The sequence below is a fragment of the Streptomyces sp. 3330 genome, from assembly GCF_031456635.1.
Taxonomy (GTDB): domain Bacteria; phylum Actinomycetota; class Actinomycetes; order Streptomycetales; family Streptomycetaceae; genus Streptomyces.
In genome coordinates this window covers 1-54,032 of sequence record NZ_JAVDVA010000031.1, presented here as the reverse complement: position 1 = coordinate 54,032, position 54,032 = coordinate 1, and the positions used below count along the sequence as shown (strand labels likewise).

At 72.4% G+C, this 54,032-nt stretch carries 58 protein-coding genes, 2 tRNA genes and 3 pseudogenes (1 of these 63 running past the window's edge); 42 read left to right on the top strand and 21 right to left on the bottom strand.

All coding sequences use genetic code 11. The annotated features are described in order from the left end of the window. The 5 genes from J2X68_RS34845 to J2X68_RS34825 form a co-directional block, all read left to right on the top strand. Positions 1–705 carry the 3' portion of a LysR family transcriptional regulator gene (locus tag J2X68_RS34845; protein ID WP_310436605.1) on the top strand. It extends 198 nt beyond the left edge of the window, so 705 of the gene's 903 nt are visible here — the last part of the coding sequence; its start codon lies off the left edge, out of view; it ends in the stop codon at positions 703–705. Positions 706–760: 55 nt separating this feature from the next. Continuing rightward, entirely contained in the window at positions 761–1,354 is a 594-nt protein-coding gene (locus J2X68_RS34840) for an XRE family transcriptional regulator (RefSeq protein WP_310436604.1), read from the top strand. After that, positions 1,351–1,872, top strand: coding sequence for a GNAT family N-acetyltransferase (locus J2X68_RS34835; RefSeq protein WP_310436603.1), 522 nt, complete (start codon positions 1,351–1,353; stop codon positions 1,870–1,872). Before J2X68_RS34840 ends, J2X68_RS34835 begins: the two co-directional genes overlap by 4 nt. A 30-nt stretch (positions 1,873–1,902) precedes the next feature. Continuing rightward, complete coding sequence (locus J2X68_RS34830; RefSeq protein ID WP_310436602.1) at positions 1,903–2,262, top strand: MmcQ/YjbR family DNA-binding protein; 360 nt, start codon at positions 1,903–1,905, stop codon at positions 2,260–2,262. Between the two features lie 108 nt (positions 2,263–2,370). Further along, positions 2,371–2,447 (top strand) — tRNA-Pro (locus J2X68_RS34825). A 126-nt stretch (positions 2,448–2,573) separates the two neighbouring features. Here J2X68_RS34825 and J2X68_RS34820 read toward each other — a convergent pair. From J2X68_RS34820 to J2X68_RS34795, 6 genes and pseudogenes are all read right to left on the bottom strand, one after another. Further along, positions 2,574–3,232, bottom strand: a pseudogene (locus tag J2X68_RS34820) (lipid II flippase MurJ); the annotation flags it as partial. Positions 3,233–3,287: 55 nt separating this feature from the next. Further along, the gene (locus J2X68_RS34815; protein ID WP_310436601.1) at positions 3,288–3,713 is read right to left on the bottom strand and encodes a (2Fe-2S) ferredoxin domain-containing protein; all 426 of its coding nucleotides are present in this window, start codon (positions 3,711–3,713) and stop codon (positions 3,288–3,290) included. Between the two features lie 2 nt (positions 3,714–3,715). Next, positions 3,716–4,255 carry an NUDIX hydrolase family protein gene (locus J2X68_RS34810; protein WP_107095599.1) on the bottom strand — a complete coding sequence of 180 codons (540 nt, stop codon included), beginning with the start codon at positions 4,253–4,255 and terminating at the stop codon, positions 3,716–3,718. A gap of 15 nt (positions 4,256–4,270) precedes the next feature. Then, positions 4,271–5,416: an amidohydrolase family protein gene (locus J2X68_RS34805; protein ID WP_310436600.1), complete on the bottom strand. Its 1,146-nt coding sequence runs from the start codon at positions 5,414–5,416 to the stop codon at positions 4,271–4,273. Between the two features lies 1 nt (position 5,417). After that, positions 5,418–6,824, bottom strand: a complete 1,407-nt coding sequence (locus tag J2X68_RS34800; protein WP_310436599.1) for a glutamine synthetase family protein — start codon at positions 6,822–6,824, stop codon at positions 5,418–5,420. Between the two features lie 43 nt (positions 6,825–6,867). Then, positions 6,868–7,710, bottom strand: a complete 843-nt coding sequence (locus J2X68_RS34795) for an SAM-dependent methyltransferase (RefSeq protein ID WP_310436598.1) — start codon at positions 7,708–7,710, stop codon at positions 6,868–6,870. A gap of 70 nt (positions 7,711–7,780) precedes the next feature. On the opposite strand from J2X68_RS34795, the gene J2X68_RS34790 reads away from it, so the two are divergent. Further along, the gene (locus tag J2X68_RS34790; RefSeq protein ID WP_310436597.1) at positions 7,781–8,635 is read left to right on the top strand and encodes a Cof-type HAD-IIB family hydrolase; all 855 of its coding nucleotides are present in this window, start codon (positions 7,781–7,783) and stop codon (positions 8,633–8,635) included. 118 nt (positions 8,636–8,753) lie between these two features. Continuing rightward, positions 8,754–9,998: an amidohydrolase gene (locus tag J2X68_RS34785; protein WP_310436596.1), complete on the top strand. Its 1,245-nt coding sequence runs from the start codon at positions 8,754–8,756 to the stop codon at positions 9,996–9,998. Positions 9,999–10,022: 24 nt separating this feature from the next. Here the strand turns inward: J2X68_RS34785 and J2X68_RS34780 are convergent, their stop codons facing one another. Genes J2X68_RS34780 through J2X68_RS34765 form a run of 4 tightly spaced genes read right to left on the bottom strand, consistent with a single transcriptional unit; the run spans position 10,023 to position 11,974 of the window. Continuing rightward, positions 10,023–10,355, bottom strand: a complete 333-nt coding sequence (locus J2X68_RS34780) for a DUF3140 domain-containing protein (RefSeq protein WP_310436595.1) — start codon at positions 10,353–10,355, stop codon at positions 10,023–10,025. 26 nt (positions 10,356–10,381) lie between these two features. Then, positions 10,382–10,864 (bottom strand): DNA starvation/stationary phase protection protein, encoded by a 483-nt coding sequence (locus J2X68_RS34775; protein WP_310436594.1) that lies wholly within the window; start codon positions 10,862–10,864, stop codon positions 10,382–10,384. Beyond that, complete coding sequence (locus J2X68_RS34770) at positions 10,861–11,118, bottom strand: WhiB family transcriptional regulator (RefSeq protein WP_310436593.1); 258 nt, start codon at positions 11,116–11,118, stop codon at positions 10,861–10,863. Before J2X68_RS34770 ends, J2X68_RS34775 begins: the two co-directional genes overlap by 4 nt. Positions 11,119–11,173: 55 nt before the next feature. Then, on the bottom strand, positions 11,174–11,974 hold the full coding sequence (locus J2X68_RS34765; RefSeq protein WP_310436592.1) for an alpha/beta hydrolase: 801 nt from the start codon (positions 11,972–11,974) through the stop codon (positions 11,174–11,176). 103 nt (positions 11,975–12,077) lie between these two features. On the opposite strand from J2X68_RS34765, the gene J2X68_RS34760 reads away from it, so the two are divergent. Beyond that, entirely contained in the window at positions 12,078–13,265 is a 1,188-nt protein-coding gene (locus J2X68_RS34760) for a thiolase family protein (protein ID WP_310436591.1), read from the top strand. Between the two features lie 148 nt (positions 13,266–13,413). Further along, on the top strand, positions 13,414–14,187 hold the full coding sequence (locus tag J2X68_RS34755) for a sulfite exporter TauE/SafE family protein (protein WP_310436590.1): 774 nt from the start codon (positions 13,414–13,416) through the stop codon (positions 14,185–14,187). 24 nt (positions 14,188–14,211) lie between these two features. Here the strand turns inward: J2X68_RS34755 and J2X68_RS34750 are convergent. The 3 genes and pseudogenes from J2X68_RS34750 to J2X68_RS34740 all read right to left on the bottom strand — a co-directional run. Then, a pseudogene (locus J2X68_RS34750) lies at positions 14,212–15,186 on the bottom strand (MFS transporter); the annotation flags it as partial. Positions 15,187–15,237: 51 nt separating this feature from the next. After that, positions 15,238–16,011: a precorrin-6A synthase (deacetylating) gene (gene cobF, locus J2X68_RS34745; protein ID WP_310436589.1), complete on the bottom strand. Its 774-nt coding sequence runs from the start codon at positions 16,009–16,011 to the stop codon at positions 15,238–15,240. Positions 16,012–16,053: 42 nt separating this feature from the next. Beyond that, a complete protein-coding gene (locus J2X68_RS34740) occupies positions 16,054–16,584 on the bottom strand; it encodes a DUF309 domain-containing protein (RefSeq protein WP_310436588.1) in 531 nt (176 codons plus the stop codon). 100 nt (positions 16,585–16,684) lie between these two features. Between J2X68_RS34740 and J2X68_RS34735 the strand changes: the two genes are divergently transcribed. The 5 genes and pseudogenes from J2X68_RS34735 (at position 16,685) to J2X68_RS34715 (ending at position 19,932) form a co-directional block, all read left to right on the top strand. Beyond that, positions 16,685–16,761, top strand: a tRNA-Pro gene (locus J2X68_RS34735). Between the two features lie 198 nt (positions 16,762–16,959). Further along, positions 16,960–17,061: pseudogene (locus J2X68_RS34730) on the top strand (aldo/keto reductase); the annotation flags it as partial. 152 nt (positions 17,062–17,213) lie between these two features. Further along, the gene (locus tag J2X68_RS34725) at positions 17,214–17,786 is read left to right on the top strand and encodes a TetR/AcrR family transcriptional regulator (RefSeq protein WP_310436587.1); all 573 of its coding nucleotides are present in this window, start codon (positions 17,214–17,216) and stop codon (positions 17,784–17,786) included. Between the two features lie 206 nt (positions 17,787–17,992). Then, on the top strand, positions 17,993–19,171 hold the full coding sequence (locus J2X68_RS34720) for an acyl-CoA dehydrogenase family protein (RefSeq protein WP_310436586.1): 1,179 nt from the start codon (positions 17,993–17,995) through the stop codon (positions 19,169–19,171). A 2-nt stretch (positions 19,172–19,173) separates the two neighbouring features. Beyond that, complete coding sequence (locus J2X68_RS34715; RefSeq protein ID WP_310436627.1) at positions 19,174–19,932, top strand: SDR family NAD(P)-dependent oxidoreductase; 759 nt, start codon at positions 19,174–19,176, stop codon at positions 19,930–19,932. A gap of 41 nt (positions 19,933–19,973) precedes the next feature. On the opposite strand, the gene J2X68_RS34710 is transcribed toward J2X68_RS34715, so the two are convergent. After that, positions 19,974–20,759 (bottom strand): GntR family transcriptional regulator, encoded by a 786-nt coding sequence (locus J2X68_RS34710; protein ID WP_310436585.1) that lies wholly within the window; start codon positions 20,757–20,759, stop codon positions 19,974–19,976. Between the two features lie 556 nt (positions 20,760–21,315). Here J2X68_RS34710 and J2X68_RS34705 point away from each other — a divergent pair. The 6 genes from J2X68_RS34705 to J2X68_RS34680 all read left to right on the top strand — a co-directional run bounded on the left by J2X68_RS34705 (position 21,316) and on the right by J2X68_RS34680 (position 26,867). Next, positions 21,316–22,335 carry a sugar ABC transporter substrate-binding protein gene (locus J2X68_RS34705; RefSeq protein WP_310436584.1) on the top strand — a complete coding sequence of 340 codons (1,020 nt, stop codon included), beginning with the start codon at positions 21,316–21,318 and terminating at the stop codon, positions 22,333–22,335. Next, a complete protein-coding gene (locus tag J2X68_RS34700; RefSeq protein WP_310436583.1) occupies positions 22,335–23,411 on the top strand; it encodes an ABC transporter permease in 1,077 nt (358 codons plus the stop codon). The genes J2X68_RS34705 and J2X68_RS34700 overlap by 1 nt, the downstream gene beginning before the upstream one ends. An 8-nt stretch (positions 23,412–23,419) precedes the next feature. Then, positions 23,420–24,334, top strand: coding sequence for an ATP-binding cassette domain-containing protein (locus J2X68_RS34695; protein ID WP_310436582.1), 915 nt, complete (start codon positions 23,420–23,422; stop codon positions 24,332–24,334). A 1-nt stretch (position 24,335) separates the two neighbouring features. Then, entirely contained in the window at positions 24,336–25,238 is a 903-nt protein-coding gene (locus J2X68_RS34690) for a sugar phosphate isomerase/epimerase (protein ID WP_310436581.1), read from the top strand. 154 nt (positions 25,239–25,392) lie between these two features. Further along, positions 25,393–26,643 carry a serine hydrolase domain-containing protein gene (locus tag J2X68_RS34685; protein ID WP_310436580.1) on the top strand — a complete coding sequence of 417 codons (1,251 nt, stop codon included), beginning with the start codon at positions 25,393–25,395 and terminating at the stop codon, positions 26,641–26,643. A gap of 50 nt (positions 26,644–26,693) precedes the next feature. Then, positions 26,694–26,867 carry a hypothetical protein gene (locus tag J2X68_RS34680; RefSeq protein ID WP_310436579.1) on the top strand — a complete coding sequence of 58 codons (174 nt, stop codon included), beginning with the start codon at positions 26,694–26,696 and terminating at the stop codon, positions 26,865–26,867. Positions 26,868–26,942: 75 nt separating this feature from the next. Here J2X68_RS34680 and J2X68_RS34675 read toward each other — a convergent pair whose 3' ends face one another. The 3 genes from J2X68_RS34675 to J2X68_RS34665 all read right to left on the bottom strand — a co-directional run bounded on the left by J2X68_RS34675 (position 26,943) and on the right by J2X68_RS34665 (position 30,012). Continuing rightward, positions 26,943–27,947 (bottom strand): Gfo/Idh/MocA family oxidoreductase, encoded by a 1,005-nt coding sequence (locus J2X68_RS34675; RefSeq protein ID WP_310436578.1) that lies wholly within the window; start codon positions 27,945–27,947, stop codon positions 26,943–26,945. Between the two features lie 107 nt (positions 27,948–28,054). Beyond that, on the bottom strand, positions 28,055–28,831 hold the full coding sequence (locus tag J2X68_RS34670; protein ID WP_310436577.1) for an SDR family oxidoreductase: 777 nt from the start codon (positions 28,829–28,831) through the stop codon (positions 28,055–28,057). A 14-nt stretch (positions 28,832–28,845) separates the two neighbouring features. Then, positions 28,846–30,012 (bottom strand): phytanoyl-CoA dioxygenase family protein, encoded by a 1,167-nt coding sequence (locus J2X68_RS34665; RefSeq protein ID WP_310436576.1) that lies wholly within the window; start codon positions 30,010–30,012, stop codon positions 28,846–28,848. 118 nt (positions 30,013–30,130) lie between these two features. Here J2X68_RS34665 and J2X68_RS34660 point away from each other — a divergent pair, with 118 nt between their 5' ends. Beyond that, positions 30,131–31,165, top strand: coding sequence for a LacI family DNA-binding transcriptional regulator (locus J2X68_RS34660; RefSeq protein ID WP_310436575.1), 1,035 nt, complete (start codon positions 30,131–30,133; stop codon positions 31,163–31,165). 39 nt (positions 31,166–31,204) lie between these two features. Here J2X68_RS34660 and J2X68_RS34655 read toward each other — a convergent pair whose 3' ends face one another. Both J2X68_RS34655 and J2X68_RS34650 read right to left on the bottom strand, forming a co-directional pair. Then, complete coding sequence (locus J2X68_RS34655) at positions 31,205–31,873, bottom strand: hypothetical protein (protein ID WP_310436574.1); 669 nt, start codon at positions 31,871–31,873, stop codon at positions 31,205–31,207. A 149-nt stretch (positions 31,874–32,022) separates the two neighbouring features. Next, a complete protein-coding gene (locus J2X68_RS34650; RefSeq protein ID WP_310436626.1) occupies positions 32,023–33,180 on the bottom strand; it encodes a Gfo/Idh/MocA family oxidoreductase in 1,158 nt (385 codons plus the stop codon). 129 nt (positions 33,181–33,309) lie between these two features. Between J2X68_RS34650 and J2X68_RS34645 the strand changes: the two genes are divergently transcribed. Continuing rightward, positions 33,310–34,356, top strand: coding sequence for a LacI family DNA-binding transcriptional regulator (locus J2X68_RS34645; RefSeq protein WP_310436573.1), 1,047 nt, complete (start codon positions 33,310–33,312; stop codon positions 34,354–34,356). On the opposite strand, the gene J2X68_RS34640 is transcribed toward J2X68_RS34645, so the two are convergent. Then, positions 34,346–34,720 (bottom strand): cupin domain-containing protein, encoded by a 375-nt coding sequence (locus J2X68_RS34640; protein ID WP_310436572.1) that lies wholly within the window; start codon positions 34,718–34,720, stop codon positions 34,346–34,348. The two genes, J2X68_RS34645 and J2X68_RS34640, sit on opposite strands and share 11 nt — an antisense overlap. Before the next feature lie 122 nt (positions 34,721–34,842). Between J2X68_RS34640 and J2X68_RS34635 the strand changes: the two genes are divergently transcribed. From J2X68_RS34635 to J2X68_RS34600, 8 genes are all read left to right on the top strand, one after another. Continuing rightward, positions 34,843–35,355: a hypothetical protein gene (locus J2X68_RS34635; RefSeq protein WP_310436571.1), complete on the top strand. Its 513-nt coding sequence runs from the start codon at positions 34,843–34,845 to the stop codon at positions 35,353–35,355. Positions 35,356–35,492: 137 nt separating this feature from the next. Beyond that, positions 35,493–36,143, top strand: coding sequence for a GntR family transcriptional regulator (locus J2X68_RS34630; protein WP_310436570.1), 651 nt, complete (start codon positions 35,493–35,495; stop codon positions 36,141–36,143). A gap of 49 nt (positions 36,144–36,192) precedes the next feature. After that, a complete protein-coding gene (locus J2X68_RS34625) occupies positions 36,193–36,945 on the top strand; it encodes a PIG-L deacetylase family protein (RefSeq protein WP_310436569.1) in 753 nt (250 codons plus the stop codon). Beyond that, a complete protein-coding gene (locus J2X68_RS34620) occupies positions 36,942–37,646 on the top strand; it encodes a 4-carboxy-4-hydroxy-2-oxoadipate aldolase/oxaloacetate decarboxylase (RefSeq protein WP_310436568.1) in 705 nt (234 codons plus the stop codon). The genes J2X68_RS34625 and J2X68_RS34620 overlap by 4 nt, the downstream gene beginning before the upstream one ends. Further along, the gene (locus J2X68_RS34615) at positions 37,643–38,755 is read left to right on the top strand and encodes a 4-oxalomesaconate tautomerase (protein WP_310436567.1); all 1,113 of its coding nucleotides are present in this window, start codon (positions 37,643–37,645) and stop codon (positions 38,753–38,755) included. Before J2X68_RS34620 ends, J2X68_RS34615 begins: the two co-directional genes overlap by 4 nt. Beyond that, positions 38,752–39,702 carry a VOC family protein gene (locus J2X68_RS34610; RefSeq protein ID WP_310436566.1) on the top strand — a complete coding sequence of 317 codons (951 nt, stop codon included), beginning with the start codon at positions 38,752–38,754 and terminating at the stop codon, positions 39,700–39,702. The genes J2X68_RS34615 and J2X68_RS34610 overlap by 4 nt, the downstream gene beginning before the upstream one ends. 194 nt (positions 39,703–39,896) lie before the next feature. Next, complete coding sequence (locus J2X68_RS34605) at positions 39,897–41,225, top strand: aromatic acid/H+ symport family MFS transporter (RefSeq protein WP_310436565.1); 1,329 nt, start codon at positions 39,897–39,899, stop codon at positions 41,223–41,225. A 127-nt stretch (positions 41,226–41,352) separates the two neighbouring features. Next, positions 41,353–42,141, top strand: coding sequence for an alpha/beta hydrolase (locus J2X68_RS34600; RefSeq protein ID WP_310436564.1), 789 nt, complete (start codon positions 41,353–41,355; stop codon positions 42,139–42,141). 24 nt (positions 42,142–42,165) lie between these two features. Here J2X68_RS34600 and J2X68_RS34595 read toward each other — a convergent pair whose 3' ends face one another. Further along, positions 42,166–42,579 (bottom strand): cupin domain-containing protein, encoded by a 414-nt coding sequence (locus J2X68_RS34595; RefSeq protein WP_062642881.1) that lies wholly within the window; start codon positions 42,577–42,579, stop codon positions 42,166–42,168. A gap of 201 nt (positions 42,580–42,780) precedes the next feature. Between J2X68_RS34595 and J2X68_RS34590 the strand changes: the two genes are divergently transcribed. The 12 genes from J2X68_RS34590 to J2X68_RS34535 all read left to right on the top strand — a co-directional run bounded on the left by J2X68_RS34590 (position 42,781) and on the right by J2X68_RS34535 (position 53,903). Continuing rightward, positions 42,781–43,338 (top strand): carboxymuconolactone decarboxylase family protein, encoded by a 558-nt coding sequence (locus J2X68_RS34590; RefSeq protein WP_310436563.1) that lies wholly within the window; start codon positions 42,781–42,783, stop codon positions 43,336–43,338. Continuing rightward, on the top strand, positions 43,335–44,822 hold the full coding sequence (locus tag J2X68_RS34585) for a sugar ABC transporter ATP-binding protein (protein WP_310436562.1): 1,488 nt from the start codon (positions 43,335–43,337) through the stop codon (positions 44,820–44,822). The genes J2X68_RS34590 and J2X68_RS34585 overlap by 4 nt, the downstream gene beginning before the upstream one ends. After that, complete coding sequence (locus J2X68_RS34580) at positions 44,819–45,841, top strand: ABC transporter permease (protein ID WP_310436561.1); 1,023 nt, start codon at positions 44,819–44,821, stop codon at positions 45,839–45,841. The genes J2X68_RS34585 and J2X68_RS34580 overlap by 4 nt, the downstream gene beginning before the upstream one ends. Positions 45,842–45,880: 39 nt before the next feature. Beyond that, positions 45,881–46,834 (top strand): sugar ABC transporter substrate-binding protein, encoded by a 954-nt coding sequence (locus J2X68_RS34575; protein ID WP_310436560.1) that lies wholly within the window; start codon positions 45,881–45,883, stop codon positions 46,832–46,834. Between the two features lie 102 nt (positions 46,835–46,936). Further along, a complete protein-coding gene (locus tag J2X68_RS34570) occupies positions 46,937–47,845 on the top strand; it encodes a LysR family transcriptional regulator (RefSeq protein WP_310436559.1) in 909 nt (302 codons plus the stop codon). A gap of 109 nt (positions 47,846–47,954) precedes the next feature. Then, positions 47,955–48,875 (top strand): VOC family protein, encoded by a 921-nt coding sequence (locus J2X68_RS34565; RefSeq protein ID WP_310436558.1) that lies wholly within the window; start codon positions 47,955–47,957, stop codon positions 48,873–48,875. Between the two features lie 90 nt (positions 48,876–48,965). Beyond that, positions 48,966–50,414: an NAD-dependent succinate-semialdehyde dehydrogenase gene (locus J2X68_RS34560; protein ID WP_310436557.1), complete on the top strand. Its 1,449-nt coding sequence runs from the start codon at positions 48,966–48,968 to the stop codon at positions 50,412–50,414. Next, complete coding sequence (locus J2X68_RS34555) at positions 50,411–51,202, top strand: fumarylacetoacetate hydrolase family protein (RefSeq protein WP_081553351.1); 792 nt, start codon at positions 50,411–50,413, stop codon at positions 51,200–51,202. The genes J2X68_RS34560 and J2X68_RS34555 overlap by 4 nt, the downstream gene beginning before the upstream one ends. Further along, on the top strand, positions 51,199–51,570 hold the full coding sequence (locus tag J2X68_RS34550; protein WP_310436556.1) for a VOC family protein: 372 nt from the start codon (positions 51,199–51,201) through the stop codon (positions 51,568–51,570). The genes J2X68_RS34555 and J2X68_RS34550 overlap by 4 nt, the downstream gene beginning before the upstream one ends. 42 nt (positions 51,571–51,612) lie before the next feature. Beyond that, positions 51,613–52,398 (top strand): alpha/beta hydrolase, encoded by a 786-nt coding sequence (locus tag J2X68_RS34545; protein WP_310436555.1) that lies wholly within the window; start codon positions 51,613–51,615, stop codon positions 52,396–52,398. Next, positions 52,395–52,871, top strand: coding sequence for a heme-binding protein (locus J2X68_RS34540; protein WP_310436554.1), 477 nt, complete (start codon positions 52,395–52,397; stop codon positions 52,869–52,871). The genes J2X68_RS34545 and J2X68_RS34540 overlap by 4 nt, the downstream gene beginning before the upstream one ends. A 3-nt stretch (positions 52,872–52,874) precedes the next feature. After that, complete coding sequence (locus J2X68_RS34535; RefSeq protein WP_310436553.1) at positions 52,875–53,903, top strand: methionine synthase II (cobalamin-independent)-like protein; 1,029 nt, start codon at positions 52,875–52,877, stop codon at positions 53,901–53,903. The last annotated feature ends 129 nt before the right edge of the window (positions 53,904–54,032 follow it).

Below are 54,032 nucleotides of genomic sequence, written 5' to 3'. Positions count from 1 at the left end.
ACCCACACCCACGCGGTCCTGGCCCAGCTGGAGCGGGCCGAGGCGGAACTGGCCGCGTACAGCTCCGGAGCGGCCGGCACGGTCACGGTCGCCGCCTTCGCGACGGGGATCGCCCTGGTCGTGGCGCCCGCGGTGGCCCGGCTGGCCGGTACCGCCCCGGGGATCCGGATCCGCGTCCAGGACGCCGAGGGGGACGCCAGCCTGCCGATGGTCCTCGACCGGCTGGTGGATGTCGCCGTGGCCGTCGAGTACCGCGGGGCCCCGGCCGCCGACGATCCGCGGCTCGCGCACGTCCCGCTCTACGCCGAGCCCTTCGACGCGGTCGTCCCGGTCAGCCACCGTCTCGCCGACGCCCCCGAGGTCCCGCTCGCCGAACTGGCCAAGGATCCGTGGATCGGCCCCTACCCGGGCAACCCCTGCCATGACGTGGTCGTCCTGGCCTGCGAGAGCGCCGGCTTCGAGCCTCGTCTGGAGCACTCCTCGGACGACTTCCGCGCGGTGGTCGCGCTGGCCTCGGCCGACGCGGGCGTGGCGCTCGTCCCGCGGTCGGCGCTGCGCGGCATGGACCTCACGGGGGTGGTCGTACGGCCGGTCGACGGGGTGGCGCCGACCCGGAGGGTCTTCGCGGCCGTCCGCCGGGGAGCGGAGGGGCATCCGCTGATCCGCCCGGTGCTGGAGGCGCTGGAAGAGGCCGCACGGGTGTGAGCCCTGTGAGCGTTCTTTAACAGCGCCGTCTCATACCAGGGATAGCGTCCCGGATATGAGAATCGAGGCAGGAGCGGAGACGGCCGGGGCGCCGGACCCCGTCGACGTGCGGATCGCCGGGCGGCTGGCCGAGTTGCGGGCCGAACGCGGCTGGTCGCTGGGGGAGTTGGCGCAGCGCAGCGGGGTGAGCCGGTCGACCCTGTCGCGGGCCGAGCGGGCCGAGACCAGTCCGACCGCCGCGCTGCTCAACCGCCTCTGTCATGTCTACGGGCGGACCATGTCCCGGCTGCTCAGCGAGGTGGAGGCGGAGCCCGCGGCCCTGGTGCGCGCCGGTGAGCAGTCCGTCTGGGAGGACCGTGCCTCGGGGTTCGTACGGCGCTCCGTGTCGCCGCCGCACCCCGCGCTGCGCGGCGAGCTGGTCGAGGGCAGGCTCGCCGTGGGCGCGGACATCGCCTACGACCGGCCGCCCGTGGCGGGCCTCGAACAGCACGTCTGGGTGCTCGAGGGCGCCCTGGAGGTGACCGCCGGGGACACCGGGCACCACCTTGGCGCGGGGGACTGTCTGCGCCTGCGGGTGTGGGGCCCGACGCGCTTCCGGTGCACGGGCGACGCGGACGTGCGGTACGTGCTCGCGGTGGTGCTGCCATGACCGTGACCCGGCTCGACGCCCCCCGGCTGCGCGCCCGCGTGGCGGAGCTGGCCGACCTGCTGATCGACGCGGTCGACGACGGAGCCTCGCTCGGCTTCCTGGCCCCGCTGGAGCGCGCGTCCGCCGAACACTGGTGGCGCGAACGCGCGGCGGGCGTGACCGCCGGGCATCTCGCGGTCTGGGTGGCCGAGGACGGGGGCCGTGTCGTCGGCACCGTCGGCCTGGCCTTCCCCGACAAGCCCAACAGCCGCCACCGCGCCGAACTCGTCAAGCTGATGGTCCACCGGGACGCCCGCGGCAAGGGCCTCGGCCGCACCCTGCTGACCGCCGCCGAGGAGAGCGCCGTCGCGGCCGGCGTCACCCTGCTGCACCTGGACACCGAGACCGACAGCCCCGCCGAGCACCTGTACCGCACCGCCGGGTGGACCAGGGCCGGGGTGATCCCGGACTACGCGGCGAGCCCGGCCGGGGTCCTGCGGCCGACCACCCTGTACTACAAGCAGGTCGCCGTCGGGTGACTGTCAGTGGCAGCGGCTACGGTTCCCTGCATGCCGGACGCAGAAGACGTACGCCGTATCGCCCTGTCCCTGCCGGACACCACGGAGAAGATCTCCTGGAGCATGCCCACCTTCCGGGTCGCGGGGAAGATGTTCGCCACGCTGCCCGAGGAGGAGACCTCCCTCGCCGTGCGGTGCCCCAAGGAGGAGCGCGACGAACTGGTGCTCGCCGAGCCCGGGAAGTTCTGGATCGCCGACCACGAGGCCCAGTTCGCCTGGGTGCGGGCCCGTCTCGCCGCCCTGGAGGACGAGGACGAGCTGCGGGACATCCTCGCCGACTCCTGGCGCCAGGCGGCCCCGACGCGACTGCTGGAGGCGTACCCGGAACTGGGGGCGCCCCCGCGGGACTGACGGCGCCCGGCGGCCGGGGCGCGGGAAACGGGTGCGCGACCATCGACCCGAGTGCGGTATGGTTTCCATGCGTGTTCGGCCAGGGGAAACCCCAGGTCAGATGGGCAACGGGACGTGGCGCAGCTTGGTAGCGCACTTGACTGGGGGTCAAGGGGTCGCAGGTTCAAATCCTGTCGTCCCGACCAGCTTCATCGCAGGTCGGAAGGTCGTTTCCACGAGAGTGGAAGCGGCCTTCGTCGTTTTCCCCGGTGGGGCGCGGCGGGACGCGTGACGTGTCCGCGCCGTCCCGGGCGGCGAGCCGGCCGGGACGCTCACCGCGAGGGGCGAGCCCACGGGCGCCGCAGCCCGCGCAGCTCGTCGACCTTCGTCAGCCGGGCCAGAGCGAATACACCAGGACGAGGGTGAGGGAGCCGGCCGCCAGGGCGGTCGCGGTCGGCAGGGTGCCGCCGCCCAGCGCGGCCGCGCACGCGGCGTCCGCCGCCCGGCCCGCGACGGCGGCGAGGCCCGCCGCCAGCAGCTTGGTGTACGTGCGGCGCAGCGCGCCGTCGTCCAGGCGGCCGCCGGTCCGGCCGCGCAGCCGGCGCGCGGTGAGTGCCGGCCCCGCCGGGTAGGGCAGGGCGTAGGCCCCGGCCATGCCGGTCACCGCCCAGCGGTCCGGCAGCAGCGGCCGGCAGGCGGTGGCGAGGGCGATGTTCACCGCCGCGATCCACAGCGCCATGAAGAACGGCGTGCGGGTGTCCTCGAAGGCGTAGAAGCCGCGCGGGAGGAGGTACTGCGCGGAGAACGGGATCAGGCCGAGACCGAACGCCTGGAGCATGTGCCCGAGCGGCTGGGCGGAGGCCGCGTCGGCCGCGCCGTGCGCGAACAGCAGGGTGGCGATCCGCGGACCGAGGGCCAGGAACAGGAACGCGGCCGGGACGATCACGGCCCCGCTCACCCGCAGCCCGCGCGACAGGTCCGCGCGGTCAGGGGTGTCCGGCAGCCCCAACCACTTTGTAGATCAGAGCGGTTGGCGCGCACGAGGGTCATCTCCGGCTGCGTACCCGCTCGGCACGCGGCGGGCTGATGAACTGGAGCTCCAGCGTGACCGGCGGCGCCGCGATCCCCGGGCCGCCGGCCGCCGCCCAGGCCAGGATCTCGTCCGTGCAGTCGTCGTCCATGGCGAAGCCGACCCAGGTGGCGCGGCCGCCGGCCCGGCGTCCGTCCGCCGAGGGCTGGACGACGATCACGTTGGCCTGGTCGCAGGGGCCCAGGCAGTCCGTCGTACGGACCTCGAAGGCGCCGCCGGAGTTCGCGGCGGCCGCCCGCAGCAGCTCCAGCTGCCAGTCGTGGTCGTAGCCGGGGTGTTTGCCGGCGTCGCCGCAGCAGCAGCCCCTGCAGACCACGAGGGTGCAGGGACGGCTGCGGGCGGCGCCCACCAGGGCGCGACGGCCGGACGGCGCGGGTATCACGCTCAGGAGGCCGAGAGACCGACGTGGGCGAGGGCCTGCCGCAGCAGGAACCCGTGCCCGCCCGGCATCTCGCTCTGCACCGCGAGCGAGGCGGCCTCCTGCGGGCTGAACCACACCAGGTCCAGCGCGTCCTGGCGGGGACGGCAGTCGCCGGTCACCGGCACGATGTAGGCCAGCGACACCGCGTGCTGACGGGGGTCGTGGTACGGCGTGACGCCCTGCGTGGGGAAGTACTCGGCCACCGTGAACGGCTGGAGCGAGGTCGGCACCCGGGGCAGCGCCACCGGACCGAGGTCCTTCTCCAGGTGGCGCAACAGGGCGTCGCGGACGCGCTCGTGGTGCAGGACCCGGCCGGAGACCAGGGTGCGGCTGACCGTGCCTTCCGGTCCCATCCTCAGCAGCAGGCCGACGCTGGTGACTTCGCCGCTGTCGTCGACGCGCACGGGCACGGCCTCGACATACAGGATCGGCATACGGGCGCGTGCCATCTCGAGCTCGTCGGAGCTCAGCCAACCCGGCGTGGTTTCGGTCAAGTCAGACATTGCTTGATCATACTTTCAGTGTCCGTCGGGAAGCCGGTAGACCCGGCGGGCGTTGTCGGCTCCGGCCCAGCGCGCCAGGCGCAGCGCGTCGGGCAGGCTCAGTTCGTCGGCGTCCACCCGGTCCTGGAGCAGATCCCCCAGTCCCCTGCGGAACGCCAGCGCGCCGAGCCCGTAGAACTCCGCCACACCATAGGCGTCCGAGCTGTAGAGCAGTTTGCGGAACGGTGTGATCTCCAGCGCCTCCTCCAGGACCGCCCGCGCTCGTGGGGGACCCACATGATGCAGGGTGAGCCCCACATCCAGGTAGACCTGCTCGAACACCGCGGCCAGATAGGCGGCCTGCCGCTGGTAGGGCCAGCAGTGCAGCAGCATGACCGGGACGGCGCCCGCCGTCAGGTGCAGCCAGTCCGTGAGACGGCTGGGGTCCACCCGGTGCAGCCGGATGTCGTTGTCGCCGAAGCCGGTGTGCAGTTGCAGCGGGAGCCCCAGGTCGACGGCCGTCCACAGCAGATGCCGGACCAGCACCGGGTCCGTCAGCCGTCCGCCGCCCGCCGTCCAGCGCCGGGCGGCGCGGGTGACCTCGGCGTCCGTGGGCCGGGCCGGGTCGAGGTCGAAGCCGGTCCGGTAGGCGGCCACCGACTTGACCGCCACCACGCCCGGCCGCCGTACCGCGTCCAGGGCGGCCGCCCGGAACGCGTCGGCGTACCCGTCGGCCTCGACACCCCGCGTGACCACGGCCTCCGCGACGGACTCCAGCCGGACGACCTCGTGGGCGACGGCCGGCCGGCCGTCGCCGGCCGCCGCGGCGAGCTCGGCGGGCGTGGTGACGCGGTGCGGGGCGAAGCCGGTGTCGACGCAGAACACGCCGGTCCGGGCGGCGGCGAGGAAGCGCCGGTTCACCTCCCGCGGGCCCAGCTCGGCGCGCCGGGCCAGGTAGACGTCGGCCGGGGCGTGCCGCTCCAGGTCGAGCAGCGGCGCGCAGTGGCGGCGCACGGCCACCCCGGCGGGCGTGTCGAAGGCCGAGACGCCCGGCCACCGGTCGCCCTCGGTGAGCAGCGCCTCGAAGCCCGGCCCGTCCAGGGGGTCGAGGGTGACGCCGTGGCAGTGGTGGTCCACCAGCTCCAGCTCGGCCAGGGCCTCGTGGACCGGTCCGCCGGTCATGTCAGTACTTCCAGCGGTAGGCCGCGGCCACCCGCTCGTCGTCGAATCCGGCGACGGCGTCGATCTCGCCCTGCCGCACGGCGCTCACGGCGTCGGCGAGGACCGGGCCGAGCGCGGAGCGCAGCACCTCGTCCCCGCGGAACGCGGCGAGGGACTCGGCGAGCGAGGCCGGCAGCCGGCGCACGCCGCGGGCGGCGGCCTCCGCGGCGCCGAGCCGGGCCGGGTCCCCGGTGGTCTCCTCGGGCAGGACGGCGCCGGTCGCGAGCCCGGCCAGCCCGGCGGCGATCAGAGCGCCGAGGGCGAGGTACGGGTTGGCGGCCAGGTCGACCGGCTTGACCTCCAGGTTCGCCTGCTGCGCGCGACGGCCCGCCGTGCCGCGCACCAGACGCAGCGCGCACTCGCGGGTCTCCAGGCCCCAGGCGGTGAACACCCCGGCCCACTGGGACGGTTTGAGGCGCAGATGGCTCGCCGGGCTCGGCGCGGTCACCGCCGTGAGGGCCGGGAGCCGGGCCAGCACCCCGGCCGCGAACGCCTCCGCGTCGGCCGTCATGCCGTGCCGCCGCGCTCCGCCCGCGTGCAGGTTCGCGCCGTCCCGCCAGGCGGAGAGATGGACGTGCCCGCCGTTGCCGACGCCCTCCGCCACCGGGGCGGGGGAGAAGGACACCCGCAGGCCGTGACGCCGGGCCAGCGCGTGGATCGTCTGGCGGACGAGGACGCTGCGGTCGGCCGCCGCCACCGGGTCCAGCGCGCCCACGGAGATCTCGAACTGGCCGGGCGCGTACTCCGGATGGATCTGGTCGACGTCCACGCCCTGGGCCGCGCAGGCGGCCAGCAGTTCGGCGGTGTACTCGCTCAGCTCGATCTGCCGGGTCGCGCCGTACGCCGGTCCCGTGGCCGCCGGGACGAACTCGCCCGCGGGCGCCGAGTCCAGGCCGACCGCCCACTCGATCTCGATGGCCGCTTTGAAGGCCAGACCGTGCGCGCGGGCCGCGTCCGCGACGACGCGGCGCAGAAAGGTGCGGGAGCAGCCGGGGTGCCGTTCGCCGTCCTGGGTGACGCGGTCGACCGGCGCCCAGGCCCAGCCGGGCTGCCCGGCCAGGGCCACGAGCCGGTCGAGGTCCGGGTACAGCCGCAGATCGCCGTCCGGGGAGCCCAGCACGTCGGTCGCGACGATGTGGTCGTCGGCCAGGAACGTGTCGAAGACCGGCGACATCCCGACGCCCCAGGCCGCCGCCGACGCGAGCCCGGCCGCGGGGATCGTCTTCACCCGGCCGATCCCGGCGGTGTCGACGTAGGCCAGGACGATCCCGTGCACGCCTCTCGCGGACAGCTCGCCGGCGAGCGCCCCGGCCCGCTCGACCTCTCCGGGACGCCCGCCGGGGACGGGATCGGCAAGGGGGATGGTCATACGTCCTCCACGGTCGGTACGTCCGGTGCGCGCCGTACGTCCGTCAGGGTTTCACGGCCACCGCGCCGTACTGCGGCACCACCGCGAGGGATTCGGCCTCGCCGCGCCAGCGCGAGCAGGACACCAGGCCCGGCTCCAGCAGCTCCAGGCCCTCGAAGAACGCGGCGATCTCCTTGCCGCCGCGCGCGGTGATCGGCGGGGTGGCGTTCTCGTTCCAGAACTTCATCGCCGGGATCTGGCCCTCGCCGCCCACCTCGCTGTCGTGGGTGGGGTGCGTCAGGACGAGGAAGCTGCCGGAGGGGACGTCCGCCATGACCTTGCGGACGATGTCCCGGGCCGCGTCGAAGTCCAGGACGAAGTTCAGGATGCCCAGCATCATCACCGCGACCGGGCGGGTGAAGTCCAGGGTGCCCGCCGCCCGTTCGAGGATCCCGGCCGGGTCGTGCACATCGGCGTCGATGTAGTCGGTGACGCCCTCGGCGGTGCCGGTCAGCAGCGTGCGGGCGTGCGCCAGCACGATGGGGTCGTTGTCGACGTACACGATCCGCGACTCGGGCGCGACGCGCTGTGCGATCTCGTGGGTGTTGTCGGCCGTGGGCAGTCCGGTGCCGATGTCGAGGAACTGCCGCACCCCGCGCTCCTGCGCGAGGAACCGCACGGCCTGCCCCAGGAACCAGCGGTCCGCGCGCGCGATCTCCCGGATGAGCGGGAACATCCCGGCGACGTGCTCACCGACCCGCTGGTCGACCTCGTAGTTGTCCTTGCCGCCGATCCAGTAGTTCCACACCCGCGCGTTGTGCGCGACGCTGGTGTCCAGCCGTGCCGACCCGCTCACCCGACAGCCCCTTCTCACGTCCTGCCCGTGTCCCGGGCCTCCGTCCGCCATTGTGCCGCCGGATGATCACCGTTGTCCCCGGTAGGGTGAAAATCCGGTGATCCCGTACAGGAAGCAGGCCATGCCCTACTCGCACGCCCCCCGCCCGACCGCGACCGCGTCCCCGGCGGGTCCCGTCGACATCCGGCTGGTCGTCACCGACATGGACGGCACGCTGCTCGACGACGACAAGAAGATCCCCGAGGGACTGTGGGAGACGCTGGCGCGGCTGCGGGAGCGCGGGGTGCTGTTCAGCCCGGCGAGCGGGCGCCAGTACGCCACCCTGGCCGCCGAGTTCGCCGGGGTCGCCGACGGCATGGTGTTCATAGCGGAGAACGGCACCTACGTGGTCCGTGACGGGGAGGAGCTGAGCTCCGATCCGCTGGCGCCGGGCGTGGTCGCGCGGGTGAGGGAGGCCGTGCGCGGGCTCACCGCCGACGGCGTCGACGTGGGCGCCGTCGTCTGCGGGAAGCGGTCCGCCTACGTGGAGCGGGCCGACGAGGCGTTCCTGGCCGAGGTGGGCCGCTACTACGTGCGGCACCGGGTGGTCGAGGACGTCACCGCCGTCGACGACGACATCATCAAGATCGCCCTCTTCGACTTCGGGTCCGCCGAGAGGACCACGGCGCCGGCTCTCGCGCCCTTCGCGCGGACCCATCAGGTCGTCGTCTCCGGGGAGCACTGGGTCGACGTGATGAACCGCACCGCCAACAAGGGCGCCGCGCTGCGCGCGCTCCAGCGCGAGCTGGGCATCACCCCCGCGCAGACCATGGTCTTCGGCGACTATCTCAACGACCTGGAGATGCTGGACGCCGCCGACTGGTCGTTCGCCATGGCCAACGCGCATCCGGAGGTCGTCCGCCGGGCCCGCCACCTCGCGCCCTCCAACAACGACAACGGAGTGCTGCGCACCGTCACGCGCCTGCTGGACCTCTGACGCCGGCAAACGCCCCCGGCGCTCCTTCCCGGCCCACGGCGGCGGGCGGCGCCCGCCGGCACGGCCGGTCGCGCCCAGCGGCTGCGCCCGGCGGGTCCGCCCTCCTAGGCTGCCCCGTATGACCGAACCGGCCGTCGTCGCCCGCCTGACCCGCGAGATCACCTCGGGAATCGAACCCGGCGGACTGGCCGGGTTCTACCAGGACCTGCACCGCCATCCGGAGCTGTCGTTCCAGGAGCACCGCACCGCCGCGAAGCTGGCCCTGCGGTTGCGCGAGGCCGGGTACCGGGTGACGGAGGGCGTGGCCCGCACCGGCGTCGTGGGCGTGCTCGCGAACGGCGACGGGCCGGTGGTGTGGCTGCGCGGCGACATGGACGCGCTGCCGGTGCGGGAGGCGACCGGGCTGCCCTACGCCTCGACCGTCGACGGAGTGATGCACGCCTGCGGCCACGATCTGCACGTCACCTGGCTGGCGGCCGCCGCCGAGGCGCTCGCCGCCGCGCGCGAGACCTGGTCCGGGACGCTCGTCGTGGTCGGGCAGCCCGCGGAGGAGGCCGGGGGCGGCGCCGCGGCGATGGTCGCCGACGGGATCCACGTCCGCTTCCCGCGCCCGGACGTGCTGTTCGGCCAGCACGTGGCGCCGGGGCTCGCCGGGTTCTACCCGCACACCCCCGGCCTGACGCTGTCCGCCTCGGACGACGTCGACGTCGTCGTGCACGGTGTCGGCGGTCACGGTTCGCGGCCCGAGTCGACGGTCGACCCGGTCGTGACGGCCGCGTACATCGTGACCAGGCTCCAGACCGTGGTCGCGCGCGAGGTCGCGGCGACCGAGTCGGTGGTGCTGACCGTGGGGAGTTTCCACGCCGGTACGAGCGCCAACATCATCCCCGCCGAGGCCCGGCTCGCGCTGAACGTGCGCACCCGGGACACCCGGGCGCGCGAGCGGGTCCTCGCCGCGATCCGGCGGGTCGTCGAGGGGGAGTGCGCCGCCGCGGGGTGCCCGGCCGCGCCGGAGGTCACGGTCCACGCCGGCTGCCCGAACACCGTCAACGACGCCGCCCTGGACGGGGAGATCGCCGCGGTCCACCGCGAACTCTTCGGCGAGCAGACGGTGTTCGACTTCGGGCAGGCGCTGGGCAGCGAGGACTTCTCCCTGCTCGCGCCGCCGGGCGTGCCGTACGACTACTGGTACGTGACCTCGACCCCGGCCGCCGTGTGGGAGGCGGCCCCGGGGGAGGAGCCGCGGGAGAAGTTCGAGGGCGTGCCGGGGAACCACAGCCCGCTGTTCGCGCCGGACCCGGACGTGCTGGTGCCGGGAGTGCGCACGCTCGTGTCGGCGGCGCTCTCCCGGCTCACCGGCTGAGGCGCGGGCGGCCCGCGCGGGGGCTCAGGGCCTGAGCGGATCGTGGCCGATGGTCATCAGACGGCGGCGTCCGGCGGTGTCCTCGCCCTCGGGTCCGTTCTCCCGGCCTGCCTGCGCGTCGACCGTGTCCACGACCTCGTACATCACGCGGACGTCGTCGTCGGTCAGGTCGACGCGCCGTTTCTGGAGGATCGCCAGCACGTGCTCCCCGGTGGGCGTTCCCGTGTCGCCGGGCGGGGGCTCGGCTCGCTCGTCGGCGTCGCGCACCCGCAGCCAGGCGGCCAGCTCCTGCGAGGTCATGTTCACCACGCGGTGGAAGTCCTCCCACAGCGCGTCGAGTTCGAGTGCGTCGGTCATGACGGGTCCTCGGCTCCTTCCGCGGATCAGCTCTCGCGCGGCCAGTTCTCCGCCTCGAACATCCACCGCTGCTTCTCCAGCTCGGCGGTGATGCCGATGAGCAGGTCCTGCGTGACCGGATCCGCCTCCTCGGTCGCCGTGATCCGCTCCCGCAGCCGGGCGATGGCCGCTCCCAGCGTCTCCGCGATCACCTGGACGACGTCCTCGTCGCGCAGCCAGCCGTCCTTCGGGGAGGGCAGGGTGAACGCCGAGGCGATCGTCTCGGGGCGGCCGTCCGGCGGCAGGCCCAGCGCCGCGGCGCGCTCGGCGACCGTGTCGGCGTACGAGCGGGCGGTCGTGACCACCTCGTCGAGCTGGAGGTGGATCGAGCGGAACCGGGGCCCCACGATGTTCCAGTGCGCCTGCTTCCCGATCAGGGAGAGGCCCAGGAGGTCCACGAGGGTGTTCTGCAACGCGTCGAAGGTGACCTGGCGGGCCGGTTCGGGCAGCGGGCTCTTCACGACAGTCATACGGTGCTCCTTGTCGTCGCGTCGTGTCGGGGGGTACGGAGCAGCTCCGCGCGTTCGTCCTCGTCGGTCCCGCCCCATACGCCCGAGGCCCGTCCGATCGCGAACGCGAACGAAAGGCACTCGGTGCGCACCGTGCAGCGGGCGCAGACGCGCTTGGCCGCCTCGGTGTCGCGCAGGGCGGGTCCGCTCGTGCCCACGGGGAAGAACAGCTCAGGGTCCTCGCCCACACAGGCGGCACTGCGCAACCACTCCATGCAGGCGCGGGTGCCCCGGTCACACCACCGCAAACAGCCCCCTCTCCCGCACGTCTCAGGGAGTGAGCACTGCGTCCAGGAAACGCGTCACGTCCGCGAACACCTCGGCGCGGTTCGTCTCGTGGAAGACCTCGTGCCGGGCCCCCGGGTAGATCCGCTCGGTCCGCGCCCCGCCGCTGAGCCGTTCCACGCCGGTCCTGCTGCCGGGCAGCGGGACCAGCCGGTCGTCGTCGCCGTGCAGCCACAGCAGCGGCAGCGGGCCGATGTCACCGCCCTCGGCCACGGTCTCCAGGGTCCGGGCGAACGCCTCCAGCGTCGGCCGCTTCATCGGCCCGTGCCAGACCAGCTCGTCCGCCGCGTAGGCGGCGCCCACCGCGGGGTCGCGGGAGAGTGCGGCGGGCGAGACGGGCAGGTCGGGGATCTCCTCGTGCGCCAGCAGCCGGCCGGGCAGCTCCCAGCCGCCGATCACCGGGCCGGACAGCACGAGCGCGGCGAGGTCGGCGCCGTACCGCTGGGCGTACCGGGCCGCGATCAGGCCGCCCATGGAGTGCCCGATCACGACCAGGGGGAGGCCGGGGTGCGCGGCCCGGGCGAGCCGCGCCACGGCGTGCACATCGGTGACCACGTCCTCGAAGTCCTCGATCACCACGCGCTCGCCCGCCGATCTCCCGTGTCCCCTGTGGTCGGGGGCGAAAACGGCCGCGCCGTGTGCGGTGAGGACGCCGGCGAGCTCCTCGTAGCGGCCGGAGTGCTCGCCGTAGCCGTGCACCACGAGGGCGAGCAGGCGGGGCCGCGGAGTGCGCCACTCGCGTACGGCGACCGCGCCGCGGGTCCCGGTGAGGACGTGTTCGGTCATCGCTCCTCCAGCTGCGTCGGCGAGGGCCTCCGGGGATCTTCCCAGGGGGTCGGGCCGGGGTCTACAGTCGAAAAACTAGCAGTGCTCACCAAGGAGTCCTGACGTGCGCCCCGTCCACTTCGCGGCCGCCCGCCGCACCCCCGTCGGCAGACTGCGCGGAGCCCTGTCCTCCGTCCGGCCCGACGACCTCGCCGCCACCGTCGTCCGCGGCCTGGTCGCCGACGTGCCCGCGCTCGACCCGGCCCGTGTCGACGACGTCTACTGGGGCGCCGCCAACCAGGCGGGCGAGGACAACCGCAACGTCGCCCGGATGGCCGCCCTGCTCGCGGGCCTCCCGGAGACCGTGCCCGGCGCCACGGTGAACCGGCTGTGCGCCTCCGGGCTCGAAGCGGTGACGACGGCGGCCCGCGCGATCGCCGCGGGCGAGGCCGACATCGTGCTGGCCGGCGGCTCCGAGTCGATGAGCCGCGCCCCCTTCGTGCTGGCCCGCCCCGACGAGGCCCTCCCGCACCGCGTCGAGACCGTCGACACCCGGCTCGGCTGGCGCCTGGTCAACCCCGCCATGAAGGACCTGCACGGCCTGCTCGCCATGGGCGAGACCGCCGAGGAGGTCGCCACGCGGTACGGCATCACGCGCGAGCGGCAGGACGCGTTCGCCCTGCGCAGCCACCGGCGGGCGGCGCTGGCCCGCAAGGACGGCCACTTCGACGACGAACTCCTGCCCGTACGGCGCCCGGACGGCGTGGTCGTCGACGCCGACGAGGGCATCCGCGAGGACACCTCGCCGGAGAAGCTCGCGAAGCTCCGGCCCGTGTTCCGCGAGGGCGGGACGGTCACCGCGGGCAACGCCTCACCCATGAACGACGGCGCCGCCGGGCTCCTCCTCGTCAGCGAGGAGGTGCTCGAGGAACTGGGGCTGGAGTCCCTGGGCCGGTATGTCGCGGGCGGCTCCGCGGGCGTCCACCCCGACGTGATGGGCATCGGCCCGGTCCCCGCCACCCGCAAGGTGCTGGCCCGGGCCGGCTGGAGCGTCGGCGACGTCCAGGAGGCCGAGTTCAACGAGGCGTTCGCCGCCCAGGTGCTCGCCTGCGTCGACCAGCTCGGCGTCGACCCCGGCCTGGTCAACCCGAGCGGCGGTGCGATCGCCCTCGGCCACCCGCTCGGCGGCTCGGGCGCCCGCATCCTCACCACGCTCCTGCACCGCATGCGCCGCACCGGAGCGGAACGCGGACTGGCCACGATGTGCGTGGGCGTCGGACAGGGCAGCGCGGTCCTGGTGGAGAGGCGCTGACGCCACCGGCCGGGAGCACCGGGTGAGAGGCCGCCGGGCGGGGGCGCCCGGCCGGGAGGCCGCCGGGTGAGGGGCGACGGGCGGGAACGGCCACCTGGCGAGACGGCCTCCTGGCCGTCCGGTGGGTGTGCGTAGCATCGGTCTCCGCATGAACACGATGAACTTGTGGCACATCACCGGCTGGGAGTTCGCGGCGCTGGCCCTCGCGGCCCTGCTCGTCGGCTTCTCCAAGACGGCCGTCAGCGGGGCCAACACGGTCAGTCTCGCGATCTTCGCGGCGATCCTGCCCGCCCGCGCCTCCACGGGCGTCCTGCTGCCGATCCTGATCGCCGGTGACGTCCTCGCCGTCCTCACCTACCGCCGGCACGCCCACTGGCCCACGCTGTGGCGGCTGTTCCCGGCGGTCGCGGCCGGCGTGGTCTTCGGGACGGTGTTCCTGGTGTGGGCCGACGACGCGACGGTGCGCACCTCGATCGGCGCGATCCTGCTGCTGATGGCCGGCGTCACGGTGTGGCGGCGGCGCACGGCCGACGCGGGCGACGAACCCGACGCCGTGGTCACCCGGTCCGGCCGGTTCAAGGCCCGCTCCTACGGCGTCCTCGGCGGCTTCACCACCATGGTCGCCAACGCCGGCGGCCCGGTGATGTCGATGTACCTGCTCTCGGCCGGCTTCCGCAAGCTCGGCTTCCTCGGGACCTCGGCCTTCTTCTTCCTCATCGTCAACGTCTCGAAGGTGCCGTTCAGCGCCGGCCTCGGACTCATCGACGGTCCCTCGCTCCTCCTGGACGCGGCGCTCGTCGCGTTCGTCGTCCCCGGCGCGCTGCTCGGCAGGTGGGCCGTGCCGCGCATCGACCAGCGGCTCTTCGAACGGCTGGTGATCGCGGCGACCGTGGTGGGCGGCCTCCAGCTCCTGCTGCGCTAGCCGCACGGCCGGGGCAGCCGGTCCTCAGGGCGCCGCGACGGCCGCGGGCTCCGGCTCCGGACGGTGCCGGGGCAGGCCCTCGTTGAGGTCCTCGACCAGGAGCCGCTTGGCGATGGCGTCCACCGCCGCCCGCAGGTCGCCGCCCGCCGGACGGCCGATGTCCTGCGCCACCCGCTCCTCCAGCCACTCGCCCCAGGCGTGGGTGATCACCCCGGCCTCGCGCGTGCCCGCCTCCGTGTGCGACAGCAGGGAACCGTGGCGGGTCAGGTAGCCCTCGTCCACCATGCGGTCGAACACCGGCAGCAGCACCTCCGGCGGCAGACGCCTGCGGGCGGCGACGAGTCCGAGACTCGCGTGCCCGACCATCCGCTGGAACAGCTCGACCTGCATCACCGCCCAGGCCCCGGCCACGTCGAGACGGGTGTCGGAGCCCTCGACGATCCGGCGCGCGGTGTCCGCGTCCGTCCCGCCGATGATCTTCGCGACGGACGCCTCCAGCACCCGCCGGGAGTCCGCGCCGGACGGCCGGCCGAACCCGTCGCCCATGTCGGTGGAGCTCATCCGGGCGCTGTCGCGCAGCTCGACCTGTTTCAGGAACAGGGCGACGACGAAACCGACGGCCGCGACCGGCACCGTCCACAGGAACACCGTCCGGAGGGTGTCCGCGTAGGCGTGGACGATCGGGTCGGCGACGGCCCCGGGCAGCCGGTGCAGGCCCTCCGGGCTGGTCGCCGCCCGGGTGATGGTCGCCGTGTCGACGCTGCCCGCCGCCGCCTGCGTGGCGGCCCCGATGCCCTCCTCCAGGTTCGGGGTGAGGGAGTTCGTGTAGAGGGTGCCGAAGACGGCCGTTCCGAACGAGCTGCCCAGCGTGCGGAAGAAGGTGACGCCGGAGGTGGCGGTGCCCAGGTCGGCGTACTCGACGGTGTTCTGCACGGCGATCGTGAGCACCTGCATGCACAGGCCGATCCCGGTGCCGAGCACGAACATGTACAGCGACTCCTCACACCGGCGCCCCCGCCCCGCACGCGGGGACGGGCCGCCCGGGCGGGGCTACACGTCCCCCGGGTTGCGGCGCAGCAGATAGGTGTCCATGATCCAGCCCTTGCGCTCGCGCGCCTCGGCGCGCAGCCGCTCGATGCGGGGGCCGGCCTCGGCGATCGGACCGGAGACGAGGATCTCGTCCGGGGTCCCGATGTAGGCGCCCCAGTAGATGTCGACGTCCTCCTCGGCGTACTTCCGGAAGGCCTGGTGCGCGTCCAGCATCACCACCACGTCGTCCACCCCCTCCGGGAAGCCCTCGGCGAGCCGGCGGCCCGTCGTGATCTGCACCGGCCGCGCGACCCGGTTCAGGCCCGTGCGGTGCCGGGCGACGAGCGCCGACACGCTGCTGATGCCGGGCACGACGTCGTACTCGAACGTCACCGCGCCCCGGGCCAGGACCTCCTGGAGGATGGCCAGCGTGCTGTCGTAGAGCGCCGGGTCGCCCCAGACCAGGAACGCGCCGCTCTGGTCCTCGCCGAGTTCCTCGGCGATGAGCCGCTCATAGATCCCGGCGCGGGCACTGCGCCAGTCGCCGACGGCGGGGGAGTAGGCCGCGCCGCCGGCCCTGCGGTCCCGCTCCGGGTCCCGGGCCTCGACCACCCGGTAGCCGCCGTCCGGCAGATGCGTGTCGAGCATGTCGTGGCGCAACCGCGTCAGGTCGCTCTTCACCTCGCCCTTGTCCAGGACGAAGAACACGTCCGTGCCGCGCAGCGCCCGGACCCCCTGGAGGGTCAGCTGGTCGGGGTCGCCCGCACCGATACCGATGACATGAATCTTTCGCACGCCACGAGTCTGCCGTACGTCACCGGCCGGGACCGGGCCGGGTCAGCGCAGCCGGGGCGCCCGGGCCCGCGCGTCCACGGGGGAGCCGGTCCGCTCGACCGTGTCCGCCAGCTCCCGCGCCCAGTCGGCCAGCCCGGCGAGATCCATGCCGTACGGCCGGTCCTGCCCCGTGTCGGCCGCCCACTCCCGCACCGCCCCGGCCCCGCGCCGCAGCAGCCGTGCCCCGCCCGTGAGGTTGCCCCGGGCGGCGTGCGTCAGACCCACCGCGAGCTGCGCGAGCCCGCGCCACAGGGTGCGCTCCGACCCGGGGCCCGCCTTCCAGGCGTCCTCGAAGACCTCGTGCGCGTGGAACGGCTTCCCGGCGTCCAGCAGGGCCTGCGCCTCGGCGAGAGTCGCCTCCGGGGTGCGGACCACCCCCTCGGGCTGCCGCTCGACGCCGGGCGTGCCGTACGGCAGGGGCCGACCGAGTCCGTCCCGCGGCCGGGCGCTGCGTGCCCGCCCCTCGCCGTCCCGGTCCCGGGGACCGGCGGGCCGGCCGCCGCCCGTACCTCCTGCGCTCTCCGAACGATCCATACGGCGATTGTCCCGCGCCCGGGCCCTCTACGGCGCACGGCCCGGTGTGGGGTAAAGTGCTGTTCGCGCGATCACACGGCGAACACCGTGCGAAGCGCACCGGGACGTGGCGCAGCTTGGTAGCGCACTTGACTGGGGGTCAAGGGGTCGCAGGTTCAAATCCTGTCGTCCCGACCAGCTTCACGGCAGGTCGGAAGCCGCTTTCTCGTCATCGAGAGGGCGGCTTCGGTGCGTCCGGGGCCCCTCGCGGGTGCGGTCGGCCGACCGCGCGGTCGCCGGAAAAGCCTTGCCCCCGACCGCACTTCAAGCGCAGGACTCCCGACCGGGCCGGAGAACACCGGCCGGACGGAAGGATCCAGCAGGACGTACCGCACCCTGGACACCGCCCCGGCCACCCGGCGCGAGGTCGGTGTGCTCGCCCTCGGGGCGATGCCGTTCGGGTCGGTGACGGACGAGGAGACGTCCTTCGCGATCCTCGTGGCGCAACAGGAGGAGAACCTGGCGCCGTAGACCTGGAACCGACCGCGGACCGGGCTCCCGGCCGGACGCCGCGCACCGGCGACCGGGTGCCGGCCGCGGCGCCCGCGGGGGGACAACCCGGGGGTAACCGGGGAGGCTACGCTGGGATCATGCCGCCCAACCGCCGTACCGCCAGACAGGCCGACCTGCTGGAACGCCTCGTCGCGCTGCTGACGGCGGAGGGGTTCTCTGACCTCACCCTGGACGACCTCGCCGAGCGGCTGCGCTGTTCCAAGACGACCCTGTACCAACTCGCCCGCAGCAAGCAGGGGCTGGTCGTGGAGGCGGTCAAGCACTACTTCCGGGGGGCCACCGAGGCGGTCGAGAAGCGGGTGGCGCAGACCGTCGACCCCTCGGACCGGGTCCGCGCGTACCTGACCGCCGTGGCCGAACAGCTGCGCCCGCTCTCGCGCCGGTTCCTCGACGACGTGGCGGACTTCCCGCCCGCCCGCGAGGTGTACGAGGCCAACACGCGGATGGCCGCGGAGCGGGTGCGCCGGCTGATCGCCGAGGGCGTCTCGGACGGCGCCTTCCGCGAGGTGCACACCGCGTTCGTCGGCGAGGTCGCCGCCGCGACCATGCGCCAGATCCAGCAGGGCGAGCTCAAGAGCCGCACCGGGCTGACCGACGCGGAGGCGTACGAACAGCTCGCCTCGCTGATCGTGCACGCCGTCTCCTCCTGACGCGGCACTCTCCGGCCTCTGCCCGCGCCTCCCCGCCGCGGGGCTTCCCGGCGTCCGCCGGACGCGGCCGCCTCCGTCCGGCGCGGACACTTTCCGACCGTGGCCGGATGCCACGCGGCGTCCCGGTGCCGTACTGTGAATGATACGTTCGTACGCACTCCAGTATCACTTCCAGTACTCACCGGTACTCCTACGTGGAGGTCACCATGCCTGCCACCCGTGCCCTGCCGACCGAGGAAGCCGTCGAGCTCATCCAGCTCACGCGCACCCTCGCCGCCAAGGAACTCGCACCCCGGGTCGCCGACGCGGAGGCGGACGGGGCGTTCCCCCGGGACGTCTTCCGTACCCTCGGACGCAGCGGGCTGCTCGGGTTGCCCTTCGCCGAGGAGGACGGTGGGGCGGACCAGCCCTACGGGGTCTACCTCCAGGTGCTGGAGGAGGTCGCCGCGGTCTGGTCCAGCGTCGCCGTGGGCATCTCCGTGCACGCCCTGTCCTGCTTCCCGCTGGCCCGCTTCGGCACCGGGGAGCAGCGGCGCAGGTGGCTGCCGGACATGCTGGGCGGCGAGCTGCTCGGCGCGTACTGTCTGTCCGAGCCGCACGCCGGCTCCGACCCGGCGGCCATGCTCACCCGCGCGGTCCGCGACGGCGACCACTATGTCCTCAACGGCACCAAGGCCTGGACCACGCACGGCGGTTACGCCGACTTCTACACGGTCATGGCCCGCACCTCCGACGACCGCGCGCACGGCATCTCCTGCTTCCTGGTCCCGGCCGGCACCCCGGGGCTCAGCGCCGACCCGCCGGAGCGGAAGATGGGCCTGACGGGCTCGGCGACCGCGACCATGCGGCTGGAGGACGTCCGGGTGCCCGTCGAGCGCCGGATCGGGCAGGAGGGGCAGGGGCTGAAGATCGCGCTCGCCTCGCTCGACTGCGGCCGGCTGGGCATCTCGGCCGTGGCCACCGGCCTTGCCCAGGGTGCCCTCGACCACGCGGTGCGCTACGCGCGGGAGCGGGAGACCTTCGGCAAGCCGATCATCGAGCACCAGGGGCTGGCGTTCGTGCTCGCCGACATGGGGGCCGCGATCGAGTCGGCACGGGCCACCGCACTGTCCGCCGCCCGGTTGAAGGATCTCGGCCTGCCCTTCACACGGGAGGCCTCGATCGCCAAACTCGTGGCCACGGACAACGCCATGAAGGTGACCACGGACGCCGTGCAGGTCCTCGGGGGGTACGGGTACACCCGCGACTTCCCCGTGGAGCGCTTCATGCGCGAGGCCAAGGTCATGCAGATCTTCGAAGGAACCAACCAGATCCAGCGCATGATCATCTCGCGTGCGCTGGACCGTGACGAGGGCGGTGTGCTCACCGTCCTCGGCAAGGAGTGATGATGCAGCTCGAGAACACCGCCGCCCTTGTCACCGGCGGTGCGTCCGGCCTCGGCGCGGCCACCGCGAAGGCCCTCGCCGAGGGCGGCGCCCGGGTCTTCGCCCTCGACCTCAAGGACGGCATCGACAAGGCGCCCGAGGTGCCCGGCGTGACCTACGTTGCCGCCGACGTCACCGATCCCGAGCAGGTCGGCGCCGCCGTCGCCACCGCCGCGGGCTCCGGTGTCCCGCTGCGCACGGTCGTCAACTGCGCCGGCATCGGCCCGTCCGCGCGGATCCTCGGCAAGAGGGGCGTCCACGACCTCGGCCTGTACGCCAAGGTGATCCAGATCAACCTGATCGGCACCTTCAACGTGCTCGCGCTCGCCTCGGAGGCCATCGCCGCGACCGAGGCCGACGAGAACGGCCAGCGGGGCGTCATCGTCAACACCGCCTCGATCGCCGCGTACGACGGGCAGATCGGCCAGGCCGCCTACGCGTCCTCCAAGGGCGGTGTCGTCGGCCTGACCCTGCCCGCCGCCCGCGACCTCGCGCAGTACGGGATCCGGGTGTGCACCATCGCCCCGGGCATCGTGGAGACGCCGATGCTGGCGACCGTGTCGGAGGAGTTCCGCGCCGGGCTCGCCGAGGGCGTGCCCTTCCCGCGCCGCCTGGCCCGGCCCGAGGAGTACGCCCGGCTGGCCCTGGCGATCGTCGACCACGACTACCTCAACGGCGAGACGATCCGCATGGACGGCGCGCTGCGGATGGCCCCGAGGTAGGTTCCCGCAAGTCCCCGGCGCTCAGGGCCTGAGCGCCGGTCTCAGGGTCTGACCAGCAGCTGGAAGTCGAACGCGTACCGGGACGCACGGTAGATGTGCGTCCCGTACTCGACCGGCCGGCCGGTGTCGTCGTACGCCGTGCGCTGCATGGTCAGCAGGGCCGCCCCCTCCTTCTCGGAGAGCAGGCCGGCCTCCTCGGCGGTGGCCGAGCGGGCGCCGATGGTCTGGCGGGCGCTGTGCAGGGTGATGCCCGCCGCACGCATCAGCCGGTACAGGCCGGTCGACTCCAGGCGTTCCGTCTCGAGGTCCAGGAGGGCCGGGGGCAGATGGTTGCACAGGAACGCCACCGGCTGTCCGTGCGTGGCGCGCAGCCGCTCCAGAAGGGTGACCTCGCTGCCCTCCGGGACGCCGAGCGCGGCGGCCACGTCGGCGGTCGCCGGCACGTGCTCGTTGCGTACGACATGGGTGGTGGGTCCCTGCCCGGCCGCCTCCAGGTCGTCGTAGAGGCTGCTCAGCTCCAGCGGCCGTTTCACCTGGCTGTGCACGACCTGGGTGCCCACGCCCCGCCGTCGCACCAGGAGCCCCTTGTCGACCAGGGACTGGATGGCCTGGCGGACCGTCGGGCGGGACAGGCCGAGACGGGTCGACAGGTCGATCTCGTTGCCGAGCAGGTTGCCCGGGGCGAGCGCCCCCTGCTCGATCGCCGCCTCCAACTGCTGGGCGAGCTGGTAGTAGAGCGGCACGGGGCTGGTGCGGTCCAGGGCGAAGTGCAGCAGGTCGAGCGCGGAGCCGGGCACGGCACGGGATCGGTCGCCGGTCCTCGCCATCGGGGCACCTCCTCGGGTCGGTGGGGTCGTGGGGCCGGTGGGGCCGGGTGCTGCGATCGGGCCGGGCGGCGGCTGGGGGGCGGGCGGGCCGGATCAGCCGGATCGCGGGGTCAACTCCCTCCGGACGAGGGGGACACGGGCATGTGCGAACGTCTCCGTGCGGGTGAGGGGTACGTCCGGTCGCAAGGGGTAGAGATCGATCCCGGTACGACCATCGTGATCACGTCCCGCGGCTGGGCCCACTCGGCCATGTGCGACGCTCCTCACGGTGATCGGAGCCTGGCGTCTCCCAGGTGTAGGTCCAGGGGGCCCGCACTGTCAAGAGTTTGTACTTACATTCGGACCTGCTTGTGAAATGATGTCTTAACAAAGTATTGACAGTGAGCTCGCCAAGGGATTGGATCCGGCATCAGCAGCGCAGGCCGGGTCCGAGACACCTGAACAGTCGCGGACCCGGCCCCATGGCCCCAATCTGAGGAGAAACGGGCCCCGGATCCTCGCGATCGCCTTCCCTTTTCCCGTCGTTTTCTCCGTCGCACAGTGAGGTGCAGGAAAGATGGACAGCTCTTCTCCCTCCCGCTCGAGCAGAATCGCCCCCGTCGTGGCCATGGCCGCGGTGGTGGCCCTGACCCTCGCAGGCTGCTCCAGCAGCTCCGGCGGCAAGAAGTCCGAAGAGAGCGCGGACGGCGCTTCCGCGGGCAAGGCGAGCACCCCGCAGATGACGGTCGCCCTGGTCACCCACCAGTCGCCCGGCGACACCTTCTGGGACATCGTGCGCAAGGGCGCCGAGGCCGCCGCGGCCAAGGACAACGTCAAACTGGTCTACTCCGCCGACCCCAACGCCGGGAACCAGGCCAACCTGATCCAGAACGCGATCGACCAGAAGGTCGACGGGATCGCGGTCACCCTCGCCAAGCCCGACGCGCTGAAGGACGTCATCGCCAAGGCGAAGACCGCGAAGATACCCGTGGTCGGTCTCAACTCCGGTGTCAGCGAGTGGAAGAACCTCGGCCTGATGGAGTTCTTCGGCCAGGACGAGACCGTGGCCGGCGAGGCGCTCGGCAACCGGCTCAACTCCGAGGGCGCCAAGAAGGCCGTCTGTGTCATCCAGGAACAGGGCAACATCGGCCTCACCCAGCGCTGCGCCGGTGTGAAGAAGACGTTCTCGGGGACGACGGAGACCCTGTACGTCAACGGCACCGACATGCCGTCCGTGAAGTCGACGATCACCGCCAAGCTGAGCCAGGACAAGGCCATCGACTACGTGGTCACCCTCGGCGCCCCGTTCGCGCTGACGGCGGTGCAGTCGAAGGCCGACGCGGGCAGCAAGGCCAAGATCGCCACCTTCGACCTCAACAAGGACCTGACGAGCGCCATCGACAAGGGCACGATCGAGTTCGCCGTCGACCAGCAGCCCTACCTCCAGGGCTACCTGGCGATCGACTCGCTGTGGCTCTACAAGAACAACGGCAACTACATGGGCGGCGGCGAGCAGCCGGTGCTGACCGGTCCGGCCTTCGTGGACAAGACCAACGTCGAAGCGGTCGCCTCGTTCGCCGCGAAGGGCACCCGGTGATGAGCATGACCCATCCTGCCGAGCCGGCGGTGAGCACACCGCCGGCCCCCGGCCGCAAGGAGAGCGACGGCCGGACCAAGCAACGTCCCGTGGCTGTGCGCCTGCTGGCCCGTCCCGAGGTGGGTGTCTTCCTCGGCGCGGTCGCGGTGTACGTGTTCTTCCTGATCACGGCGCCGCCGGTGCGTGACGGCAGCGCGATGGCGAACATCCTGTACCAGTCGTCGACGATCGGGATCATGGCGCTGCCGGTGGCCCTGCTCATGATCGGCGGCGAGTTCGACCTGTCCGCCGGTGTCGCCGTGATCACGTCGGCGCTGACCGCGTCCATGCTCAGCTATCAGCTGACCATGAACGTGTGGGTCGGTGTGGTGGTGGCGCTGGCGGTGTCGCTGGGGATCGGGTTCCTCAACGGCTGGATGGTGGTGAGGACCGGGCTGCCGAGTTTCCTGATCACTTTGGGCACGTTCCTGATCCTGCAGGGCGTGAACCTGGCGGTGACGAAGCTGGTCACCACCAATGTGGCCACCGACGACATCAGCGACATGGACGGTTTCGGCCAGGCGAAGAAGATCTTCGCGTCGTCGTTCGACGTCGGCGGCGTGCAGGTGAAGATCACCATTGTGTACTGGCTGGTCTTCGCGGCGATCGCGACCTGGGTGCTGCTGCGGACCCGGTACGGCAACTGGATCTTCGCGGTGGGCGGCAACAAGGAGTCCGCGCGGGCGGTCGGTGTGCCGGTGACGTTCACCAAGATCTCGCTGTTCATGCTGGTCGGTTTCGGGGCCTGGTTCGTCGGGATGCACCAGCTGTTCACGTTCAACACGGTGCAGTCCGGCGAGGGCGTGGGCCAGGAGCTGATCTACATCTCCGCGGCCGTCATCGGCGGCTGTCTGCTGACCGGCGGCGCCGGCAGCGCGATCGGCCCGGTCTTCGGGGCGTTCATGTTCGGCATGGTGCAGCAGGGCATCGTCTACGCCGGCTGGAACCCCGACTGGTTCAAGGCCTTCCTCGGCGTCATGCTCCTGGGCGCCGTCCTGATCAATCTGTGGGTCCAGCGCACGGCCACCCGGAGGTGACCACCCCTATGACCACCGACGGAACCGGCACGCACGGCGCCATCCTCGCGGACACCGCCCCCGACAGCGGTGACAGTCCACTCGTCGAACTGCGCAACGCGGGCAAGTCCTACGGCAACATCCGTGCCCTGCACGGCGTCGACCTCGTCGTGCGGCCCGGCCAGGTCACCTGTGTCCTGGGCGACAACGGCGCCGGCAAGTCCACCCTCATCAAGATCGTCTCGGGGCTGCACCAGCACACCGAGGGCGAGTTCCTCGTCGACGGCCGCCCCGTGCGCTTCTCCACCCCGCGCGAGGCCCTCGACAAGGGCATCGCCACCGTCTACCAGGACCTGGCGACCGTGCCCCTGATGCCGGTGTGGCGCAACTTCTTCCTCGGCTCCGAACTGACCAAGGGCCCCTGGCCCGTGCGCCGGCTCGACATCGAGACGATGAAGAAGACCGCCGACGAGGAACTGCGCAACATGGGCATCGTCCTGGACGACCTCGAACAGCCCATCGGCACCCTGTCCGGCGGCCAGCGCCAGTGCGTCGCCATCGCCCGCGCCGTCCACTTCGGCGCCCGCGTCCTCATCCTGGACGAACCCACCGCCGCCCTCGGCGTCAAACAGTCCGGCGTGGTCCTCAAATACATCGCCGCCGCCCGCGACCGCGGCCTCGGCGTCATCTTCATCACCCACAACCCCCACCACGCCTACATGGTCGGCGACCACTTCAGCGTCCTGCGCCTGGGCACCATGGAACTCAGCGCCGAACGCAGCCAGGTCAGCCTCGAAGAACTCACCAACCACATGGCCGGCGGCACCGAACTCGCCGCCCTCAAACACGAACTGGCCCAGGTCCGCGGCGTCGACGTCGAAGAACTCCCCGAGGAGAAGGACCTCACCGCGCCCGTGGCGCCTCCCGGGGAGAGGACGCCCTGACATGGTGGACGCCCTCGACCGCATCCGGGTCGGCTCGGCACCCGACTCCTGGGGCGTGTGGTTCCCGGACGACCCCCGGCAGGTGCCCTGGGAACGGTTCCTGGACGAGGTCGCCGAGGCCGGCTACTCCTGGATCGAGCTCGGCCCCTACGGCTATCTGCCGACCGACCCGGCCCGGCTCACCGACGAGGTGGCCCGGCGGGGGCTGCGCGTCTCCGCCGGGACGGTCTTCACCGGCATGCACCGCGGGCCGTCCGTCTGGGAGTCCACCTGGGCGCACGTGAGCCGTGTCGCCGCGCTCACCCAGGCGATGGGCGCGCGCCACCTCGTGGTCATCCCGTCCTTCTGGCGGGACGACAAGACGGCCGAGATCCTGGAGCCGCCGGAGCTGACGGGCGAACAGTGGGCCCATCTCACCAAGGGCATGGAGCGGCTGGGACACGAGGTGAAGGAGACGTACGGCCTGGACCTCGTCGTCCATCCGCACGCCGACACGCACATCGACACCGAGGACCACGTCGAGCGCTTCCTGGACTCCACCGACGGCGAACTGGTCAACCTCTGCCTGGACACCGGTCACTACGCCTACTGCGGCGGGGACAGCGTCGAACTGATCGAGGGCTACGGCGAACGCATCGGCTATCTCCACCTCAAGCAGGTCGACCCGGCGGTCCTCGCGGACGTGGTCAGGGACGGCGTGCCGTTCGGCCCGGCCGTGCGGCGCGGGGTGATGTGCGAACCTCCCTCCGGCGTACCGGAGCTGGAGCCGGTCCTGGTCGCGGCGCAGCGGCTCGGCGTCGAACTGTTCGCCATCGTCGAGCAGGACATGTACCCGTGCGAGCCGGACCGGCCACTGCCCATCGCGGTCCGCACCCGGAAGTTCCTGCGCTCCTGCGGGGCCTGACCCGGGGGACCGGGTCACCGGGCGCGTCGCACCGTCGCCGACAGGCGGCGGTGCGCCCGCGCTCGTATGGTGGTGGTGATGGGCCGCATGCGGCCCGTGCCCCCTGGTGCGGCTGTGGCCTGCGGCGGAAACCTCCTCATACGGGAGCGAGCCCATGACACACCCGTGTATCCGACTGCGCAGGGGGATCGTCGTCGCCGCCGCGGTGGGGGCGCTGGTGGTGCCGGCCGCGGGCGGGGCGGCGACGGCGCTGCCGTCCACGGCCGCCCTCCCCACCGGCACCGCACCGCCTTCGCCGTCCTCGTCCGGGGACGGCGTCGTCGAACTCACCCCGGCCGTACGGCAGCAGGTCGACGCGGCCGTGCAGCGGGTGATGAAGCAGGCGAGCATCCCCGGCGTGTCCGTCGGCATCTGGACGCCGGGCAAGGGCGAGTACGTGAAGTCCTTCGGCGTCGCCGACAAGAGCACCGGCCGGGCGATGAACCCCGGGCTCTACATGCGCATCGGCAGCGAGACCAAGACGTTCACCGTCACCGCGGTCCTCCAACTGGTCGACGAGGGGAAGATCGGCCTCGACGACACCATCGGCGACTACGTCGACGGCGTGCCGAACGGCGACAAGATCACCCTGCGTCAGCTGGCCGGCATGCGCAGCGGACTGTTCAACTACTCGGCGGACGAGGACTTCTTCAAGGCGCTCACCTCCGACCCGCAACGGCCGTTCACCCCGCAGCAGCTGCTCGACTACTCGTTCAAGCACCCCGTGCTGTTCCCGCCGGGAGAGAAGTTCTACTACTGCAACACCAACCTGATCCTGCTCGGCCTGGTCGTCGAGCAGATGAGCGGTCAGCATCTCGACGAGTACATCCAGGAGCACATCCTGGACCCGGCCGGCCTGGACCACACCCTGTTCCCGACCGGCAACGAGTTCCCGACCCCGCACTCCCAGGGCTACACCGACCAGACCGCGACCGGGAAGGTCGAGGACTCCGCCGACTGGAACCCGTCCTGGGGCTGGGCGGCCGGCGCGATGATCTCCCGGCTGGAGGATCTGCGGGTGTGGGCGCCCACCGTGGCCACGGGCGTGCTGCCCGACGGCGAGCGGATGGTCAGCGCCGCCACGCAGAAGCAGCGCCTGATCACACCGCCGACCCCCATCCCGGGCGCCGGCTACGGTCTCGGCATCTTCAACGTGCAGGGCTGGATCGGCCACAACGGCTCGCTGCCCGGCTACGAGTCCCTGACCATCTATCTGCCGTCGGCACGGGCGACCCTCGTCGTCGTCCTCAACACCGACATCAACTACAAGAACGAGGAACCCAGCACCCTGTTCGGCGACGCGATCACCTCGATCATCTCGCCGGACCACATCTTCGACCTGCCGGCGGAACCAGCGGCGCAGTGAGGACGTTCGACAGGTACCAGCTGTGTGACGTCGTGGAGGGGGAGGGCGGGATGCAGGAGAAGGAGCAGGCCGGCACCGCGGAGGTCCGGCGCCGGGAGCGGTTCGGCGCGCTGCCCGAGCGAGTGCGCCCGCAGGACCTGGTCGAGGAGCGGCCCGCGACCCCCAGGGATCCGGACCGGGACGCCTACGACCCGGACGAGTTCGCGGTCCGCTACGGCTTGTGAGCCGTCGAGGGCGGGCGGGGAGCACCACTCCCCGCCCGCCCTCGCGCGCGGCTGCGCCGGTCCGGTGCGCCCGGCTCAGGAGGCGCGGACCTCCGCGATCGTCACCGGCCGGTGCTCGTGCAGGGACAGCGTGCACGCCTCCGCGATCCAGCCCGCCTCCAGGGCGTCCTCGATCGTGCAGGGGGAGGGCCGGGCGCCGGCCACGACCTCGGTGAACGCGGTGAGTTCGGCCCGGTAGGCGGCGGCGAAGCGGTCCATGAAGAAGTCGTGCGGGGTGCCGGCCGGGAAGGTCACGCCGGGCTCCACCGACCGCAGCGGCAGCTTGTCCTCCAGGCCGACGGCGATCGAGTCCGTGAAGCCGTGGAGCTCCATGCGGACGTCGTAGCCCCGGGCGTTGTGACGGGAGTTGGAGACCACCGCGATCGTGCCGTCGTCGAGGGTGAGGATCGCGCCCGTGGTGTCGGCGTCGCCCGCCTCCTTGATGTAGTCGGCGCCCCGGTTGCCGCCGACCGCGTACACCTCCGTCACCTCGCGGCCGGTGACCCAGCGGATGATGTCGAAGTCGTGCACGGAACAGTCCCGGAAGATGCCCCCGGAGCCGGCGACGTACGCGGCCGGCGGCGGGGCCGGGTCGAGCGTGGTCGAGCGGACCGTGTGCAGCTTGCCGAGCTCGCCCGCCGCCACGGCCGCCCGCGCGGCGGCGAAGCCCGCGTCGAAGCGGCGGTTGTAGCCGATCTGGATGGGGACGGCACTGCCCCGGACGGCCTCGAGGACCTCGACGCCCTCGCTCATGGTCCGGGCGACGGGCTTCTCGCAGAAGACCGGGATGCCCGCCTCGACGGCGGCCAGGATCAGGCCCGGGTGGGCGTCCGTCGCCGCCGCGACGACGACCCCGTCCACCCCGGCGGCCAGCACGGCCTCGGGGGAGTCCGCGACCTCGGCGCCGAACCGCTCGGCGGCCTTCTTGGCGGCCTCCGCGAACGGGTCGGCCACGACGAGCGACCCGACGGCGTCGAGTCCGGAGAGGGTCTCGGCGTGGAAGGCGCCGATGCGGCCGAGGCCGAGGATTCCGATGCGCATGTGCTCCGCTGCTTTCTGGTGTGTGGTTGCTGTGCGTTGCCGGGGTCCGCCCCGGACCCCGGTCGCCCTTCGGGCCCGTCCTCGAACGCCGGACGGACCGGGAAGGGTCAGTCGAGCCCGCCGAGCACGTTCTGGTCCCAGTCGATCACCGAACCGGTGACCACGCCCGACCGCTCGGACAACAGGAACACCACGAAGTCGGCGATCTCGTCCGGCCGGCCCAGCCTGCCCATGGGCAGACGTGCGGCGGCCTGCTCGCGCCAGTCGTCCCCGGCGCCGTGGAAGGCCCTCTGGGTCGCGTCCTCGCCCTCGGTGGCCGTCCAGCCGATGTTGAGGCCGTTGACGCGGATCCGGTCGAAGCGGTGGGCGTGCGCCGCGTTGCGGGTCAGGCCGATCAGGCCGGCCTTCGCGGCGACGTACGGCGCGAGGAACGGCTGACCGCCGTGCGCCGACGAGGTGATGATGTTGACGACCGTGCCGGACGCCTCGCGGGCCAGCATGTCCGCGACAGCCGCCTGCATGGCGAAGAACGGCGCCTTCAGGTTGATCGCGATGTGCTGGTCGAACAGCTCGGGCGTGGTGTCGAGCAGCGTGCCCCGGGAGGTCAGCCCCGCCGAGTTCACCAGGCAGTCGACACGGCCGTACGCGGCCACCGTCCCGGCCACCGCAGCCTTCGCCCGACCGGCGTCGGAGAGGTCGGCACGGACGAAGAGCGCCTTGCCGCCCGCGGCGGTCAGCTCCGCCACCAGTGCCTCGCCCGGCTCCGGCCGCCGCCCTGTCAGGGCGACCAGGGCGCCCTCGCGGACCGCGGCCCGTGCGACGGCCGCGCCGACGCCCTGGCTGCCGCCGTTGACGAGGACGGCCTTGTCGTCGAGAAGTCCCATGCGGGGAGGTCCTTTCAGCTCGTGCGCCGCAGGGCGCCGGCCCGCAGCTCGTCCCGGAGGGCCTGCGGGGTCCACTCCTCGTGCAGCGCCCGCCGCACGACGTCCGCCTGCGCGGGCGGCGCGAGGCCGTCGAGGGGCGGGTCGCTGTCGAGGTTGGTGGGGAAGGGGTAGCCCTCGGCGCTCGCGGCGACGACACGCTCCAGCCACTCCTCGCCCACGCCCTGCGCCCGGCGCTCCAGCAGCACGGGGTAGACCGCGTTCGCCACCGCCTCCCGGTCCACGGTCTCCATCGCGCGCCCGAAGGCCGAGGACACCTGAAGCAGGTTGGCCGTCCGGCGTACGTCGCCGGTGCGGTTGGTGCCGGCGGCGTGCAAGACGGCCGGGTTGAAGAACGCGGCGTCGCCCTTCGCGAGCGGCAGCTGGACCCGGTGCCGGTCGAAGTACTCCTGGAACTCGGGCCGTCGCCACGCCAGGTAGCCGGGCTCGTACGTCTGCGAGTAGGGCAGGTACAGCGTGGGCCCGGACTCCACCGGCATGTCGCAGTGGGCGACCGCACCCTGGAGCGTGAGCACGGGGGAGAGCCGGTGGACGTGCGCCGGATAGGCGGCGGCCCGCTCGTCGGAGAGGAAGCCGAGGTGGTAGTCGCGGTGCGCGCTCTGCGCCTGACCGCCCGGGTTGACCACGTTGACCTGGGAGGTCATCTGGTAGGCGGGGCCCAGCCAGGCCCGCGAGACCAGCGCGAGGATGTCGTTGGCGTAGTAGTCGGCGAAGGCCTCCGGGTCGCGCAGGGCGGCCTTCTCCAGGGCGTTCCAGACGCGGTCGTTGGCGCCGGGCTTCGCGAAGTGGTCGCCGGCCGTCGCGCCCGACGCGTGCTGCTCGGCGATGAGCGCGTCGAAGACGGCGGTGGCCCGGTCGACGACCGCCGGATCGGGGAAGGCCTCCCGGAAGACGACGACCCCGGGACCGTCGCTCAGGGCCCGCACCAACTCGGCGCGGACCGCGCGGTCCGTTCCCGGCGCGCGCAGGCGCTCACTGTCGTAGACGAGGACGTTCCCCTGCACCGCCGAGGCGTGCGGGAAGTCGGCGAGGTCGGTGGTGCGCTCGACCAGCGGACGGAACGTGTCGAGGTCGCAGTCCTGCTCGGTCAGCCAGGCGTGGCCTCGCACGGAGGTGAAGGACATCGTCGTCCCTTCGATGACAATGGCGGCTCAGTGCTGCCATTCTTGTCATGACAAACCCGTCGAACAACCAGCAGGCGGCCGTCAAAAACCCCTCAAGCAGATCCCCTGGGAGCGTTCCGTGGGTCACCCCTTCCCCATCCGAGAGATCGCCCGCCAGGCGGGACTGAGCGAGGCCACCGTCGACCGGGTGCTCAACGCCAGGGGAGGGGTGCGGGAGTCCACCGTGCGGGAGGTCCGGCGGGCCATCGCCGATCTGGACCGGCAGCGCACCCAGGTCAGGCTGGTCGGGCGGACCTTCATGGTCGACATCGTGATGCAGGCGCCGGAACGGTTCAGCACCGCCGTCCGGGCCGCGCTGGAGGCCGAGCTGCCGTCCCTGCACCCGGCCGTGCTGCGCTCCCGCTTCCACTTCCGGGAGACCGGTCCGGTCCAGGAGCAGGTCGCCACCCTCGACCGGATAGCGCGGCGCGGCTCGCAGGGGGTCGTCCTCAAGGCGCCGGACGTCCCCGAGATCAACGCCGCCGTCGGCCGGCTGGTCGCCGCCGGGATCCCGGTCGTCACCCTGGTCACGGATCTGCCGGCCAGCGCCCGCCTGGCCTACGTCGGCATCGACGACCGGGCCGCCGGCGCCACCGCCGCCTATCTGACGGGCCAGTGGCTCGGTGACCGGCCCGGCAATGTGCTCACGAGCCTGAGCAGCGGCTTCTTCCGCAACGAGGAGGAGCGCGAGATGGGCTTCCGCAGTGTCATGCGGGCCCGCCATCCCGAGCGCACACTGGTCGAGATCGCCGAGGGGCAGGGGCTCGACGCCACGCAGTACGAACTCGTGCGGGCCGCGCTGGAACGCGACCCGGACATCCGCGCCGTCTACTCCATCGGCGGCGGCAACGACGCCACCCTGCGCGCCTTCGCCGACCTCGGCCGGGAGTGCGCCGTGTTCGTCGCGCACGACCTCGACCACGACAACACCCGCCTGCTGCGCGGGCACCGGCTGTCCGCCGTCCTCCACCACGACCTGCGCCGGGACGTGCGCGAGGCCTGCCACACCGTGATGCGGGCGCACGGCGCGCTGCCCCCGGCCGGGCCGCCGCTGCCGTCGGCGATCCAGGTGGTCACCCCCTACAACATGCCGCCCCGCCCCGAGGCCGGGTGACGGCCGCGGGGCGGAGCGGTGACGGACTCCGCAGGCCGCTCAGCGCCGCAGGGCGGGTGCCCCGGCCGCCGGGGCGGGGCGGGCCGCGCCGCGGTACGCGCAGACGCCCAGGGCCAGCAGCCAGTAGCTGAGGATCGCGCCCGTCAGGGCGGTCGTGCCCCAGCCGTTCGCCGCGTAGAAGAACGCGGGGTCGTTGCCGAAGAACAGCGACGGCACGAAGGCCAGGTTGACCCCGGCCAGGACGTACGCCGAACGGCCGGTCCAGCGCGGCAGCAGCCGGGTGCGGGCGACGGCGTGGCCCAGCGCGGTCAGGAAGAGCGCCAGCATGAGACGGGAGATCGACCCGTACAGGATGTAGGTGCCGCTGACGTCGATGGTCGGGTCGATCGGGTGGTCGACGGCGATGACCGCGCCGGCCTCGAGGCCCATCGAGACCAGGGTGACCGTGGCGTGGACGAGACCGGCCGCGAAGGCGATCGAGCCGATCCACCCGTGGGCCGGGCTGACGGTCTCGACCAGCTCCCGGAACGCCGTCACGAACACGACCAGGGAGGCGAGCGCGACGATCCCGACGAGCAGCCGGGACAGTACGTTGGCGTCCGGCGGCGGACCCGAGTAGAGGAAGTACAGCGGCACTTGGACGATGAGGGCGAGCGCGGCGACGACGGCGGCGAGGCCGGTCAGACGGCGGGCGACGGCTTCGGACATGGGAATCCCCCGAGTTCTCCGTGTGGCGGGTTCGGCGTCGGCGGCCGCGTGCTCGCGCACGGGTTTCGCCGACCCCTGAAGACTGCCGTTCCCGGAGCGCGCCGTCTCTGGGCCCGGGAACCGGATCGGGGGTGGACCTGCCGACACCCCTACGGGTGCACGTCCACCCAGGAGCCGCTCTGCGCGGAGCGCGCCATCGCCTCCAGCACGGTCGCGCTGTGCACCGCGTCGGCGAGCGTCGCCCCGTGGGAGGTGCCCTCGGCGACCGAGCGCAGGAAGCGGTAGGCCTCCACCACCTTGAGGTCGTCGTAGCCCATGGCGTTCGCCGCGCCCGGCTGGAAGGCGCCGAACTCGCCGTCGCCCGGGCCGACGTACACCGTGCTGACGGGCTGGTCCTGGTACGTGGTGCCGCGGCTGACGCCGAGTTCGTTCATCCGCCGGAAGTCCCAGAACACGGCGCCCCGGGTGCCGTGCACCTCGAAGCCGTAGTTGTTCTGCTCGCCGACCGAGACCCGGCAGGCCTCCAGCACGCCGCGGGCGCCGGAGGCGAAGCGCAGCAGGCAGTCGACGTAGTCCTCGTTCTCGACCGGGCCCAGTGCGCCGCCGACGGCCAGACTGTGACCCGCCGTCGCTCCCGTCGGGCGGGCCCGCTCGGGGACGAAGACCGCCGTGTCGGCCGTCAGGGACGTGATGTCGCCGAGCAGGAAGCGGGCCAGGTCGACGCCGTGCGAGGCCAGGTCGCCCAGCACGCCGCTGCCGCCCCGCTCCCGCTCGTACCGCCAGGTCAGGGCGCCGTCGGGGTGGGCCGCGTAGTCGCTGAAGAGGCGGATGCGGACGTGCGTGACCGTGCCGAGGTCACCGGAGGCGATCAGGTCGCGGGCGGCTTCCACGGCGGGCGCGTTGCGGTAGTTGAAGCCGACCGCGCCCTGCACGCCCGCCGCGGCGACCGCGTCCGCCACCGCCCGGGCGTCCTGGGGCGTGAGACCCACCGGCTTCTCGATCCAGATGTGCTTGCCGGCCTCGGCCATCGCCACACCGATCTCGCGGTGCAGGAAGTTGGGCGCGGTGATGCTGACGGCCCGCACGCGCGGGTCGGCGGCCACCTCGCGCCAGTCCCGTGTGGCGCGGGCGAAGCCGAACTGCTCCGCGGCCTCGTCGGCCCGGCCGGGCACCTCCTCGGCGACGGCCACCAGCTCCGGCCGCAGGGCCAGCCGAGGGTAGTGATGCCGCACGCGCGCGTACGCCTGGGTGTGCACCCGGCCCATCCAGCCGAACCCGACGACGGCCACTCCCAGCCCGTCCACCATGGCAGTCACCACAGCCTTCCTTGGACCGCTCCATCAGCTGACCAGGCCCACCCTGTGGGGCATTTCCCCAGGGTGTCAAGGCCTTCGGCGCCCTTTGACAACGGGTGCCGCACATGGAACGGTCCAACCATGAGACCACCCACCATCCGCGACGTCGCCGACCGGGCCGGGGTGTCGAAGTCGCTCGTCTCCCTGGTGCTGCGCGGCTCCGACCAGGTGCGTGCCGAGAAGCGGGAGGCCGTCCTGCGGGCCGTGCGCGAGCTGGGCTACCGGCCCAACGCGGCCGCGCGCAGCCTCGGCGAGCGGCGCACCGGGCCGGACGCCCGGCCGCGCCCGGAGGAGGGCGGCGCCCTGGTCGGGGTCCTGCTGCACGACCTGCGCAACCCCTGGTACGTGGACCTCCTGGACGGGCTCAACTCCCTGCTGCACGCGAGCGGCCTGCACATGCTGGTGGCCGACGCCCGGCTGCACCGGCGCGTCGGCCAGGACCCGGCGGGGCCCTTCCTGGATCTGGGAGCGGACGGGCTGGTCGTGGTCGGCACGCTGCCCGACCCGGCGGCGCTGGAGACCGTCGCCGCCCGGATGCCGGTGGTGGTCGCGGGGGCCCGGGAGCCGGTGCCGGCCGGGGTGGACCTGGTGGCGAACGACGACGAGCGCGGCGCCCGGCTGGCCACCGAGCACCTCGTCGGACTCGGCCACCGCCGCATCGCCCACCTGGCGGGCTACGGCGCCGTCGCCGACCTGCGCCGGCGCGGCTTCGAGGCGGCCGTGCGGGCGGCGGGGCCGGACCGTACGGCGCTGGTGGAGGCGGGGGACATGACCGAGGAGGGCGGCTACCGGGCCACGGTGCGGCTGCTGGCCCGCGCCGACCGGCCCACGGCGGTCTTCGCCGTCAACGACATGACGGCGGTGGGGGTGCTGTCGGCGGCCGAGGAGCTGGGCCTGCGGGTGCCGCGCGACCTGTCCGTGGTCGGCTACGACAACACCGGCATCTCCCGGCTGCGCCATGTGTGGCTCACCACCGTCGACGGCGCCGGCCACGAGGTCGGCCGCCGTGCCGCCCGCTGTCTGCTCGACCGTCTCGAAGGGCCGGGCGGACAGGGGCGGCTGCTGCTGGCCCCGCCGGTCCTGGAGGTCCGGGGGACGACGGCGCGTCCGCCCGCGGTCACAGGTTGATCGCGTAGGCCTTCCGCAGCGTCTCGTGCACCGTCCAGGTCGTCCGGTCGCCCTCGCGCAGCACGGCGAGGTCGCCGGGACCCACCGTCAGCGTGGGACCGCCCTCGGCCTCGATCGTCGCCGACCCGCTGATCACCACGAACAGCTCGTCCGCCTCGGTGTCGGTGACGACGCCCGGGGTGATCTGCCAGATCCCCCTGATCTGCCGGCCGTCCGCGGACTCCCACACCACCTTGCCGGTCACCTCGGGGTTCCCGGCGACGATCTGCCCCGGATCGAGCGGCTCGGGGTCGAGGCCGGCGTCGGGGATGTGGACGACGAAGCTGGGGGTCGGAGGGCCGCCGGGGCCGCTGTCGGTGCTCATGGGTCGACCCTAGCGAGGCCGTACGCGCGCCGGCTCTGGACACTGTGTGGGCCGTCGGCCCAGGTGGAAGGACACTTCGTCACGACTGGCGGCCGGTGTGCGGCGGGGTGATCGTGGTGCCCATGGCGGACGACACCGCGGCGGCGCGCGAGCCGCACCGGCACGGCACACGTGAGGCCCTCCTCTTCGGCGGGGTCTACGGCGCGGTGCTGGCCAGTTCGATGGTCGCCGCCCTCAGCCAGCACGGGCACACCTCCCAGGACAGCCGCCGCTACGACGCCGCCTGGCTGCTGGTGACCGCGTTCGCCTCGGCGCTCGCGCACGGCTACGCCCACTACATCGCCGAGCGGGGCGCGCACCGCAGGGGCGACGCGCTGCGCACCCTGGTCGAGGAGTGGCCGCTCGTGGCGGCCGTGCTGCCCACGGTGCTGATCCTGGCGGGCGCCGGGTGGGGCTGGTGGCCGGCGAGCGGGGTGGAGTACGCCGCGTTCGTCCTGAACATCGCCCTGCTGTTCGCCCTCGGCCTGGTCACCGCCCGCTGGGCGCGCCGCCCGTGGGCCGTCGCGGTGCTGATCGGGGCGGTGGACGCGCTGCTCGGCCTGATCGTGGTCGTGGCGAACGCGTTGATCAAGTAACCCGGGTCGTCCTGCGCCGTGCCCCCAGTGGGAACATGGCGCGGCGGCAGCACGCCCGCAATACGGCGGACAAAATTGTTGACAATCTTGTTTCGCTAGATTTAGGTTCGACAGGCACTCATTCAGGGAGGGCGACCATGCCGAAAGAAGCCCGTCCGAGCACCGGGGAGCAGGCCAGGCAGCACGCGCTCGCGCAGCTGCGGCAGGCGATCCTGCACGGCGAGATGGCACCGGCCCAGCGGCTGGTGGAGAACGAGCTCGCCGAGCAGTTCGGTGTGACGCGGGCCAGCATCCGCGCGGCGCTGATCGATCTGGAGTCCCAGGGACTCGTCGAACGGATCCGCAACCGCGGCTCGCGGGTGCGGGTGGTCACCGTGGACGAGGCGGTCGCCATCACCGAGTGCCGCATGGTCCTCGAAGGACTGTGCGCGGCGAAGGCGGCCGTCGCGGCCAGCGACGACCAGCTGATCGAGCTGACCGACCTCGGCACGGCCATGACCAAGGCCGTCGCCGACGGCGAGCCGGTCACCTACTCCGACCTGAACCACGCCCTGCACGTCCGCATCCGGGAGTTCTCCGGCCAGCAGACCGCGCAGGAGCTGCTGGAGCGGCTCAACGCCCAACTGGTGCGTCACCGATTCCAGTTGGCGCTGAGGCCGGGGAGGCCGCAGCAATCCCTGAACGAGCACCTGACCATGATCGAAGCGATCCGGGCCAGGGACCCCCAGGCGGCCGAGACGGCCGTCCGCGCCCACCTCACCAGCGTGATCGAGGCGCTGCGCGACTGATCACAGCTGCGCGGGGCGGGCGCCCACCTGTCACCAAGGAGATCTGAGAATGACCCAGGCCAACGCGCCCGCCAGCCCACCACGATCGACCCTCGTCGTCACCGCGCACGCCGGCGACTTCGTGTGGCGGGCGGGCGGCGCCATCGCCCTGGCCGCCTCCCGCGGGGAGAAGGTCACCATCGCGTGCCTGACCTTCGGCGAGCGCGGCGAGTCCGCCAAGGCGTGGCGTGAGGGCAGGAAGCTCGACGAGATCAAGGCGATACGCCGGGACGAGGCCGAGCGTGCCGCCGCCGCCCTGGGCGCCGAGGTCCGCTTCTTCGACGCCGGCGACTACCCGCTGGTGGCCACCGCCGAGCTGACCGATCTGCTCGTCGCCGTCTACCGCGACACCCAGCCGGACGTGGTGCTGACCCACCCCACCGAGGACCCCTACAACGGCGACCACCCGGCCGCCAACCGTATGGCGCTGGAGGCCCGGGTCCTCGCCCAGGCCATCGGCTACCCCGGCGAGGGCGAGATCATCGGCGCGCCGCCGGTCTTCTACTTCGAGCCGCACCAGCCGGAGATGAGCGGCTTCAGGCCCGAGGTCCTGCTCGACATCACCGAGGTGTGGGACACCAAGCGCAAGGCCATGGAGTGCCTCGGCGCCCAGCAGCACCTGTGGGACTACTACACCGACCTCGCCGTGCGCCGGGGCGTGCAGCTCAAGCGCAACGCCGGCCCCAACCTGGGCCTGGCGCACAAGACCATGGCCGAGGCGTTCATGCGTCCCTACCCGCAGATCGCGAGGGAGCTGGCGTGAGCGGCGTGATCGTGACGAACCCGCCGAAGGCGGAGCTGAAGGACGTCGACGCGCTGGCCGGTTTCGGCGTGGCCACGGTCGGCGAGGCGATGGGCCGGACCGGGCTGCTGAGCCCGGAGATCCGCCCGATCCAGCAGGGCGTACGGGTCGCCGGCACTGCCGTCACCGTGCTCAGCTGGCCCGGCGACAACCTGATGATCCACGCGGCCGTCGAGCAGTGCGGCGAGGGCGACATCCTGGTCGTCACCACCACCTCCCCGTCCACCGACGGCATGTTCGGCGAGCTCTTCGCGACCGCGCTCCAGCGGCGCGGGGTGCGCGGCGTGATCACGAACGCGGGCATCCGCGACACCCAGGAACTGCGGGACATGGGCTTCGCGGCCTGGTCGCGGGCGGTCTCCTCGCAGGGCACCGTGAAGGCCACCGGGGGCTCGGTCAACGTGCCGATCGCGATCGACGGACAGGTGATCCGTCCGGGCGACGTGATCCTCGCCGACGACGATGGTGTCGTGGTCGTCCCGCGCGAGCGGGCCCGTGCCACCGTCGCGGCGTCCGAGGCCCGCGAGGCCAAGGAGGCCCGCTCCCGCGCAGCCTTCCTCGACGGTGAACTCGGCCTGGACCGCTACGGGTTGAGGGACACCCTGAAGCGGCTCGGCGTCGAGTACAAGACGTACGACGCGTACGCGGGGGAGTCGTCGTGACCTCCGTGTCGGAGGAACTGCCCTGTCTGCTCATGAGGGGCGGCACCTCCAAGGGCGCGTACTTCCTCGCCGCTGATCTCCCCGCCGAACCGGCCCTGCGCGACGAGCTGTTGCTGCGCGTCATGGGCAGCCCGGACGCACGCCAGATCGACGGCCTGGGCGGTGCGCACCCGCTCACCAGCAAGGTGGCCGTGGTGTCGCCGTCGGCCGACCCGCGCGCCGACGTCGACTATCTCTTCCTCCAGGTCGCCGTGGAACGAGCCGAGGTGAGCGACCGTCAGAACTGCGGCAACATCCTCGCCGGTGTCGGCCCGTTCGCCGTCGAGCGCGGGCTGGTCGCCGCGGGGGAGCGGGAGACGGCCGTCCGCATCCGCATGGTGAACTCCGGCGACCACGCGACGGCGACCTTCCCGACGCCGGGCGGCCGGGTGGACTACACCGGCGCCGCCGGGATCTCCGGGGTGCCGGGGACGGCCGCGCCGGTGGTGATCGAGTTCCCGCCGGGCGACGGCGCGCTGCTGCCCACGGGCCACGTCCGGGACGAGATCGACGGGGTGGCGGTGACCTGCGTGGACAACGGCATGCCGACGGTGCTCGTCGCGGCCACCGCGCTCAAGGTCACCGGCTACGAGCTGCCCCGGGACCTGGAGGAGGACGTCGCGCTCGCCGACCGCCTCCGGACGATCCGGCTCGCGGCGGGCAGGCTGATGGGCCTCGGCGACGTGTCGGACACCACCGTGCCCAAGCTCACGCTGCTCGCCGCGCCCCGTGCTGACGGCGCGGTCACCACCCGCACCTTCATTCCCGTGCGCTGCCACCCGTCGATCGGCGTGCTCGGCGCCGCGAGCGTCGCGGCCGGGCTGCGGATCGAAGGCAGCGTGGGGGCGGAGCTGGCGCGGATCGACGCCGGAAGCGACCGCGTGCGCATCGAACACCCCACGGGATTCCTGGACATCGAAAGCAGCCTCGGGGCCACCTCCGACGGTCTGCCCCGCGCCCACCGCACCGCCGTGGTGCGCACGGCCCGAAAGATCTTCGACGGCACCGTCTTCCCCCGGTCCGCCGAGACGGCCCCCCTGCCCGCACGCTCCCCTGGAGGTCAACGATGACTCCGCCGCTCGGCGACATCGCCCACATCGGCCATGCCCAGCTCTTCACCCCGGACCTGGACGCCAGTGTCGGCTTCTTCACGGACTACCTGGGGCTGACCGTCAACGGGCAGGACGGCGACACGGTCTACCTGCGCACCTTCGACGACTACGAGCACCACAGCCTGGTGCTCACCGCCCGCGAGCAGCCCGGTCTCGGCCGGCTGGCCCTGCGCACCTCCAGCGCGGAGGCCCTTCAGCGCCGGGTCGCGGCCATCGAGGCGGCGGGCGGCACCGGTCACTGGGCCGAGGACGAACCAGGCCTCGGCAAGCTGTACGTCACCACCGACCCGGACGGCCACGAGCACGCCCTGTACTGGGAGAGCGAGCACTACCGGGCCCCCGACGGGCTGCGGCCGGCCCTGAAGAACCAGCCGCAGGCCAAGCCCAACCGGGGTGTGGGCGTACGGCGCCTGGACCACATCAACTTCCTCGCCGCCGACGTGCTCGCCAACTCCGAGTTCCAGCAGAACCTGCTGGGCGCGCGTCCCACCGAGCAGATCCGGCTCGACACGGGGAGGATCGCGGCGCGCTGGCTGACGTACACGAACAAGTCCTACGACGTCGTCTACACCTCGGACTGGACCGGGAGTTCGGGGCGGCTGCACCACATCGCGTTCGCGACGGACACCCGTGAGGACATCCTGCGCGCCGCCGATCTCGCGATCGACTCGGGCGTGTTCATCGAGACTGGCCCGCACAAGCACGCCATCCAGCAGACGTTCTTCCTGTACGTCTACGAGCCCGGCGGCAACCGCATCGAGCTGTGCAACCCGCTCACGCGCCTCGTCCTGGCCCCCGACTGGCCGCTCGTCACCTGGACCGAGGAGGAGCGCAAGAAGGGGCAGGCCTGGGGTCTGCGGACCATCGAGTCGTTCCACACGCACGGCACGCCGCCCGTCGGCTGACCCGTCTCCGGGGGTGCGCAAGGCGTCCGACCAGCAGGATCCACTGATTGTCGATGAGATTGTTGACAAAAGTGTTGACTCTTTCTGGGTCGGTCCTTAGCGTCTTGCGCACACCGGGTCAGCCGCACGAGCCGCGCCGGCCCTCTTCACTCGTCCCCTCCAGGGAACGTCTCCTGGACGAGAGGAAAACAACGATGTCCTCCTCCCCCGCGCTGTCCGCCCGCGGCAGCAGACTGGCCCTCCTGGTCGTCGGTCTGTGCTGGCTGGCCGTGCTCTTCGACGGCCTCGACATGTTCATCTACGGCTCGGTGCTGCCGCACCTGCTGGAGACGAAGACCTTCGGCCTCACCCCGGACACCGCCGGCGACCTCGGCAGCTACGCCACTTTCGGCATGCTGATCGGCGCCCTGACGGCGGGCACCGTCGCCGACCGGGTCGGGCGCAAGAAGCTCATGGTCGGCTGCGTGGTGCTGTTCTCGCTCGCCTCCGGCGTGTGCGCGATGGCGGGCAGCGTCGAGGTCTTCGGCCTCGGCCGGACCCTGGCGGGCGTCGGACTCGGCGGCCTGCTGCCCACCGCGATCAGCATGGTCTCCGACTACGCCCCGCGCGGCCGCGGCGCCCTCGTCATCGGCCTGCTGATGACCGCGCACCACGCCGGCGGCATCCTCTCCGCCTACGTCGCCAAGTGGCTCATCGACCCGGTCGGCTGGCGCGCCGCGTTCTGGGTGTGCGTGCTCCCGCTGCTCTTCGCCCCGGTGCTCGCCAGGCTGCTGCCCGAGTCGCTGAGCTTCCTCGTCGCCAAGGGCCGCACCGACGAGGCCCGCGAGCTGGCCACCCGCTACGACGTCGAACTGCCCGCCGAGAAGTCCGGCAAGCAGGGCGCGGCCGACCGCTGGAACGCGCTGAAGAACCTCTTCCGCGGTGGTGAGTGGACCCAGACCCTGCTGTACTGGCTGGCCTCCTTCGGCGGTCTGCTCCTCGTCTACGGCGTCGCCACCTGGCTGCCCACCCTGATGCGGGCCGAGGGTTACGAGCTCGGCTCGGCCCTGTCCTTCGTGGTCGTCTTCAACCTCGGCGGCATCGTGGGCATGCTGGTCGCCGGGCGCGCCGCCGACCGGTTCGGCGCCCCGCGCATCTCCGCGGTGTGGTTCGCGCTGACCGCCGCCGGCGTGTTCCTGCTCAGCGTCCACATGCCGATGACCCTGACGATGATCGTCGTCTTCTTCACCGGCGTCTTCCTCAACAGCGCCCAGACGATGATCTACGCGACGGTCTCCATCCGCTCGCACGCGGACAACCGGGCCACCGCCGTCGGCTGGACCTCGGGCATGGGCCGCTTCGGCGCCGTCTTCGGGCCGTGGCTGGGCGGCCAGCTGCTCGCCTCGGACAACGGCGACTGGGGCTTCACCTCGTTCGCGATCGCCGGCCTGTCGTCGATGGTCTTCATCGGCATCGCGGCGCTGCGTACCTCCCGGCAGACTCCGCGCGACGACGCCGACCAGCAACTGGTCGGCGCCCACTGACCGCGTCGTGACCACCGGGGGCAAGGACGGAGGCCGGCCGCCGCACCAGGGTGCCGCGGCCGGCCTCCGGCGCTCACGGCGATCCGCCCGAGGTGCGCCCGGGCGCGGGGGGCGTCACCCTCGACGTATGACCGAGCGCTGGGAGGTGCGGCGGGCGGGCCCGGACGACGCCACGCACCGGGTGCTGATGATCCCGGGTGCGCTGTGCACGACCGCGTTCTACGCGGATCTGATGGCCGAGCCGGCGCTGGCGGGCCTCGGGACGATCGCGGCGACCCTGCCGGGGTTCGGCCGTACCGAGGAGCCCGAGGACGTGTCCGTCGAGCACTACGCCCGGCTGATGTCGGACTTCGCGGCCGAGGCCGGCTGCGACACGGTCGTGGGCCACAGCCTGGGCGCGAACGTGGCGATCGAGATGGTCGCGGCGGGCCTGTTCACGGGACCCGTGGTACTGCTCTCGCCGACCTTCTCGCGAGGGGACGAGTCGAGGTCCCTGTCCGTGATCAACACGGTGGCGCGGGTGCCCGGGCTCGGCACGGCCGCCTGGGCGGGCATGCTGAAACTGCTGCCCCGGGCGATGGAGGACGAACTGCCGCCGCCGCGCGCGCATGCGCTGGCGGCGGCGATGGCCGACAACGATCCGGCGGCCTGCCGCCGGATCCTGCGGCACCACTACGCCTATCTGGACCGGTACGCGTCGCTGGTCCCCAGGCTGTGCGAGGCCGGGGTCCCGGCCTGGGTGGTACGCGGGGACCGCGACGAGGTCGGCCTGACCGACGCGGAGCGGCGGGGGCTGGAGGCCTGCCGGAACGTCCGGACGGTCACGGTGCCCGACGCGGGACACTTCGCGCTGGTGGAACAGCCCGCGCGGGTCGCCGCCGTCGTCCTGGAGGCGGTGACCGCGGCGGTGCGCTGAATGCCGTGCCCGGTCCCGCCGTCCTCAGTCGTCGGAGCCCATCTGGTCCTCCGCCGACAGGTGTTCCACCGTCCGGCCGGTCTCGGTGAACGTGCGCGTCACATGGCCCGAGGAGTACACCCACAGGATCCGCAGCGGGCGGTCGCCGATGTTGCGGAACAGGTGCGGGACGGGGGACGGCACGTACGTGGTGTCGTACTGCTCCAGCTTCGTCACCTCGCCGTCCACCCACACCTCCGCCTCACCCTCGAGGATCGTCACGTGCTCGTCGCAGTTGTGCGAGTGCAGCGGGGCCCCGGAGCCGACCGGATAGACACTCATCCCGCTGGTGATCCGGTTCTCCCCGTTCGCCGACGTCGTGGTGACGAGCGGTGTCGTGACGACCGCGCCGCCGCGGTCGAGGAGCGGGACGGACGCGGCCTTGATGATGGTGGTCATGCCGGACGACGTTAGGTCGCCGTCCGGTGAACGGGGGGCCTCCGGCATGCAGTTTTACGTTGCGCTCCGAGGTGGGTGAGCTTCTCGGACACGGCTGTACCTTCACCTGGCACCGCACGGATTCCCGACCCGTGCCCGTAACGCGCCGGAAAGAAAAGGCAGGTAGAGGCCGTGAGGCTCCCCGTTCTCGACGAAGAGGAAATGGATGCGCGGCAGCAGGAGCTGGCCGCGCGGATCGCCGGCCGCCGTGGCGCGGTGCGCGGTCCCTTCCGGGTCTGGCTGCACAGCCCGGAGATGTGCGAACGGGCCGAGTCGCTCGGCGCGTTCGCCCGGTTCGACTGCTCGCTGCCCAGGCACCTGCGCGAGCTGACCCTGCTGATGGCCGCCCGCAACTGGGACGCGCAGTACTCCTGGAACGCGCACGTGCACCAGGCGGTCGAGGCCGGCATCCCGGAAGCCGCGGTGAACGCCATCGCCGAGAAGCGCGAGGCGGTCTTCGACAACGAGGCGGACCAGGCCTTCTACCGGTTCTGCCGGGAGATCCTCGACGAGCACTTCGTCACCGACGCCACCTTCGCGGCGGCGCTGGCGCACTTCGGCTCCAAGGGTCTGGTGGACACCATCGGCGCGCTCGGCAACTTCACCATGCTCGGGATGTGCCTGAACACCTTCCAGGTGGACCTCCAGGCCGACACGGAACCCCCCTTCCCCGACATCCGCGGCTACGGACGTGTGGCCCCCGAGGGCGACCGGCCATGACCGCCGTACTGCGCGCCCGGGGCGTCACCAAGAGCTTCGGCGGGGCGGCCGCCCTGAAAGGCGTCGACCTCGATCTGTACCCCGGCGAGGTGCACGCCCTGATGGGCATGAACGGCGCCGGCAAGTCGACCCTCGTGCAGGTGCTGTCCGGCGTCCACCAGGCCGACGCCGGCACGATCGAGATCGACGGACAGGAGCAGCACGGGCTGAGCGTGCGCCGGGCACGCAGGCTCGGCATCTCCTCGGTGCCACAGCGCCGCGAGCTGGCGATGGGCCTGAGCGTCGCCGAGAACATCCTGCTCGGCGACCTGCCCACCCGGGGGCGCGCCGTGCGGTGGAAGGCCGTCAGGGAAGAGGCCCGCACGGCCCTCGCCGCCCTCGGGATCGCCGTCGACGTGGAGCGCGCCGCGGGTTCGCTCACCGTCGCCGAGCAGACCATGGTCGAGGTGGCCCGCGAGGTCCGGCGCGGCGGCCGGGTGCTGATCCTGGACGAACCGACCGCGTGTCTGAGCGCCAAGGACGCCGACCGGATCCGCGCCCTGGTGCGCACCCTGCGCGACGAGGGTGTCGCCGTCGTCTACATCTCGCACTACATCGACGAGGTCATGGCCGTCGCCGACCGCCTCACCGTCCTGCGGGACGGCGCCGTCGTGACGAGCGCGCCCGCCGCCGAACTGGACGACGCCGCACTGGTGCGCGCCATGGTCGGCCGGGACGTCGTCTCCACCCGCCCCGAACGCCCCGCGCCGAAGGACGAAGTCGGCCTTTCCGTCAGGGGGTTGAGCCAGGGCCGGGCCATCAGGGACTTCACCGTCGAGGTGCGCAGGGGCGAGATCGTCGCCGTCCTCGGACCCGCCGGGGACGCCCAGTCCCGGCTGTTCGACCTGCTGTCCGGACGGCAGCGCCCGGAGCGCGGCGAACTGCGCGTCGACGGCAGGGCCGTGCCCTTCGGCCGGGTCCAGGCCTCGCTCGCCGGCGGGCTGCGGTGTGTCACCGGCGACCGCCGTGCCCTGGGCCTGGTCCCCGGCATGTCGCTGGACGAGAACCTGATGCTCGCCGAGGACCGGTTCGCCCGCCGCCGTCTGCACCGCCGGGGTGGACTCGCCCGCCGGGCCGCTCCGCTGCGCCAGAGCTACGGGGTGCGGGCGCTGGCCGGGAACCCGCCGGTGAGCGCGCTGTCGGGCGGCAACCAGCAGAAGGTGCTGCTCGGCAAGTGGCTGGAGACCTCACCGGCCGCCTGCTTCCTGGAGGACCCCACCAACGGCGTGGACATCGCGGCCATGGCCGACATCCACACCCTCCTCGACGACCTCGCCTCCCGGGGAGTGGCCGTACTGCTCGCCTCCTCCTCCGCCGAGGAGGTCATGCGGCTCGCCGACCGGGTCGTCGTCGTGAGCGCCGGCCGCGCCGTCGCCGAACACGACATCACCGCCATCACCCGCGACGAACTCGTCGCCACGGCCCTCGGAGGTCAACCGCAGTGAGCGTCAAGACACTTACCGATGCCCCCGGCGTCTCCGACCCGCCCGAGGAGCCCAGGTCCCGCTTCACGCCGGGCAGGGTGCGCGATCTGCCGCACGCCGGGCTGGTCGCCGTACTCGTCCTCGTCGTGGTGTTCACCGCCGTGCAGAGCGAGACGTTCGCCACCGACCGCAACATCGTCAACATCCTCGGCCAGGTCAGCGTCAACGCGGTGCTGGCCGCCGGACTCACCCTGCTGATGACCGCGGGCGGCATGGACTTCTCGATGGGCAGCAACGTCGCCGTCACGGCCGCCGTGTCGGCGAAACTGCTCGCCGACGGCCGGCCCACCGGTTACGCCGTCGCCGTCGCGCTGCTGCTCGGCACCGCCATCGGACTCGTCAACGGGCTGGTGGTGACCTTCACCAAGGTGGCGCCGTTCGTCGTGACGCTGGCCTCTGCCACCCTGCTCGACGGCGTCGCACTGCTGGTCCACGACGGCTCCACCATCTCCATCGGCACCCGGATGTTCGCCCTCGGCAACGACAAGGTGCTCGGCGTGCCGTATCTGCTGATCGTCGCCGTGCTGGTGCTGATCGCGACGGCGCTCGTCATGCGGTTCACGGTGTTCGGCCGGGACGCCTTCGCCATCGGAGGCAACGAACACGTGGCCCGCCTCAGCGGCATCAACGTCACCGCCCGCAAGCTCACCCTGTACGGCCTGACCGGCACCCTGTCCGGACTCGCCGGCCTGATGCTGCTGTCCCGCCTCGGCTCCTCCAGCCCCGGCGGCACCGCCGGCCTCTCGCTCCAACTGGCCGTGGTCGCCGCGGTGGTGATCGGCGGCACCTCGCTGGCCGGCGGACACGGCACCGTCATCGGCACCGCGCTCGGCCTGGTGCTGCTCGGTGTGGTGGCCAACGCGCTGAACCTCCTGGACTTCTCCAGCAACTACCAGCCGGTCTCGGTCGGCGCGGTGCTGCTCGTCGCGGCCGTCGCCAACGAGATGCACAAGGCCCGCCAGGGCTCGGCCCGCCACTGACCCTCCCTCCCGTCCATGCCTCCCGAAAGGCGTTTCACCATGAGACTCTCCGCCCGTTCGCGCAGGGCGCTGTTCGCCACCGTCACCGGCTCCACCCTGGTGCTGACCGGTTGCGGCACCGGCGACAGCGGCAGCGGCAGTTCCGACAGCGTCTCCCTCGGCTTCGTCAACGGTGGCGACACCAACTTCCACAGCTGTCTCCAGAAAGCCGTCGAGGGCCAGGCCAAGACCGCGGGAGCGAAGGTCTACACGGCCAACTCCCACCAGAACGCCGGGACCGAGCTGTCCAACATCGAGGACATGATCTCCCGCGACGTCAGCGCGCTGATCGTGCAGACGGTCAACGTCGACGCGCTCAAGGGCGACATCGCCAAGGCGAAGGCCTCCGGCATACCGATCTATCTGACCTCCGTGTCCACCAGCGACGCCGCGGACGTCCTCGGCGCGGCGGTCGTCGACCTCAAGAAGGTCGGCAGCCTCGACGCGGGCTGGATCGCCCAGGACGCGGGCACCAAGAACGTGCAGGTCGGCATCGTGGCCGGGGCTCCCGGCGCGGCCTCGGACCTGCTGGTGGGCGGCTTCAAGGGCGCTCTGCCGGCCACGGCGAAGGTCGTCGCCAACCAGCCGGGCATGTTCAACCCGGCGAAGGCCCAGGACGTGGCGGAGAACATGATCCAGGCCAATCCCGACCTGGACTACGCGTTCGTCGCCAACGAGGAGATGGCCTTCGCCGTGCGCAAGGCGTTCGACGCGGCCGGCGCGAAGGACGTCAAGATCGTCACCGTGAACGGGACCGACGAGGGCCTGGCCGCGGTCAAGAGCGGCGCGTTCTCCGCCACCGTCTCGAACTCGGCGAAGACGATCGGCGAGACGGCCGTCAGGAACGCCGTAGGGCTCCTCGGAAAAGAAAAGGTTGACAAGATTGCCGACATTCCTCTTCTGTTGGTGACCAAGGACAACCTGAGCGAGGCACCCCAGTACTGCCCGAAGTGAGGGCCCCACCGGGAAGCGGTGCCTGCCCGCGCCCGGTCGTCCCGAGCCGCAGGAATGCTCCCGTTCCCGACGCCGCGGGCGGGAGCCGCAATCGGAGGAAACATGGACCGCTTGCTGCTGATGCACAGTTTCGTCACTGTCGCTCAGGCCGGAAGCTTCAACGGGGCCGCCAAGAAACTGGGCTCCTCCGGGTCGCTGGTGTCACGGCACGTGGCCGAACTGGAACGTCAGGTGGGGGTCCGCCTGGTCAACCGCACCGCCCGCTCGGTGAGCCTCACCGAGCCGGGCCTGAGGTACGCGGAATTCGCCGCCCGCATCCTCGAGGAGATCGACGCGCAGGACGCGGCACTCGCCGACTCGCACGACCGGGCCGAGGGCACCCTCAGCATCATCTGCCCGAAATGGATAGGCAGTCTGGACCTGGGTGACGCGATCGCCGCCTTTTCCGCGGCCCACCCGAAGATTCAGGTCCGATTCGAACTCGGCGGAATGTCCGACCGTACCTACGATTTCCTGGACAGCGGATTCGACGTCGCATTCCACACCCGCGACCTCCGCGATTCCAGCGTCCGCCTGAAGAAGATCTCCTCCCTGCCGTTCGTGCTGTGCGGCTCGGCGGACTACATCGAACGGCGGGGCGGCCTCGCGCATCCCAACGACATCGCGGGCCACGACTGCCTGGTGCACGTCAACGACCCGGTCTGGCGCATCGGCCACGGCCACGCGAGCACCCTGCACAAGATCCGCACCATCGCCTTCTCGTCCAACTCGTACCTCGCGCTCCAGAAGGCCGCCGTGCACGGCCGGGGCATCGCCCTGCTCCCGCAGCGCCCGGCCTACGACGACCTGGTCTGCGGCGCGCTGAAGGTGCTGCTGCCCGAACTCGCCGTACCGGACCGCCCGCTGTACGCCATCTACGGCCCGGGACAGGCCACCCCGCGCAAGATCAGCGTGTTCCTGGACTTTCTCTCCGCGTGGTTCTCACAGAACCCGATTCCCGCGATCCGGTAATCCCGACGGCACGCGCAACCAAGAGTTGCGCATCGGGTGGAGCCGGGTCCATTGAGGCCCCGGCCACCCCCTGCCTACGCTCACCAGGCGACCCGGAAACGAGGAATGCATGGGCATCCAGAGAATCGAATCGGTCACCTACGGCATCGACGACCTCGACGCATGCCTCCGGTTCTTCGACGACTTCGGTCTGTTCCTGGTGGAGCGGAGCGAGGAACACGCCGTCTTCGAGACCCTCGCCGGGCAGACGCTCCACCTCGACACCGCCCCGAACCCGCTCCTGCCGCCGCCGGTGGAGCAGGGGCCCACCCTGCGCGAGGTCGTCTGGGGCGTCGACACCCCGGAGGAGCTGGCCCGGCTCGCCGAGGCGGCCGGCCGCCGGCGCGCGGTGCGCGAGAGCGCCGACGGTGTCCTGCACACCGTCGACCTCAGCGGCTTCGGCGTGGGCCTCACCCTCGCCCGGCCGAAGCCGGTCACCGTCACCCCCCGTCCCGCCAACGCGACGGGCGCCGTCCACCGCTGGAACACCGCACTGGAGCCGGTCACGCGCGCGTACCCGCTGCGCATGTGCCATGTGGCGCTGAACATCGCCAAGGCGGGCAAGGACGAGGCCGTCGCCTTCTACACCGACGTCCTCGGCTTCCGGCCGACCGACGTCGTGGAGCCGATGGGCGTCTTCCTGCAGGCCCCGGGCGACGACGACCAGCACACCATGCTGCTCTGCCACCGCCCGGACCGGGTCGGCGTCAACCACATCGCCTACGAGGTGCCCGGCTTCGACGATGTCATCGAGGGCGGCAACCACATGATCGAGAAGGGCTGGCGGGAGGCCCGCCGGCTCGGCCGCCACACCGTCGGCTCGAACGTCTTCCGCTTCCTGCACGCCCCGTGCGGGGGCCGCGTCGAGTACGCCGCCGACATGGACCGGGTCGACGACACCTACGAGACCCGCGTCCACGAGACCGCCCCGCCGCACCACATCTGGGCGCTGCGCACGAACCGCGACCAGGACGCCGGCACCGTCTCCTGAGCCGCTCCCGCCCCGCCGCGCGACCCCATCGACCCGCCCGCCTCATCGATCCCGCCTCATCGACTCTCCAGCCTGAGAGGGCACCCACCCATGACCACCGACCACGGCTACCCCGCCGTCCGCCTCCACATCGCGGGCGAGTGGTGCCAGGGCGGCACCGGACGTACCGCCCCGATCGTGAACCCGGCCACCGAAGAGGTGATCGGACACGTACCCCTGGCCGCCCCCGCCGACCTGGACCGCGCCCTCGAAGCCGCCGCGGCGGGCTTCAAGGTGTGGCGCGCGACGCCGGTCGCCGAACGCACCGCAGTCCTGCACGCCGCCGCCGACCTGCTGACCGGGCGCGCCGCCGAGATCGGCCGGATCATGACCCTGGAGCAGGGCAAACCGCTCGCCGAGGCGACCGGTGAGGCCCGCCGGGTGGCCGGCGCCCTGCGCTGGCACGCCGACGACGCCCGCCGCGCCTACGGCCGGATCATCCCCGCCGAGCCCGGCACGCTCCTCACCGTCCGCCGTGAGCCGATCGGCCCGGTCGCCGCCTTCGTGCCGTGGAACTTCCCGGCGGGCGGCCCGATGCGCAAGATCTCCGCCGCGCTCGCCGCCGGCTGCTCGATCGTCGTCAAGGCCTCCGAGGAGACCCCGGCGACCGCCATGGAACTGGTGCGCTGCTTCACCGACGCGGGGCTCCCGGCCGGGGTGCTGAACCTCGTCTTCGGCGAGCCCGCCGAGGTCTCCGCCCACCTGATCGCCTCCCCGGTGGTCCGGCTGGTCGCCTTCACCGGCTCGGTGCCGGTCGGAAAGCTGCTGGCCGCGCAGGCCGGCCAGGTCATGAAGCCGTCGCTGATGGAACTCGGCGGCCACGCCCCGGTGATCGTCTGCGCGGACGCCGACCCGGTATCGGCCGCCCGCAAGGCCGCCCTGGCCAAGTTCGCCAACGCCGGCCAGGTCTGCACCTCGCCGAGCCGCTTCCTCGTCCACGAGAGCCTCGTGGACGAGTTCACCGCCGAGTTCGTGAAGGCCGCCGAGGCGGTGGTCGTCGGTGACGGACTCGAACCGGGCACCACCATGGGTCCCCTGGCCAACGCACGCCGGCTGGAGTCCCTGGAGCGGCTCACCGCCGACGCCGTCGCGCGCGGCGCCACGGTCCTCACCGGCGGCGAGCGGGCAGACCGGCCGGGCTACTTCTTCGCGCCGACCGTCCTGACCGACGTCCCCGAGGACGCCGGGCTGCTGCACGAGGAACCGTTCGGACCGATCGCGCCGATCGTGCCGTTCGCCGGCCTCGACGAGGCCCTCGCCGTCGCCAACGCGCTGCCGTACGGCCTCGCCGCCTACGGCTTCACCGCCTCCGCCGCGACCGCCGAGAAGCTCTCCGCCGAACTGGAGGCCGGGATCCTCTCCCTGAACCACTGCGGCGGCTCCGTCCACGAGGCGCCCTCCGGCGGCGTCAAGGACAGCGGCTACGGCCGGGAGGGCGGGCCGGAGGCGCTGGACGCCTACCTGGTCACCAAGCGCGTCTCCCACCAGCTGGCGCCATGAGGTACGCACGGCTCGCGGTCGACGGAAGGACGCGATGGGGCCGGGTGGGGGAGACCGACGTGGAGCTGCTGTCCGGCTCCCCGCTGGCAGGCGATGCCGAGGCCGTCGGGACCGTCCGGCGGGACACGGCCGACTGGCTGCCGCCCGTCGTCCCGCCCGTGTTCTACGCGGTCGGACTGAACTACCCCCGGCACATCGCGCACGCGGCCCGGCTCGGCAATCCCGCCGCCGTCACGCCGGACCGCCCGGAGGTCGGCTACCGCGCCAACAACGCCCTCACCGGCCACCGTTCACCCATCGTGAAGCCGGCCGGGGCCGAGGGACGGTTCGAGGCCGAGCCCGAACTGGTCGCCGTCATCGGCCGTACGGTCCGGCACGCCTCCTACGAGGAGGCCCGCGGATCCGTCTTCGGCTGGACCATCGGCAACGACGTCAGCGCCCGCACCTGGCAGCACCAGGACCGCACCCTGTGGCGCAGCAAGAACAGCGACACCTTCAAGCCGATGGGCCCGTGGATCGAGACCGACGTCGACGCCCTGGCGCAGACCACCACCTTGCGGGTCAACGGCGCGGAGCGGGCCTCGTTCCCCACCGGAGACATGGTCTTCGACCCCTTCGACTACATCGTCGAGATCACCCGGCACATCACCATGCGACCCGGGGACGTGCTGTGGATGGGCGCCGAGTCGACCTGCGCGATCGAGCCCGGGGACACCGTGGAGATCGAGATCAGCGGTATCGGTGTGCTGTCCAACCCCGTTCACCTCGAAGGGAACCACCAGTCATGAGCGCGGAACCCCGCTACATCCACCACGTCAACTTCCCCACCACCGACCCCGACCGCACCGCCGCCTGGTACACGAAGGTCTTCGGCATGAAGCGGATCATGCCCAAGTCCAACACCCGGGTCGTGCTGATGACCCGCGGCAACTTCGACCTGCACTTCACCCCGGTCGAGGAGATGGAGCGCATGGCGCCCTATCACTTCGCCGTCGAGGTCGACGACTGGGACGACTTCCTGGCGCACCTCGGTGAGCTGGGCATCCGGCACACCCGGCCCATCCAACGCCCGGAGAACCAGTCGAAGTTCTGCTACATCCACGACCCCGACCACACCATGATCGAGATCGTGCACCACGCCAAGCGCCCCAGCTGATCACGCGCCCGACCGATCGACCCCGTTGAGGAGCTCCCTCCCATGCCTCTCGCCGACTCCGACGGCACCTCCCTCTACTACGAGCGCCACGGCAGCGGTCCGGCGATCCTGTTCGTGCACGGCAGCGGCGGCCACCACGCCGCCTGGTGGCAGCAGGTCGCCGCGCTGCGCGACGAGTTCACCGTGGTCACCCTCGACCTGCGCGGCTTCGGCCAGTCCGACTCGACCATGGCGGAGTTCGACGGCCAGGACTTCCCCGGTGACGTCGTCGCCGTCCTCGACCAGGAGGACCTGACCGACGTCATGCTGGTGGGGCAGTCCATCGGCTCCGTCGCCGCCCTGCGGGCCGGCCTGCTGCGCCCCGAACGCGTCTCCTGTGTCGTCCTCGGCCACTCGCTGGGCGGCATCAGCCATCCCGAACTGAAGGAACTTGCCGCCGCCGACCGTGCCGAGGCCGTCAGACTCCCGGTCATCGACCGGCTGTTGACCAGGACCTTCCAGCGCGAGCGGCCCGACCTCACCTTCCTGTTCCAGCAGATGGGCACCTTCAACGCCGCCAGGATGCAGGACCTGCGCAACCTCGACACCGACGGCCCCTCCCTGGAGGAGATCGAGGCCTCGGGCGTCCGGGTCGCCTTCCTCGCGGGCGAGAAGGACGCCGTGCTGAGCGTCGAGACGGTGACCCGCGCCCACGAACTGCTGGCCGGCTCGCACCTGGAGATCGTCCCGGGCGCCCCGCACTCCATGTACTGGGAGACGCCCCAGGCCTACAACGAGGCCGTCGCCCGTCTGCGCCGCACCCTCACCGCACAGAAGGAAGCAGCATGAGCAGCCTGACCCTGGCCGCCGCCGAGGAGATCATCGAGGCCGCCACCCGGCGGGCCCGGGCCGTGGGCAAGGCGGTGAGCGTCGCCGTCGTGGACGCCGGAGGCTTCCCCGTCGCCATCCGCCGCCCCGACGGGGCCCGCCCCCTCACCCCCGACATCGCCCGCGCCAAGGCGTACACCGCGGCCGTCATGCAGCGGCCCGGCGCGATGCTGAAGAAGTGGCAGGAGAGCCAGCCCGTCTTCTTCGCCCAGCTCTCCCAACTCCCGGGCGCGGCCATGCCGATCATGGCCACCGAAGGCAGCGTCACCATCAAGAAGGACGGCGAGATCATCGGCGGCCTCGGCATCGCCGGCGGCACCGCGGACGAGGACCAGACCATCGCCGACGAGGTGCTCGCCTCCCTCGGCTACGAGCTGGAGTTCGCCGCCTGGGGTGTCGCGGGCGGCCCCGCCGGGCCCGGAAAGGACGCGTGACCCATGGCGGACACGTTCAACTACCGCATCGACCACCACGGCAGCCTGGTCCGTCCCGCCGAACTGGTCGCCGCCCGCGCGACCGGTGACCCGGAAGCCCGGGCGGCCGCCGAGCGGCGGGCGGTCGAGGAGGCGGTCGTCCTCCAGCGCAGGCTCCGCTCGACCGTCGTCACCGACGGCGACTTCCCCCGCGAGGACTTCCGCGGCGCCGTCCTCGACGCCGTGACCGGTTTCCGCCGCACCGACGAGGTCGGTCCGGACGGCCTGGTCGGCTGGGTCGCCGAGTCCCTGCCCAAGGCGAACGGCCCGCTGCTCGCCGACTGGGCGGACCGGCTCACCGCGCTGACGGTGATCGCGCCCAAGGTCTCGCTGCCCTCCCCGGCCTACCTCGCCGCGACCACCTACCGCCCCGGCCCCGGGGTGGCCTCCGCACGCGAACTGGGTGAGGCCCTCGCGGAGATCGTCCAGGCGGAGATCGAGCTGCTGGTGTCGAGGGGAGTACGGCTGATCCAGCTCAACAACCCCTTGCTGCTGGGCCAGTTGGCGGTCGAGCCGGCCGACCCGGGGGCTCTGTCCTTCGAGGACGCGGTGGCCGTCGAGGCCCTCGCCGTACGTCTCGACGAACGCCCCGAGGGGGTACGGATCGGGGTCGCTCCCGGCCATGCCGCCCCCGCGGCGGTGGACCGGGCACGCGCCGAGCGGCTGTACGGCGCGGTACCTGCCGACCGCTGGATCCTGCCCCTCGACCAGGGCACCGGGGCGGAGCTGGACCTCGTCCGGGCGCTGCCGGAGGACCGGGACGTCTGCCTGGGCGTGGTCGACGCCACCGTGCCCAGACTCGAGGACCTCGACACGGTGATGGCCCGCATCGACGCCGTCGGTGAGTTCAAGGACCTCGAGGACGCGGCCGTGTCGCCGTCCCGGGGCTTCGCCGACGTGGCGAGCCGGCCGCTGCTGACGGCGGAGGAACAGCGCAGGAAGATCGTGCTGGTCGAGACGGTCGCCCGCTACGTCTGGGGCAACGAGTTCTGACGGCGGAGGACCGGGGCCGGGGGGGGCGCGCGGGGGGCCCCGCCCCCCGCGCACCGCGCCCCCCCCCGGGGGGGCCCGGCCCCCGGGGGCCCGCCCCGCGCCGCCCGCCCCCCCCGCCCCCCGGGGCGG

Coding starts and splice junctions, on each gene's coding strand:
- J2X68_RS34840 (WP_310436604.1), top strand. CDS start 761: ATGAGAATCGAGGCAGGAGCGGAGACGGCCGGGGCGCCGGACCCCGTC.
- J2X68_RS34835 (WP_310436603.1), top strand. CDS start 1,351: ATGACCGTGACCCGGCTCGACGCCCCCCGGCTGCGCGCCCGCGTGGCG.
- J2X68_RS34830 (WP_310436602.1), top strand. CDS start 1,903: ATGCCGGACGCAGAAGACGTACGCCGTATCGCCCTGTCCCTGCCGGAC.
- J2X68_RS34810 (WP_107095599.1), bottom strand. CDS start 4,255: ATGTCTGACTTGACCGAAACCACGCCGGGTTGGCTGAGCTCCGACGAG.
- J2X68_RS34805 (WP_310436600.1), bottom strand. CDS start 5,416: ATGACCGGCGGACCGGTCCACGAGGCCCTGGCCGAGCTGGAGCTGGTG.
- J2X68_RS34800 (WP_310436599.1), bottom strand. CDS start 6,824: ATGACCATCCCCCTTGCCGATCCCGTCCCCGGCGGGCGTCCCGGAGAG.
- J2X68_RS34795 (WP_310436598.1), bottom strand. CDS start 7,710: ATGGCGGACGGAGGCCCGGGACACGGGCAGGACGTGAGAAGGGGCTGT.
- J2X68_RS34790 (WP_310436597.1), top strand. CDS start 7,781: ATGCCCTACTCGCACGCCCCCCGCCCGACCGCGACCGCGTCCCCGGCG.
- J2X68_RS34785 (WP_310436596.1), top strand. CDS start 8,754: ATGACCGAACCGGCCGTCGTCGCCCGCCTGACCCGCGAGATCACCTCG.
- J2X68_RS34780 (WP_310436595.1), bottom strand. CDS start 10,355: ATGACCGACGCACTCGAACTCGACGCGCTGTGGGAGGACTTCCACCGC.
- J2X68_RS34775 (WP_310436594.1), bottom strand. CDS start 10,864: ATGACTGTCGTGAAGAGCCCGCTGCCCGAACCGGCCCGCCAGGTCACC.
- J2X68_RS34770 (WP_310436593.1), bottom strand. CDS start 11,118: ATGGAGTGGTTGCGCAGTGCCGCCTGTGTGGGCGAGGACCCTGAGCTG.
- J2X68_RS34765 (WP_310436592.1), bottom strand. CDS start 11,974: ATGACCGAACACGTCCTCACCGGGACCCGCGGCGCGGTCGCCGTACGC.
- J2X68_RS34755 (WP_310436590.1), top strand. CDS start 13,414: ATGAACACGATGAACTTGTGGCACATCACCGGCTGGGAGTTCGCGGCG.
- J2X68_RS34740 (WP_310436588.1), bottom strand. CDS start 16,584: ATGGATCGTTCGGAGAGCGCAGGAGGTACGGGCGGCGGCCGGCCCGCC.
- J2X68_RS34725 (WP_310436587.1), top strand. CDS start 17,214: ATGCCGCCCAACCGCCGTACCGCCAGACAGGCCGACCTGCTGGAACGC.
- J2X68_RS34720 (WP_310436586.1), top strand. CDS start 17,993: ATGCCTGCCACCCGTGCCCTGCCGACCGAGGAAGCCGTCGAGCTCATC.
- J2X68_RS34715 (WP_310436627.1), top strand. CDS start 19,174: ATGCAGCTCGAGAACACCGCCGCCCTTGTCACCGGCGGTGCGTCCGGC.
- J2X68_RS34710 (WP_310436585.1), bottom strand. CDS start 20,759: ATGGCGAGGACCGGCGACCGATCCCGTGCCGTGCCCGGCTCCGCGCTC.
- J2X68_RS34705 (WP_310436584.1), top strand. CDS start 21,316: ATGGACAGCTCTTCTCCCTCCCGCTCGAGCAGAATCGCCCCCGTCGTG.
- J2X68_RS34700 (WP_310436583.1), top strand. CDS start 22,335: ATGAGCATGACCCATCCTGCCGAGCCGGCGGTGAGCACACCGCCGGCC.
- J2X68_RS34695 (WP_310436582.1), top strand. CDS start 23,420: ATGACCACCGACGGAACCGGCACGCACGGCGCCATCCTCGCGGACACC.
- J2X68_RS34690 (WP_310436581.1), top strand. CDS start 24,336: ATGGTGGACGCCCTCGACCGCATCCGGGTCGGCTCGGCACCCGACTCC.
- J2X68_RS34685 (WP_310436580.1), top strand. CDS start 25,393: ATGACACACCCGTGTATCCGACTGCGCAGGGGGATCGTCGTCGCCGCC.
- J2X68_RS34680 (WP_310436579.1), top strand. CDS start 26,694: ATGCAGGAGAAGGAGCAGGCCGGCACCGCGGAGGTCCGGCGCCGGGAG.
- J2X68_RS34675 (WP_310436578.1), bottom strand. CDS start 27,947: ATGCGCATCGGAATCCTCGGCCTCGGCCGCATCGGCGCCTTCCACGCC.
- J2X68_RS34670 (WP_310436577.1), bottom strand. CDS start 28,831: ATGGGACTTCTCGACGACAAGGCCGTCCTCGTCAACGGCGGCAGCCAG.
- J2X68_RS34665 (WP_310436576.1), bottom strand. CDS start 30,012: ATGTCCTTCACCTCCGTGCGAGGCCACGCCTGGCTGACCGAGCAGGAC.
- J2X68_RS34655 (WP_310436574.1), bottom strand. CDS start 31,873: ATGTCCGAAGCCGTCGCCCGCCGTCTGACCGGCCTCGCCGCCGTCGTC.
- J2X68_RS34650 (WP_310436626.1), bottom strand. CDS start 33,180: ATGGTGGACGGGCTGGGAGTGGCCGTCGTCGGGTTCGGCTGGATGGGC.
- J2X68_RS34645 (WP_310436573.1), top strand. CDS start 33,310: ATGAGACCACCCACCATCCGCGACGTCGCCGACCGGGCCGGGGTGTCG.
- J2X68_RS34640 (WP_310436572.1), bottom strand. CDS start 34,720: ATGAGCACCGACAGCGGCCCCGGCGGCCCTCCGACCCCCAGCTTCGTC.
- J2X68_RS34635 (WP_310436571.1), top strand. CDS start 34,843: ATGGCGGACGACACCGCGGCGGCGCGCGAGCCGCACCGGCACGGCACA.
- J2X68_RS34630 (WP_310436570.1), top strand. CDS start 35,493: ATGCCGAAAGAAGCCCGTCCGAGCACCGGGGAGCAGGCCAGGCAGCAC.
- J2X68_RS34625 (WP_310436569.1), top strand. CDS start 36,193: ATGACCCAGGCCAACGCGCCCGCCAGCCCACCACGATCGACCCTCGTC.
- J2X68_RS34610 (WP_310436566.1), top strand. CDS start 38,752: ATGACTCCGCCGCTCGGCGACATCGCCCACATCGGCCATGCCCAGCTC.
- J2X68_RS34605 (WP_310436565.1), top strand. CDS start 39,897: ATGTCCTCCTCCCCCGCGCTGTCCGCCCGCGGCAGCAGACTGGCCCTC.
- J2X68_RS34600 (WP_310436564.1), top strand. CDS start 41,353: ATGACCGAGCGCTGGGAGGTGCGGCGGGCGGGCCCGGACGACGCCACG.
- J2X68_RS34595 (WP_062642881.1), bottom strand. CDS start 42,579: ATGACCACCATCATCAAGGCCGCGTCCGTCCCGCTCCTCGACCGCGGC.
- J2X68_RS34590 (WP_310436563.1), top strand. CDS start 42,781: ATGGATGCGCGGCAGCAGGAGCTGGCCGCGCGGATCGCCGGCCGCCGT.
- J2X68_RS34585 (WP_310436562.1), top strand. CDS start 43,335: ATGACCGCCGTACTGCGCGCCCGGGGCGTCACCAAGAGCTTCGGCGGG.
- J2X68_RS34575 (WP_310436560.1), top strand. CDS start 45,881: ATGAGACTCTCCGCCCGTTCGCGCAGGGCGCTGTTCGCCACCGTCACC.
- J2X68_RS34570 (WP_310436559.1), top strand. CDS start 46,937: ATGGACCGCTTGCTGCTGATGCACAGTTTCGTCACTGTCGCTCAGGCC.
- J2X68_RS34565 (WP_310436558.1), top strand. CDS start 47,955: ATGGGCATCCAGAGAATCGAATCGGTCACCTACGGCATCGACGACCTC.
- J2X68_RS34560 (WP_310436557.1), top strand. CDS start 48,966: ATGACCACCGACCACGGCTACCCCGCCGTCCGCCTCCACATCGCGGGC.
- J2X68_RS34555 (WP_081553351.1), top strand. CDS start 50,411: ATGAGGTACGCACGGCTCGCGGTCGACGGAAGGACGCGATGGGGCCGG.
- J2X68_RS34550 (WP_310436556.1), top strand. CDS start 51,199: ATGAGCGCGGAACCCCGCTACATCCACCACGTCAACTTCCCCACCACC.
- J2X68_RS34545 (WP_310436555.1), top strand. CDS start 51,613: ATGCCTCTCGCCGACTCCGACGGCACCTCCCTCTACTACGAGCGCCAC.
- J2X68_RS34540 (WP_310436554.1), top strand. CDS start 52,395: ATGAGCAGCCTGACCCTGGCCGCCGCCGAGGAGATCATCGAGGCCGCC.
- J2X68_RS34535 (WP_310436553.1), top strand. CDS start 52,875: ATGGCGGACACGTTCAACTACCGCATCGACCACCACGGCAGCCTGGTC.